This is a genomic window from Enterococcus sp. AZ104 (genome assembly GCF_050546705.1).
In the GTDB taxonomy this organism is placed as follows: domain Bacteria; phylum Bacillota; class Bacilli; order Lactobacillales; family Enterococcaceae; genus Enterococcus; species Enterococcus faecalis.
Genome location: NZ_CP172952.1, coordinates 2,287,501 through 2,345,171 on the forward strand (window position 1 = coordinate 2,287,501; position 57,671 = coordinate 2,345,171).

The following is a 57,671-nucleotide window of genomic DNA, read 5'->3' on the forward strand; positions in this document are numbered from 1 at the left end:
CCCACATCCTTTTCCACTTAACATATATTTTGGGACCTTAGCTGGTGGTCTGGGCTGTTTCCCTTTCGACTACGGATCTTATCACTCGCAGTCTGACTCCCGGATATAAATGAATGGCATTCGGAGTTTATCTGAATTCGGTAACCCGAGATGGGCCCCTAGTCCAAACAGTGCTCTACCTCCATCATTCTCAATTCCGAGGCTAGCCCTAAAGCTATTTCGGAGAGAACCAGCTATCTCCAAGTTCGTTTGGAATTTCTCCGCTACCCACACCTCATCCCCGCACTTTTCAACGTACGTGGGTTCGGTCCTCCAGTGCGTTTTACCGCACCTTCAACCTGGACATGGGTAGATCACATGGTTTCGGGTCTACGACTACATACTCATTCGCCCTATTCAGACTCGCTTTCGCTGCGGCTCCGTCTCTTCGACTTAACCTCGCATGCAATCGTAACTCGCCGGTTCATTCTACAAAAGGCACGCCATCACTCATTAACGAGCTTTGACTTGTTGTAGGCACACGGTTTCAGGATCTATTTCACTCCCCTTCCGGGGTGCTTTTCACCTTTCCCTCACGGTACTGGTTCACTATCGGTCACTAGGGAGTATTTAGCCTTGCGGGATGGTCCCCGCGGATTCCGACGGAATTTCTCGTGTTCCGCCGTACTCAGGATCCTCCTAGGTGTTGTCAGCATTTCGTCTACGGGGCTTTCACCCTCTTTAGCGGAATTTTCCAAATCCTTCAACTATACTAACAGACTACCATATCGGAGTCCTACAACCCCAACAAGCAAGCTTGTTGGTTTGGGCTCTTCCCGTTTCGCTCGCCGCTACTCAGGGAATCGAATTTTCTTTCTCTTCCTGCAGGTACTAAGATGTTTCAGTTCTCTGCGTCTACCTCTAATCAGCTATGTATTCACTGAAAAGTAATATCCTATAAAAGATATTGGGTTCCCCCATTCGGAAATCTCTGGATCATAGCTTACTTACAGCTCCCCAAAGCATATCGGTGTTAGTCCCGTCCTTCATCGGCTCCTAGTGCCAAGGCATCCACCGTGCGCCCTTATTCACTTAACCTTATCAACCTTACGGTTGGGTCTTGATCACTTCTTCTAGCGATAGAAGGTTAATCAATAAATAAGCAATTGAACTTATTAAAAAACTCATTCAACGCGGTGTTCTCGGTTTGTTTTGATTCTTTTTACTTCAATATCCAGTTTTCAATGAACGAATCTGATAGCAAAAGCTATCAATGGAGCCTAGCGGGATCGAACCGCTGACCTCCTGCGTGCAAAGCAGGCGCTCTCCCAGCTGAGCTAAGGCCCCGAATTTATTTGATTGAGAGTAGACCTCTCAAAACTGAACAAAGTAAAGACGAAATGTGTATTTCCGTAATATTCCTTAGAAAGGAGGTGATCCAGCCGCACCTTCCGATACGGCTACCTTGTTACGACTTCACCCCAATCATCTATCCCACCTTAGGCGGCTGGCTCCAAAAAGGTTACCTCACCGACTTCGGGTGTTACAAACTCTCGTGGTGTGACGGGCGGTGTGTACAAGGCCCGGGAACGTATTCACCGCGGCGTGCTGATCCGCGATTACTAGCGATTCCGGCTTCATGCAGGCGAGTTGCAGCCTGCAATCCGAACTGAGAGAAGCTTTAAGAGATTTGCATGACCTCGCGGTCTAGCGACTCGTTGTACTTCCCATTGTAGCACGTGTGTAGCCCAGGTCATAAGGGGCATGATGATTTGACGTCATCCCCACCTTCCTCCGGTTTGTCACCGGCAGTCTCGCTAGAGTGCCCAACTAAATGATGGCAACTAACAATAAGGGTTGCGCTCGTTGCGGGACTTAACCCAACATCTCACGACACGAGCTGACGACAACCATGCACCACCTGTCACTTTGTCCCCGAAGGGAAAGCTCTATCTCTAGAGTGGTCAAAGGATGTCAAGACCTGGTAAGGTTCTTCGCGTTGCTTCGAATTAAACCACATGCTCCACCGCTTGTGCGGGCCCCCGTCAATTCCTTTGAGTTTCAACCTTGCGGTCGTACTCCCCAGGCGGAGTGCTTAATGCGTTTGCTGCAGCACTGAAGGGCGGAAACCCTCCAACACTTAGCACTCATCGTTTACGGCGTGGACTACCAGGGTATCTAATCCTGTTTGCTCCCCACGCTTTCGAGCCTCAGCGTCAGTTACAGACCAGAGAGCCGCCTTCGCCACTGGTGTTCCTCCATATATCTACGCATTTCACCGCTACACATGGAATTCCACTCTCCTCTTCTGCACTCAAGTCTCCCAGTTTCCAATGACCCTCCCCGGTTGAGCCGGGGGCTTTCACATCAGACTTAAGAAACCGCCTGCGCTCGCTTTACGCCCAATAAATCCGGACAACGCTTGCCACCTACGTATTACCGCGGCTGCTGGCACGTAGTTAGCCGTGGCTTTCTGGTTAGATACCGTCAGGGGACGTTCAGTTACTAACGTCCTTGTTCTTCTCTAACAACAGAGTTTTACGATCCGAAAACCTTCTTCACTCACGCGGCGTTGCTCGGTCAGACTTTCGTCCATTGCCGAAGATTCCCTACTGCTGCCTCCCGTAGGAGTCTGGGCCGTGTCTCAGTCCCAGTGTGGCCGATCACCCTCTCAGGTCGGCTATGCATCGTGGCCTTGGTGAGCCGTTACCTCACCAACTAGCTAATGCACCGCGGGTCCATCCATCAGCGACACCCGAAAGCGCCTTTCACTCTTATGCCATGCGGCATAAACTGTTATGCGGTATTAGCACCTGTTTCCAAGTGTTATCCCCCTCTGATGGGTAGGTTACCCACGTGTTACTCACCCGTCCGCCACTCCTCTTTCCAATTGAGTGCAAGCACTCGGGAGGAAAGAAGCGTTCGACTTGCATGTATTAGGCACGCCGCCAGCGTTCGTCCTGAGCCAGGATCAAACTCTCATAATAAAAGTTAGAACAACCTTGCGATTGTTAAGCTCAATTTGTTTGCTAGCATATTGCTTGCTTGTTAAAAATGTTTGTTGTCTTGAATTGAATCAAGACGCCCTACACATTTGGTTCGTCTATTCTTTGTTCAGTTTTCAAAGGTCTACGTTACCTCGCAGCAACTTTTATATCATAACAAACTTTCGTTTGAATGTCAAGAACTTTTTTGAAAAAGTTTTTTTAAGTTGTTTTGCTCGGTTGTCGTTGTCTGTTGTGACAACTTCTATATCTTATCATCTCGTTTGTTATTTGTCAACAACTTTTTTGTTGTTTTTTCAAACTTTTTTCGAGAGATTTGAAATCAAGAATTGTTATTTAATTATTGATTTCTGAATCGCTCAGCTGTGTGACTCGCCTTGCGACATGTAATAATATATCAAGATTTTGATGTTTGGTCAACACTTTTTTTCAAAAAAATTAAAAGAAGTTTTCAATCTGTTTTCATTCTTTTCAATTATTTCGTTTTTAAACTTTTTAAATCCTAATTGTCTATCAAAATAGTTTAATCCCTTACTAAAAATCGAACAATTTGAATCATATATTTGAAATAGTTCGATTAACTTTTTTACGTACAACATAAAAAAAGAAAGAATCTGTTCGATTATCGACAGATTCTTTCTTTTTTGTTTAAAACATTGGGACACCTTCAATATGATATTTTGACCAAATCGTTTTTAATTCTGCAGGTGCTACCCATGTATAGTCTTTATCCATTTCATTTTTAAGTGCTTGTTCATCCATCTCGAAGACAAACAGCGGAACATTTTCTTTATTGATATGCGCGTTAGTTAATTCTACTAAGCTAATTGAAGTAACGTCCAATTGAACCTCTTCTTTGAACCATTGTAGCATACTAGCTAAACCCGTCATCTCATCAGAAACTTTTGCCATCGCAAACTCAATCGCTTCACCTATTGGATGCATCAAAAATTTTTTACTACCATCGTTTAAGTTCAGTATGATTGTTCCAGCGACTTTTTTGTTAGACACGACATCCACCTCAATTAATTTTTAGATTCACTAACAAAAGAAATTGTAACACACTTTCTGAAAAAATACAGAATTATTTTTCAAGCAACTTATCCATTGCTTCATCAATCCATTCTGGAAGTTCTTTGTCTAAGGTTGCAAAGCCAATTTTTTTATTCTTATCCGTAAAATATTTTTTGCGTCGATGGTTCACTGAATGAACTTTGTCTTCAAGGGTTCGTAAAGATAAGCTAATCTTTTGAGAATATTCATCAACATCAATAACTTGAACGGTTACTTTTTGTCCAACGGTTAAGAGTCCATGGATATTTTTGGTAAAGCCAGCTTGTACTTCCGAAACATGAATCAATCCTTGTGTTTCTTCGTCTAAAGAAACAAATGCGCCATATGGTTGAAGTCCGGTAATTGTGCCAGAAAGTACCATACCAATTTTGTACTTCATCAAATTTCCTCTTTTCATACGATAAATTTCTTTTTCCGTTTCTACTCATTTAAAATAATAGCATTTTTTCAACGTTTGTGCATTATTTCTTCCCTAGTTGTTAAAACTATTGTTTCATCTTTTAAGCAAAATCTACTATACTATAGGAAGTAAGACTTTATATAGAAGAAAAGGAGTTATCTTATGTTTAATTTTAATGAAACCATTGAGCGTCGCCACACGAATTGTGTTAAATGGGACACCGTTGAAGCGAGTTACCACGAAAAAGATTTACTACCTTTATGGGTTGCTGATATGGATTTCAAAGTACATCAGCCTATTCTTGATGCCTTGTCACAAGTTATTGAACAGGGCATTCTAGGATATGCAGTTGCACCTAATGAACTGTATCAAGCAATTCAAGATTGGCAACGGCAACACCATCAATTGATTGTTGAAAAAGAAGAAATTTTGTTTAATAGTGGCGTGGTACCCAGTTTGGCCACAACCGTTCAAGCGTATACAGCACCTGCTGATTCTGTCATGATTTGTGATCCAGTCTACCCCCCTTTTGCAGATGTGGTAAAACAAAATGAGCGTAGACTTGTGCGCCATTCTTTACTAGAAATTAACGGACATTATGAAGTTGATTTGGTTAAAATGGAACAACAGATAATCGAAGAAAAGGTGAAACTGTTACTTTTTTGTAATCCCCATAATCCTGGTGGACGTGTTTGGACAAAAGAAGAATTGCTGGCAATTGGCCGTTTATGCCAAAAACACCAAGTAACTGTGGTTAGCGATGAAATTCATCAGGATTTGATTTTCAAACCGCATACCTTCACTTCCTTCACTGTCGCTGATGATGCATTTAAGGAATTCACTGTTACCTTAACCGCAGCAACGAAAACCTTTAATTTAGCGGGGATTAAAAATTCAATGCTGTTCATTCCTAATGAAAAACTACGGCAATCTTTCGTATCTTTACAAGACAAAAATCATCAAGGCGGCATCAATACTTTTGGCTACGTTGGAACGGCAGCTGCCTATCAAACAGGGGAGGAATGGCTAACGGCATTACTTGATTATTTAAAAGAAAATATTGATTTTGCCCTTTCTTTTTTCCGTGAAGAGCTGCCTAGCGTTCGTGTAATGGAGCCTGAAGGGACCTATCTTTTATGGTTAGACTTTAGTTCTTATTCACTAACGGATCGAGAACTTCGCGATACCTTAATTCATAAGGGGAAAGTGGTTCTAAATCCAGGAATTAGTTTTGGTCCCCAAGGTTCTCAACACATGCGTTTAAACTTAGCTTGTTCAAAAGAAACTCTCGAAGAAGGCCTTTTACGTATCAAAAAAGCCTTTAATTAAAAACAGCTGTCCTAGTTTTTAGGACAGCTGTTTTTAATTCTTTCTTTTGCGTTTAGCTAAATAAACTCTGACGAACCAGATACCTGAAAATAGAAGTAAAATTTCTCCAATTATGATTGTATAAAATCCTGGTTCATGAACGATTCCTTGCTGATCTACATACGTAAAAAACGTTCCTATAAATGGGAGTATTACTGCAAACAAAGCCAAGGCCATTGGATATCTGTATTTTTCTAACAAATTTGCTTCCTCTCCTTCTATTCTTTAACTCAGTATCCTATAAAGACTTCATTAAAAGAAGAGATTTGGATGCTTTTAAAAAAAAGTTAGTCGTTTTAAGAAAAAAATAAAGAGTACCAACGAATTTGTCCCTCGTTGGTACTCTCTTTTTCAATTGGTTAAACTTATTCACCAATGATTTCAACTGTGTCCATCACGACGTCAAATGTTGGACGGTCTTGGGCATCCCGTTGGACTCCACCAATTTCATCCACTACATCCATACCATCAACAACATGACCAAAAACAGTATGACGGAAGTCTAACCAAGGTGTTCCGCCTTGTTTGTAAGCTTCAATAATTTCTTCTGGAAAACCAGCATCTTCTAACTGACTCATCATTTGAGCTGGAACATTTTGATTAGTAACAACAAAGAATTGGCTACCATTTGTGTTAGGACCAGCATTTGCCATTGACAATGCGCCACGCAAATTGAAAACATCCCGAGAAAATTCATCCTCAAATGCTTCTCCATAAATACTTTCGCCGCCCATTCCTGTTCCGGTTGGGTCACCGCCTTGAATCATAAAATCAGGAATCACACGATGGAAAATAACGCCATCATAGTAGCCCTTTTTCGCTAATTCAACAAAATTTTTAACCGTTTTAGGCGCTTGTTCTGGGAATAATTGAACAGTGATGTCGCCTCGGTTTGTTTTAATGACCGCTTTTGGGCCTTTAGCATTTTCTAAATCTAATTGTGGAAATTGTGACATGAGAATGTCCTCCTAGATAATTATTTTATAGTTCCATCATATCGAAAAATGCTGAAAATTGCTATGATCTTTTTCCAATGATTAAAGAATGCTTTGATTCGTTAGCCAAACTTGCTTTTTTCGAAAAGCCGTGCTATTTTGTGAAGTGTTCGCAAAACGATCAATAGTTGTCTCAACCCTAAATGAATTAGGAGGAATTTTCAAATGTCTGATGAAAAAGATATTTATGATTTAACGATTATCGGCGGCGGTCCTGTTGGATTATTTGCCGCTTTTTATGCGGGAATTCGTAAAGCGAAAACGAAAATCATTGATAGCCTGCCGCAATTAGGTGGTCAGCTAACAATGCTGTATCCCGAAAAATATATTTATGATATTCCTGGATTCCCTGCTATTAAAGCCGGTGAGTTAATTGCCAATTTGGAAAAACAGATGCAGCCATTTCAGCACGATGTTTGCTTGGAAGAAGAGGTCACACACCTTGCACAGGAAGCAGATGGACTTTTGCGCTTAGACACAACTAAAGGCACACATTATTCTAAAACGGTTATCTTTGCGATTGGTAACGGCGCTTTCCAACCTCGACGTTTAGCTATCGAAAATGTTGAAGCCTTTGAAGGTGAGTCAATCCATTATTATGTGACTGACATGAAAAAATTCGCTGGCAAAAAAGTTGCGATTGCTGGTGGCGGCGATTCCGCAATTGACTGGGCTTTAATGCTAGAAAACGTTGCAGAAGAAGTATCTATTATCCATCGTCGCCCACAATTTCGCGGCCATGAACATAGCGTGGAACAACTGGAAAAATCTAGCGTTTCTATCAGAACTCCTTATATCATTAGTGATATTTTAAAGGAAAATGAAACGTTCACAGGCATCCAATTAACGGAGACAAAAGGTGACCAAACATTGGATCTCCCTCTGGATGATTTAATTATCAATTATGGCTTCACTTCTTCTTTAACACACCTCAAAGAATGGGGATTAGACGTTTCTAGAAATGCTATTAATGTTCATTCCGATATGTCAACTAACATTCCTGGTGTATACGCTGTAGGGGATATCTGTTCCTATGAGGGAAAAGTGAAATTAATCGCTACAGGCTTTGGTGAGGCACCTACTGCCGTAAATAATGCTTTACATTACTTACGGCCCGATGCTCGACGTCAACCAGTTCATAGTACAAGTTTATTTGAAAACGGCGTACCTAAATAAGGTTAGCACTGGACTTTAGCAGTTTTTAAGCCAAGGACAAAAATCTAAATCGGATTTTTGTCCTTGGCTTTCTGCTTTACTGAAAAGCCTTTCTTTTTCTCTTTTAAATTTATTTTTGATACAATAAAAAGTGCTAGGAGGAAGAAAGATGAACCAACCAATTATTTATTTAAATGAAGTATTCAATGAAGAACAACTGGAACAAGTGAAAGCTGTGGCGCCCAATTATCTAGTTAAAACATCTACCGATCATTTATCCTCTGCTGAAGAAGAGGCAATCGAAATTATGTTAGGCTGGCATAAAGAAATTGGTCCGCGTTTATTAGCCTCTGATACTAGTCACCTAAAATGGATTCAGCTCATTTCTGCTGGTGCTGATTATATGGATTTTGATAAATTAAGAGAAAAAGGCATTCTGTTGTCTAATGGTAGCGGAATCCATAGTGTTTCTATCTCAGAACATGTTTTAGGCGTTTTATTAGCACATACCCGCGGACTGCAAGAAAGTATCCAACAACAAATGCAACACACATGGAATCAAACAGCCCCTTCCTATCAACAACTTTCTGGGCAAAAAATGTTAATCGTAGGCACCGGGCAAATCGGACAACAATTAGCTAAATTTGCTAAAGGTTTAAATCTTCAAGTTTATGGCGTGAATACCTCTGGACATGTGACGGAAGGCTTCATTGAATGCTATTCACAGAAGAATATGAGTAAAATTATCCATGAAATGTCCATTGTTGTGAACATTCTTCCTTTGACTGAAACAACAAAACATTTATACAATCAGGCACTTTTTGAAAAAATGGCTCCTGAAACAATTTTCGTAAATGTTGGTCGAGGCGCCTCAGTAGCAACGAACGATTTGATAACTGCCTTAAACAATAAAACCATTGCTTTTGCTGCCTTAGATGTCTTTGAAGAAGAACCTCTTCCCGAAGATAGCCCTTTATGGGAGATGCAGAATGTTTTATTAACACCTCATATTTCTGGCATGACACCGAAGTTCAAATCAAAATTACTGGCGATTTTTATTCCAAACTTAAATCAATTTGTAACGGATCAGACCCTCGTCAAAAACCAAGTTTCCTTAAAAAAAGGCTATTAACTCAAAAAAGGCCTTCAACCATCTTTCAAGTAATTGCATGGTTGAAGGCTTTTTTTTGCTATTTTTTACCAGATAACCTTGAAGTTATCATTTGTCGACGCTTGAATGATTGGATGTTTTTTCAAATATTCTGCAATCAGTTCCGTCATATCAATTTGAATTTCTCGAATAATTTTTTCAGGTTGGAACATTTGATAGTTTCCGCCACCGACTGCTCGGTATTGATTTGTCACGATTTCCAAAACATCTTCTGCTTGCACTGCTTTGCCATGATAATTAAGTTTCGTCACTCTTTCACCAAACGGTTGTCTTAAATCAAGCGTATACTCAATGCCTTCATACATATCATAATTATAGTATTGTGGTTTTGGATCGACATATTTCGGGTTAAAAATTGGTTGGCCTTTTTCTAACACAAAATAAGTAGCGCTTTGTTCTAACGCTTCACGGAGGTCTTGTCCAGTGACACGCAATACAGCCAAAGTATTTGGATAAATGTAGTTGGTAATGATATCGCGCATCGTAATTTGATTATTAAATCCTTTGCCTTCATTGTTAAAAAGTGCAGTCCCTGAAATATCCGTTCCGCTTGAAGCCATTTGGACGTTATTAATAAATTCTATATATGGATGTTCTTTGAGGCGTACGACATTCGGATTTTGAATCGTCATATCCCCTTCCACATTTCCCACTGGTTGGTCAAGCCACTCTTCTACCTCGTCATGTAACGCTGTTGTCAAAGCTAAAATTTCTGCATCTGGTTGTTCGTTTCCAACAGGATGAATAGCTGCGTCACTTCCAATAACGCGATAGCCTTTAGCCATAGGTTCAATTTCTAAAGTAATTTCTCCAACAAAAGCTCCTCGAAAACCTGGTTGAATCACAGGTATTCCATTCAGTTTTGTAGCAATTTCTCGATGTTGGTGACCAGTGACTAAGGCATCAATCCCAGGAACTTTTTCCAATAAATCGTAGCCTTCATTTTCTCCTGTTAGTAATTCCGTGGGTTCCCCTGTTTCTAAATCTTTTTCAAAACCGCCATGGTAAGCGACAACAACTAGATCCGCTTCTTCCCGCAGTTTTGGCACGTATTCTGCCGCTGTTTCAACGACACTTTTAAACGTTAAATCTTTGACTGTTGCCGGCTGTTCCCAATGAGGAATATATTGAGTCGTCACGCCAAGGATGGCTACTTTAATCCCTTGTTTTTCTATGATGACATACGGCTGACCGAAATAAGGTTGTCCATCTTTACCAAGAATATTGGCAGCTAAAACTGGCTGTTGATAACTGGCAATCGTTTCCTTTAAATAATCTAATCCGTAATTAAATTCATGGTTACCTAAAATGCTAACATCATAATTCATTTGATTAATGATCTTAGTGATGGCAGCCACTGAATGTGTTTCTGCTTTTCTTACGTAGTAACTAAGCGGCGAACCTTGAATAAAATCCCCATTTTCAATTTGAAAAACTGGTCCTTTGGCAGACGCCCGTAACTTTTTCAGCATGGTTGCTGCTTTTGCGGTTCCAAAAGGTAAATCCATCTTTTTTTCACTATAACTTGTTGGCATAATGTACCCATGTATATCACTTGTTGCTAAAATTTTTATTTGCATTTTGTTTCTCTCCTTCTTCCGCCCAAAAGAACAGGAAGGTTAGAACACGAGCCATAACGACTCAGATCCCAACCTCCCACGTCTGTTTATTTATTGATTATTGGTTCCATGCTTGTTCAAATTGTGATGTTGCATCTTTCAATAATTTTTTCGTGTCTTTATTTGATGAAGCAAAAATACTTTCCATAATTGTCCGCATTTCATTATAGGCTGAATCAGCATTTTCTTCTACTGGGATAGCGAATAAATCTTTTACTGCGTTTTCAAGTTGTGCAGGTACTTTGGTTGTCTTAGAGTTTTTGTACTCATCACTGTGTAAAACAGATTCTAAAATTGGCATATAACCTGTTTGTTGTGCCCAGTACAATTGTGAATCAGGCGTTGCTAAGAATTTCATGAATTCAAATGCCGCTGTCCGTTGTTCTGGCGTAGCACTATCGAACATATAAATATCTGTTCCTTGTTGTAAGTTGATTTTTTCAGGACGTGGTGCAACACCGTATTCATAGCCACCAGCTTCAGCATCTTTTTGAACAAAACCAGCACCAGCAATACTACCGACAAACATTGCTACCTTTTTGTTTGCAAATGGGCCAGATAAATATTTATCTGAACCAGCTGTGCGGAAGTAACCTGCTTCGATACCATCACGGTAATAGTCCACGACTTCTTGTGAATCTTTGCTTGTTAAATCTAAGTCTTTATTAAAATCAACGCCTTTGTTTTTCATTCCAATTGCGTAATAGTTATTTAACGAGTCAAAACCAGCACCAACGACTTCTTTGTTGGATTTTTCGTAAATTGTTTTAGAAGCTTCTTTTAATTCCTCTAATGTTTTCGGTACTTCAACACCATATTCTTTCAACAAATCAGCATTATAGAATAACATTTCTGTCGATTTATTAAATGGAATGCCGTATTGTTTGCCGTCGATTTTGGCGCCGTCTAATAATACTTCACGAATTGGCTCTGCATCTTTCCAGCCGATTGTGTCATCATCCATATATGGTTTTAAGTCCACTAACATTTCATCTTGTGCAGCATTCCATAACCAGCCTGGGTACGCTTGCGTAATTGTTGGTAAATCTTTTGGTGAAGTTAAAGTCGAATTGATTTTGGCTTGTAAATCAGGGTAAGCAGATTGATTTTGTAATTCCACTTTAATTTTTGGATTTTCTTTCATGAAGTCTTTCGTTAATTTTGTTAACGCTTCTTCTTGAACCCCATTCATTGCATGCCAGAAAGTGATTGTCGTATCTTCCTTCACTTCTTTCACAATATCGTTTGATTCTTTGGCCCCATTACCGTTACCACAAGCCCCCAATGCGAAAATAGCTGCGGTTGCTAACACTGTTGTTGCTAGAGTTTTGAACTTCATTTTTTTCTCTCCCTTAAAAAAATTTATAAAACAATTTGCTCGCCACGTTCTGGCAATATTCTTTCACCATACGGGTTTTCCAGTTTTTCTGGTTTTAACGTATGGATTGGAACCAATACTTGAGGTTCAATCAATGCAATAATTTTATCCAGATCTTCTGGAATTGCATGTCCTGAACAAGCTAAGCGGACAAAAGTAATGTCTTTTTTAGCCAACAAATCTAAAAACACGCGATACTGTGGATCAAAGTCCCCTAACGGTTGGGCATCACTGTGAATGTATAAACTACCTTCTTGGAGGTTGTCAAACTGGTTCACAACTTGCCACAAATAGTCTGTTTTGTCCTTTAGTAACGTGTCATACGGGATTTCTAACGCTGGATTCAATTCTGGTATTTTACCAGATTCAGCATAATAATAACGAACTTCTATTCCAAATACTTCAAGTAACAACGCAGCCATATTTGCTTCTAAAACGACTGTACGTGGTGACTTTTCAATAATCTTAGCAAAACGTTCTACGTTTGCTGGATAACCATTAAAGGTAATTTGTCGATTCGGGTTTTCTAGTTCTAAACGAACCAAGTGCTGAACAAGATCTTCTTCACTGACAACCGCTATTTGGGCTGGATCTGGTTCACGTTCTGGGAAGCTAATGCTTACGCCTTCCATCATTAATAATTCAGTATGTTTGGCTTTTTCACAAAAAGCTAAAGTCTCTTCACGATTATGGCCATGTAAGCGCAAATCACCTGTGTATGTGATGAAATGGTCAGGCGTGCGAATCAGTAATGCCGAAGCACCGTACGCATCATGATCAACAGGTACGATTTCCACTGAAATTTCGCCAACTTTAATCACATCGTTTTTATTAAGACCAATCATTTCTCGGGTAAAATTCTTTTCTTCAAACGGTGATGGAATCAAAAAATCACCTTTGCGATTTAAACTATTTAGAATCATTTTCGTTTCTTTTAGGGTGTACAACGGAACAGCTGGGTCTAAATAATTAATCATGCGTGAATGATCTAAATGGGCATGAGATAAGAAAACAGCTGTGTGTTGATACTCTTTGTCTTCTGCACCATGATATTCATAACCTAAACGTGGATCATATAAGTCTTTTAATTCTGGCACTAAACGATTATTAATTAAGGTTTCAATGTGATCATCGGGCAAATCTAATTCTGGTCGAAATTCTGTACCAAAATCAAAGAAGATGTGGGCATCTTTATACGCCACTTCAATCACGGTTCCTCCAATTGTTAAAATGCCACTGTGAAAAGTCACAGTTGTTTTAGCCTTTGATTCCATTTTTTGCAACTCCTCTGATAATTTCTTTTCTGAAAATCAAGTAAATAATTAAAATTGGAATAACGGTTAATGTTGCAGCAGCCATTTGTAAATGTACGTCACTACCGCTCTCTGTCGCAAAGGCCGATAGTCCATTATTCAATAGACGGTATTTTTTCTCGTTCGTCACCAACAATGGCCACAAGAAAGAATTCCAACTAGAAATAAATGTTAAAATCCCTACTGTTACCAACGCTGGTTTTGACATTGGTACTAAAATACGCCAAATATATTCTAAATCACTAGCGCCATCAATTTTGGCAGCCTTGTAAAAAGTATCAGGAATACCTTTTAAATAACCGTTTAAATAGTAAATATAAAAAATACTAGTTAAAAATGGAATAATTAAGGCGCTGTAAGTATTTAACAAACCTAATTGCGCAATCGTTTGATAATTGGTAAAAATAATAGATTCATACGGAACCATTAACAACGAAATCATCAAAGCAATGACCACATTTTTAAAACGGAACTTCAAACTCGTTAACGCGAATGAAGCTAACACGGCGGTGACTACCGTAGCAATCGTTGTAACACCTGAAACAAAGACTGTGTTTAAGAAATACCGAAGAAAGGGTGCTTTTTGAAAGACCTCTGTGTAGTTTTGCCATTGTGGTTGTTTCGGAAACATGGTTGGCGGCATGCTGGTCGCTTCAGAGTAACTCATTAAACCAGCTAAAATCATATAGACAAATGGAAATAACGTAATAACGGCTAAAATGCCTAAGAAAACAAATGCGATAATCGTTAAAACTTTTTTCATTGGCTTATTGCCCCACTTTCTTTAAGAGTTTATTTTGTAAGAAAGTGACCACTAAAATAATCACAAATAAAATCACTGTGGCGGCCATCGCAATTCCGGGACGCCCTGCAATGTGGAATTTGTCATAAATATAGTACACTGCGGTTGTGGCACTGTTGGCAATCCCCGCACGACCACCGAATAAAGCATAAACTTGTGTATAAACTTTAAAGGCGCCAATTAAATTGACCGTTAATAAAAAGGCAATGGTCGGGACTAGCTGCGGAAACGTAATACGTCGGAAAATTTCGCCGTCTGAGGCGCCAAACATTTTTGCAATTTTAAAATGTTCTTCATCAATATTTCTCAACCCAGCCAACAAAATAATAATATTAAATGCTAAACTCGTCCAAACCCCAAAAATAATCAATGTCGGCATACTCATTTGAACATTATCTAGCCAGTTGACAGAAGGAATGCCGAAAAAGCCTAAGACGTAATTGACAATTCCATAATCGCCATTAAAGAAGTAACGGAAGACAATCCCAATGGCAATCGTACTCGTTACATAAGGCATAAAGAAAATCGTTTCAAAGAAACTCTTATGTTTAACTTTTTCAAAGATAATCCAAGCAATTGCTAGGGAAATTATCAAGGCAATCGGTACCACAGCAAATGCATAGAGCGCTGTATTTTTTAACGCTTTATAGAAGATTGGATCATTCAATACACGTTGATAATTTTCTAAACCAGCGTAGCGTTGGTTAATTAAGGAACCTTTTTGGAAGCTCATCCACAAAGAACGAAACAGCGGATAAACGCTAAACAGTAAAATGATTCCTAATGATGGCAGAAGGAAGAGCCATGCTTTTGGTTGATTTTCTGGATTGTATTTTTTCATTAGTAAACCCGGTCTCCCGCTTCGTTAAAGATAAATACTTTTTTATATGAAAAATCAAAAGATAAAGTGTCTCCTTCTTCAATCGCTTCTTCTACACTTACAATTGATTTCACTTGTTCATTTCCTAATGTAAATCGTAAAATACGTTCTCGACCAATCAATTCCACTAAATCTGTCGTTGTGGTAAAGAGACCTGTTTCAGTTGGTACCACATCTTCTGGACGAGAAGCAAACGTATATTTCCCATCAGTCATTGGCATTTTAAAGCGTGCTTGCTCAAAACGCTCAAGCGGAATTTCAAAACTTTCGTGGTACATTTTGCCGTCTTTCACTTCAACAGACAATAAATTAATAATTGGGTTACCTATGAACTGAGCAACAAATAAGTTATTTGGTTCTAAGTAAAGGTTTTGAGGTTCATCATTTTGTTGAATAACCCCTTCGTTTAATAAAATAATTTTATCACTGATTGATAGCGCTTCCTCTTGGTCGTGCGTTACAAAGATTGTTGTAATGCCTACTTCTTTCACCAAGCGGCGGATTTCTTCACGAATTTTCAAACGCAAACGTGCATCCAAGTTACTTAAAGGCTCATCTAATAATAAAACATCTGGTTTTTGAACTAACGCCCGGGTAATCGCAACACGCTGTTGTTGACCACCAGAAAGTGTGCCTGGCTTTTTATGGCTTAACTCTTCAATATTCGTTAGTTTCATATATTCTTCGGCAATAGCTTGTGCCTCTGCCTTGGGAACTTTCTTACTTCCTACCGTCAAAGGAAACATTACGTTTTCTAGAACAGTCATATGTGGATATAAGGCATAGTTTTGAAAAACGAACCCGATGTTCCGATCTTTTGGTGCTGTTTTGACAACCGATTGCTGTCGAAACTGAATATCTCCATCACTTGGATGTAATAAACCTGCAATTAAGTTTAAAATTGTGGATTTCCCACACCCACTTGGTCCTAACAAACAAACCAAGTCCCCTTGCTCAATCGTAAAATTGACCGATTTTAACGCTTCAAACCCATTATCGAATACTTTTTTCAAGTCGATAACTTCTATCATGACCCAACCTCCAAAAAAACATTTAATAGCATACCTTTTGATTTTAACATTTATTTCTTGCAACCGCGAGAGCAAAGCTGTTTCATTAAGATAAAAATAGGTAAAGTTAATGTATTTTTTATGTAAAAAATGTTGTTTTTCTGAAAAGTCTATTCACACTTTTTTTAATGCACAACAAAAAAACAGAGAATTTTTCTCTGCTTTTTTGGTTATTTTTTAGAATCTTTTTCTGATTCCTTTACAATATAAATTGGTCGTTTTTTCGTTTCTAAGAAAATTTTGCCGATATATTTGCCAATAATTCCTAAACATAATAGTTGCAAACCACCTACAAAAAGTACAATACAAACCATTGAAGGCCAGCCGCTTGTTGGATCACCATTAACTAATGTTCGAAAGATAATCACTAACATTGCTAGTGCAGAACCAATACACGAAAAGGCGCCAACGTATGAAGCAATATTCAATGGTGTTTCTGAAAAATTGACAATCCCGTCAATTGAATAACTTAATAGACTCCAGAAAGACCAAGAGGTTTCTCCAGCAATTCGTTCTCGATTTTTAAATTCAATATATTCTGTTTTAAAGCCGACCCAACTAAAAATCCCTTTTGAAAAACGATTATACTCAGATAACTCTAAAATCGCATCGACCATTTGTCGGGTCATGACACGAAAGTCACGGGCACCATCCACCATTTCCGTCTCAGCAATTCGATTAATGAGTTTATAGAACATCCGTGCAAACAAGCTACGAATGGGCGGTTCGCCGTCTCTTGTTATGCGTCGTGTGCCAACACAATCTAAATCTGTACTGGTTTCAATCATCTCAATCATTTGAGGTAATAACTCAGGCGGGTCTTGTAAATCAACGTCCATGACTGTCACTAAGTCACCTGTTGCTTCTTTTAAACCAGCGTATAAGCCTGCTTCTTTCCCAAAATTTCGTGAAAAAGAAAGATAACGGACCTTCTCTGGATGTTCGCGATAAAGCTGTCTTAAAACAGCTAACGTATTATCTTTTGAGCCATCATTCACAAATATATATTCTACTGAATGAGACAGTTGCTGGCTAATTTTTTCTACTTCTTCAAAAAACAGCGGAATCGCTGCTTCCTCATTATAACAAGGGACAACAATTGATAACATTTTATTTCCTCCACACTTCAGTTAATTATCATTATACCATATAATAGCCTTATTAAATAACGATATCCAACTAAAAATAACTTAAATAGAAAGAACCTGAGAAAAAATCCAAAACGATTTTTTCTCAGGTTGACTAGCGGTTAAACGAAAGCAACAGAAATAGTCCTACGCACTACTTCATCTTTTTCTGTTTAGCACTAAATTTATTTTGTTAAATCTTCTTGGTTCGCTTCAAATTGATAACGCGGTTCATCATTCTTTTCATCATAATCAACAATCAAATCATACCCTTTAAAGAACCAATCATCTGTTTCTTCAATAAAATAGGTAATCCCATCTAGGTTCTCTTTAATCATTGGCTCATCTGGCGCTTCTACAGACATCGCAATGGAAAAACCATCATGAACAGGTGTTTTTCCGTAAATTTTTCCGAAAAAACGAATGCCTGTCTCAGGCTGAACCCCGGTTTCTTCTTTAAACCATTGTTGGGCTTTCGGTGTCACTTCTAATTTCATTCTTTGTTCCTCCTTCACATCTCTGTCGCCATTTATTGTAGCACAGCGTAGTGCTTTTAGAGAATAAAGTGCTTAGCCATTCATTTTTTCATCTAATAAATCCACGTCTGCTGTATCACCGATAACTAATAAATTGTCGTTTTCTCGAACAATTTCAGAAGCATCTGGCGAAGCAATTACTTCTGTTTTCGAGCGGCGAATCGCTACCACAGTTAAACCAAATCGCTGACGGAAATTTAATTCTGCTAAGGTTTTATTGTAAAATTTAGGATTGGTGACCCGAACCTCAGCTAATGAAAATTCGCTAGATAATTCAATATAATCTAAAATATTGCGTGAAACAAGTTTGTGAGCAATTCGAATGCCCATATCCCGCTCTGGGTGAACGACCATGTCTGCCCCAATTTTATCTAAGACACGGGCATGATATTCATTGACTGCTTTGGCTAAGACATTGGGAACCCCCATCTCTTTAACCATTAATGTTACTAAAATACTCGCTTGAATATCTTCACCAATTGCCACCACTACGTGATCAAAATTCCGAATCCCTAAAGAACGCAACGTCATTTCATCTTGGGCGTTAGCCACCACTGCATGCGTTGCAATATTCATATATTCATTGACACGGTCTTCACTGCTGTCAATGGCCAAAACTTCTTGACCAGCTTCCACCAAAGTTTGGCATATGCTGCCGCCAAAACGTCCTAAACCAATAATTGCAAAATTTTGTTTCATTTCTTCTGACCGCTCCTGTCTGTTCGTTAAAATTAGTATAACAAATCCATAAATAAATTCCTAGAAGGATTTCCTAGAATTTATTTATGGATTTATCTGATATTTATTTGGCTAAACCATGTTGAAAAGCATAAATCGCCGCTTGGGTCCGATCATCCACATCTAGTTTTGCTAAAATGTTTGAAACATGTGTTTTAACTGTTTTCAAAGTGATAAAGAGTTCATCAGCTATTTCCTGATTACTTTTACCTTGTGCAATCAACATTAAAATTTCGTGTTCCCGGTTTGTCAAATCTTCGTGCAACACCGGCTCTTGTTTTTTTGTTAACCGTTCCATCATCTTATGCGTCACTTCAGGTTCCAACACACGCTCTCCGCGATAAGTCGCCCGAATTGCATCAGCAATCTCATGTGCTGTTGATGTTTTTAATAGGTAGCCCGCTGCACCAGCTTCAATCGCCGGATACACTTTTTCATCATCAATAAAACTCGTCACAATAATAATCTTGGCTTCTGGCCAATCTTTCAAGATCGCTTTTGTTGAATCAATGCCGTCCATTTCTTCCATTACCAAATCCATCAAAATAACATCTGGACGTAGTTCCAATGCTTTTTCATAGCCAATCTTACCGTTTTCTGCTTCGCCTACGACTTCTATATCCTCTTGAATAGATAAATATGATGAAACGCCTAAACGGACCATTTCATGGTCATCCACTAACATTACTTTGATCACTTGCAGTTTCCTCCTTTATGACAGGAACTTTAATTTCAACGCTGGTTCCCTGCCCTTTAAAACTAATAATTTTAACTGTACCGCCCATGCCGACAACACGTTCTCGAATATTATTTAATCCATAACTACCGGCTTTATTACTTTGTTCCTTCATATCAAAGCCGACACCATCATCAACAATACGCAATAACACGTTTTTATCGACTTGGTGTAAGTATACCTCTAATTCCTTTGCTTTGGCATGTCTTAAGGTATTTGAAAGTAACTCCTGCACAATTCGGAAAAGATGATCCTCAATGCTGCTATTTAAATGAACATCTTCAACATCCCAAATCAATTCAATTTTAATTTTTGTTTGTAGTTCTTTCAGTAATTGTTCAATACCTTTACGCAAACTTTTTCCTTCTAGACTGATAGGACGCAAGTGCAATAGTAGCGCGCGCATTTCCGATTGGGAGGCATTAATGATTTCTGCCACCATGGCTAGTTGTTTACGATATGGTTCCGGGGTTTCTGTTCGTTGTGCTTGTTCATTTAATGCAGACAACATCATCATGGCTGCAAAAAGTTGTTGACTGACTGAATCATGCAACTCCCGCGCCAAACGATGCCGCTCGTTCTCTAAAATTTCTTCTTTTGTTTGCCCATCCATTAATTGCGGTCGACTGTTTAATAATTGCAATTCTTTAGACATCTCTAATAATTTATTTTTAATCGACCAAATATCTTGTTCGACTTCGGTTAGATAATGGTCTTGATTTTCACTGGTCGTTGGTTTGTTTAAGACTGGACTTTCATAATTACCGTTGGCCAATAACCGAAGTTTTTCTTCAATCCGTCCATATTGCCCTTTTTGAACCAATGAAATCAGTAAAAAGGTCAATAAGCCTATTAGTAAGGATATGAGAACAATGTGCACAATTAGTGGTAGATAAAAGACTTTTCTCTGAAGAAGCTCTAATAGCCACCGGTTTTGTTTAATCGAATGAAAATATGAAAACAATGTAATTAAGATAACAATAAAGGTGCTAAGGGACGCATATAATGAAATCATGCGTCTTGAAATCCGATCGGTCATACACGGATCACCTCAACATCTCCTACTAAAGTGTTCGTCATAATTTTCAAACGACGAAGATTGGTATCATAATCATTGCTGTAAATTTTTAATGATTCGTTTTTCAATTGATATTTTTCTTCTTCAAAACGTACCGTTCCGTAAAAAGTTGAATGTTCTAACAAAATAGCTACACCTAACGGCACTAGAATTCGCGTGCGGCCAAAACCTTTACGAATAATAATAATATTGTCTTCTTTCGGTAGTAGCGTATTACCTAAATCAATAATGGTGTCCCCAGAGATTAAATCAATATTGATATCGTCCCATTCATAGATATTGTTACCAATGCGTTCGTTGGCAAACCAGCGGCGTTTAAATCGTTTGCCATTTTTAGGTTCTTTTGCCGCCGTCTCCACCATAATCATTTGTTTTTTTCGCCAAGGTGCTCGCTCAGCTATATCCACGCCTGAAATCTCAAAGCCTTTTAAGCCGATAAAGAGTACGCCAAAAATCAACATAAACCAAACAGCCGTGCTATTCATTGCACCAATGACAATAAAAACAACGCCGAGGACGAATTGAAAGTTGTTAAAATGTGTTTTAGATGCTTTCCTGGAAACGTAGGCCACAAGTAAAACGCCAATTGTTAATAAAACAGCTAATCCAGGATTATGTACAATTTGCCATAACGCCAGAATAAAAAGTAATGCTTCTGCGACGATAAAAAAGCGCCAAGGGTTATTCATAGATTTGCCTCCTCCCTCTGTCATTTATTTTACTCGTTTATTTTATTTAATCATAGTGGTTTGCGCCTCAGGTTACCATAGGACTTTAGCCCTAAATGTCTTAGATTGCGAAAGGACAGGCCTTGGAAGCTGCCTGCCCTACTCAATTATTTAGTTTGCTTCAACTTTTGTAATTTTAACTGTCATGTCGCCACCAGGTGTTGCAATAATCACTTGGTCACCTAATTGTTTACCAATTAAGGCTTGCGCAATCGGTGAATCGTTAGAAATTTTACCAGAAAATGGATCGGCTTCGGCACTTCCTACGATTGTGTATTCCTCTTCTTCTCCATCAGGCAATTCTTGGAAAGTAACTGTTTTACCGATGGAAACTTCGTCTTGGTCCACGCCATCATTATCGATGATTTCTGCAAAACGAATCATATTTTCTAACGTTGTAATACGTCCTTCAACGAAAGCTTGTTCATCTTTAGCTGATTCATACTCTGAGTTCTCTGAAAGATCCCCAAAGCTACGAGCGATTTTAATACGCTCTACGATTTCTTTACGTTTAATTGTTTTTAATTCTTCTAGCTCTTGTTCTAATTTTTCTTTTCCTTCAAGAGTCATTGGATATACTTTTTCTACCATGTTAATTCTCCTTTTTCGCTTAACGATACGTAGTTCTTGGTTGGTTATTGAAAAAAATTCCGCTTTCAATCCACAAAAGAGTACCACGCTTTTTCTAAATTGTAAATATAATTATTGAATTTTTGTGATTTTGCTAAATTTTATTTATATAAATTTCTAGTTGCTACTCTTTCCCTCTGTTAAACAGATTAATTTTTGAGTATCTAAAAGCTTGGTGAATCATACAAAATTGATTCACCAAGCTCTTTTATGTTTTCATTTTATTCACTACTTGAATTATTGACATACTGATCTACTAATACTTGATGTTCTTCATATGTTTTTGAGAAGTAGACTTTTCCTGTAGAAATATCTGCTACAAAGTATAAATAGTCACTTGGTGTCGGATTCAAGACTGCTTTAATTGACTCCTCACTTGGGCTATCTAATGGTCCTGGTCCATAACCAGTATTTTTATACAAGTTATAAGACGAGTCCACTTCCAAGTCAGCATACGTTACAGTTTCTTTGTGTTCTCCTAGAGCATACAAAATAGAAATATCTGATTGGATCGGCATATCGGCAGCCAAGCGGTTAAAGAATACTTGCGCAATTTGTTTGCGGTCTGCTTCTTTGACTCCTTCTTTTTCAACCAATGAAGCTAACGTTAAGACTTGCTGATTGGTTAAATTCTTTGCATGAATTGTCGGCGTATATTGTTCCATTACTGTGTTCATTTTAGCAATCATTTGTTCGACAAATTCAGGAAGTGTTGCTTTTTTGTAGTAATCATAAGTTGCCGGGAATAAATACCCTTCTAAGCGATAACGAACCCCTTCTGCGGTTGCAGCACTTTCAAGTAAATCAGGATACTTAGCCTTCATTTGATTGAAGAAGTCTTCGTTTTTCATTAATGCAATGAAATCTGCTTTCTTGAAATCTGTATTTTTTTCAATAGCTTCGCCAATTTTATCTATATCGTAGCCTTCAGGAATCGTTACTTTGCCATCTGCAATTTTAGTTGGTTCTGGCGTGCCTCCTTCTTTTAGCATTTCACCAATTTCATCGAGTGTCATGCTTGGAGACATTTGATAATAGCCCGCTTGAAAATCTGTTAAGTTTTTAAATTTTACGTAGTAGTTAAAAACCATTCCGCTTTTAATGACGTTGCTTTCTTCTAAAACCGCAGCAATTTGCTTATTAGAAGATCCTTCTGGGATATGCACTTGAACAAGCTTCTTATTGTTCTTGTCTAGTGGCTGTAGCCCAGCATCTACATATTTATAAAAAGTAAACCCAAAGATTGCCATCATTAAAACTAATACAGAAACTACAATTAACACGATACGACCGACTAAACGATCTTCTTTTTTACGTGTTTGTTTTTTTGTATTTGTTGGCTTTTCGTCTGTTTCAATCGGGGTTGGCTCTTCGACTGTCTGTGTTGTCTTGTCTTTCCCACGTCTTCGAGCAGCTCTAGAACCTGCACGTGTTTGTGTTGTGCGGCTCGCTGTTTCTTGTGATTCATCATATGAAGGTTGGGGAGACCTATCATTTTTTTCAGAGGAATCAGGTTGATCGCCATCATTTCTACCTTTTAAAGACCCAGTTACTTGATCTCTAAGCGAAGATTTGGGATCTTGGTTATTTTGGTTATCATTAGCCAAAACTAACCCTCCTTACTATTCTATCGTTTATGACTGAAACTATTATACATGAAACCTCTTTAAAATTAAATGTTTTTAATAAAAAGACCGTCATTCCCCGATAAAAAATTCATCATTGACAACGTTTAAAGCCTATGATGGCGCTTTTCTATTGAAACGATAATAAATCTTAAAATCCTCCTAAATTTATCGAAAATCCATTTTCTATTAAGAATTTTGTAGCAAAATAGCACCTAAGTCTTTAGGCGATTGTACTAGGAATGTCGCTCCCGCCTCTTGTAATTCTGTTTCTTCACCAAATCCATACAAGACACCTATACTATCTAAGCCATTTTGTTGAGCACCAAGAATGTCATGATTACGATCACCAACCATGATAATTGCTTCTTTGGTTGGGTCTAATTGAGCTTCCGTTAATGCATACTGAATCACATCTGCTTTTTTAGAACGATGACCGTCCATGCTCGCTCCATAGATGCCTGTAAAATAACGATCTAAATCAAAATGAGTAATAATCTTTTTAGCAAATTCTTCTGGCTTGGAAGTCGCAATGTATAACTTTGCTCCCGCTTCCTTTAACCTTGTTAGTACCTCTGGGATCCCTGGATACACATGATTTTCAAACATACCTTTTCTCTGATAATACGCTCGATAATGACCCACGGCTTGTTGCGCTGCTTCAGCTGAAGGCGCCATGTGCAAAAATGACTCATATAAAGGCGGCCCTATGAAAGAACGTAACGTCTCCTCGCTAGGAGCTGGCCAGCCTAATTGTTCTGTTGCGTACAAAATAGAACGCATAATGCCGCTACCAGAATCCGTAATTGTGCCATCTAAATCAAATAAAATCGTTTGATACATCTTCACTTCACTACTTTCTAGCATTTTTTGTCTAATTGATTCTTCAAAATAAGATACGCAAAAGAAGCACATTTTTCAGCGCTTCTCTGCCTTTTTATTTATTTTGCTGTAAACGTATCTGGTTTTTTATCTGATTGCTGCATTTCATAGGCAATGGCTTCAACGATTCGACGGCTAGCTTGACCATCCCCATACGGATTTTGTGCATGCGCCATCGCGTGGTAAGCATCAGAATCAGTCAATAATGTTTTCGCCTCTTGATAGACTACTTGTTCGTCTGTACCAACCAATTTCAATGTTCCTGCCGCTACGCCTTCTGGACGTTCCGTTGTATCTCGTAAAACTAAAACTGGCACCCCTAAGGAAGGAGCTTCTTCTTGCACACCGCCAGAATCAGTTAAAATTAACGCACTTTTCGCTGCAAAATTTTGAAAATCTTTGACATCCAATGGTTCAATTAAATGCACACGAGCTAATTCACCTAAGTGTTCCGCTACTATTTCACGGACTTTGGGATTTTTGTGCATAGGGAAAATGACTTCAATTTCTGGATGTTCCATTACAAGTCGACGAACAGCTTTAAAAACATTTGCCATTGGCAGGCCTAAATTTTCACGACGATGCATTGTGATTAGTACAATGCGTTGGTCTGTAGGGATTTTTTCCAATAAATCATTTTGATAGTGGGCATCAACGGTGTGCGCCATCGCGTCAATCGCTGTATTGCCAGTCACATAAATATGTTCTTCTGGATGATTTTCTTTGATTAAATTGTCCTTACTTTGAGTAGTTGGGGCAAAATAAATATCAGTTAACACATCTACCAGTTGACGATTCATTTCTTCCGGAAACGGAGAATATTTTTGCCAGGTCCGCAATCCTGCTTCCACATGTCCCACTGGAATCTGTTGATAAAAAGCAGCCAATGCAGCCGCAAATGACGTGGTTGTATCGCCATGAACCAAGACAATATCCGGCTGTTCTGTCACAAGAACCTCAGTTAATAAATTCAAAACACGACTTGTAATATCTGTTAAGGTTTGCCCATCTTTCATGATATTTAAATCATGATTCGGTGTAATTTGAAAATCTTCTAACACTTGATCCAACATTTGGCGATGTTGCGCTGTTACGACTACTACAGAGTCAAATCCTTGACTTTGCTCTTCTAAAACTTTGATTAAGGGAGCCATTTTGATTGCTTCTGGCCGTGTTCCAAAAACCGTCATTACTTTAATTTTCTTCATCATTTTCCTCCTAATTCTATGTTAGTTTCGGGTATTTTTGTTGGCGAAATTCTTCTGCTCGTTGAATATAATGTAAGGCGTTCGTATGATTACTGGCTATTTCTGCTGCCGTTAACGGACGGATAACCTTCGCGGGTCGACCAAATGCTAAAACATTTGGCGGGATAATTTTGCCTTCTGTCACTAAAGAGCCCGCACCAATCAGGCTGTTTTCTCCAATAATAGCGTTATTTAGAATGGTTGAACCCATGCCAATCAAAGCACCATCACCGATTTTACAACCGTGTAACATGCATTGATGGCCCACCGTTACATACTTGCCTACAATTGTCGGGGCATCTTCATCAACATGAATAATCGTGCCATCTTGAATATTACTACCTTCACCAATGGTAATTGTGTTACTGTCACCTCTTAAGACCGACTGAAACCAAATATTACTATCCTTCGCTAGTTGTACGTTTCCATAGACATCTGCACTAGCAGCAATAAAATATTCTTTTTTCAAACTCTGTCACCTCTTTTCATTAAGTATAGACAAGAATTCCTCACTTTCATAGTAAAAAAGACAAGAAAAGAGCGTGGGACAAAAATCACTTTGGATTTTTGCTCCACGCTCAAAAACTGATAAACGGCGGGAACAAAAGCAACTCCTTCGGAAATAAGCCGGAATTCTCCAAAAATTACAGAACAATTTTCGGAAATTCCTTCTTATTTCTCGGAGTTAAACGCTTCTGTCCCGACCTCTTTTTATTCCTCATAGTCGCCTTCTTCAGCAAATTGACTATTGTATAGTTTTTCATAGAAGCCACCTTGTTCCAGCAACTCATGATGCGTACCTTTTTCAATGATTTCTCCTTGTTTCATAACAAGAATTAAATCAGCTTCACGAATAGTTGATAGGCGGTGGGCAATAACGAAACTCGTTCGTCCTTCCATAACACGATCCATTGCTTTTTGAATTAAGGCTTCCAAGCGTGTATCGACTGAACTAGTCGCCTCATCTAAAATCAAAATTTTTGGATCAGAAATTACCGCTCGGGCAATGGTCAACAATTGTTTTTGACCAAGGGAAACGTTATCTCCCTCAGAATTGATTTCCATTTCATACCCATCTGGCATTGTCCGAATGAAGTGATCCACATTGGCCGTTTTCGCTGCATCCACAACTTCATAATCCGTGGCATCCAACTTCCCAAAACGAATATTATCTGCAATGGTACCTTTATACAACCAAGCATCTTGCAATACCATTCCAAATACAGAACGGACATCACTACGGTTCATTTTTTTCGTATCAATACCATCAATTTTAATGGCGCCTTCTGTTACATCATAAAAACGCATTAGCAAATTGATTAAGGTTGTTTTCCCAGCGCCAGTTGGTCCCACAATCGCAACCATTTGGCCCGCATCAACTTTAAAGTTCAAATTACGAATTAACGGTTTTTCTGGGTCATAACTAAAGCTGACATTTTCAAATTCAACAGAGCCTAAAATAGGTTCTGGCAAAGGAACATCTTGTTCGTTAAGTTCTTCTTCTGGTTCATCTAGGATTTCAAAAATCCGCATGGTCGAAGCTGAAGCGCTTTGTAAAGCTGCAGACAACTGCGTAATATTCCCCATTGGTTGGCTAATTTGCCAAATATATTGAATAAACGCTTGTAATTGCCCCACTACGATCACACCAGCAACCACATAGTAACTACCAAGGACAGCTACCCCGATATAGGTCCCATAAGCGGTCATCTGAACCAATGGCAACATTAATCCTGAGATAAAGGATGCTTTGAAACCAAAACCATTTAAACGATGATTGACTTGTTTAAAGCCTTCAAGGGTTTCTTTTTCCCGACCATATAGTTTTAAAACACTGAACCCAGTCATATTTTCTTGGACATAACCATTTAAGTCTCCTAAAGAATTTTGCATTCCTTGGAAATATTTCTGGGAGATTTTAACAATTGTTCTTGAAATAATCAGCGACAACGGAATCATAATGACTGAAAAAATCGCCATCAACGGATTGATTAAGAACATCATCACTACCGCCATCACAATCCCTAAGACTGCCGAAACGATATTAATAAAACTTTGTTGCATCGCATTGCTGACAGCATCCACATCGTTCGTCACCCGTGACAAAATATTTCCTTGTTGGTTCTTATCAAAATAAGAAACTGGCAAACGATTGATTTTTTCTTCAATATCTCGACGTAAATCGCGCATGGATTGTTGAACGACATTCGTCATTAAAAAGCCTGACAAAAATTGTGCCACACAATAACCTGTTCCCACAACTAAAATCCAAATTAAACATTGGATTACATAATCAAAATTAATGGATTCGCCGGCCGCAATATTACGGCTAATTTCTGTCGTCGGTAATCCAGTCAAATAAGGCAACGCTGCATTAAAGGCAACGGTTAATATTGTAAATAAAATAACTAAATAAAACGTCACTCGGTACGGTTTAATATAGCGACCGATTCGTTTCATAGAAGAAAAGGCGTGTTTCATGCTAATTCCTCCTCTGACAATTGAGAAGCCGCAATATCATAGTAAATTGGACAAGTCTCAAGTAATTCACGATGTGTGCCAATTCCGACCACGTCGCCTTCGTTTAAAACAACAATGCGGTCCGCATGCATAATTGTTCCAACACGTTGTGCCACAATTAAAACAGTGGATTCTGTTGTTTCTTTTTTCAGACGCGCTCGTAAATTTGCATCTGTTTGATAATCTAACGCAGAAAAACTATCATCAAATATATAAATTTCCGGATTGCGAATAATCGCCCGTGCGATAGCTAAACGTTGTTTTTGACCACCAGAAAAGTTCGTGCCACCTTCTGAAAGAGGTTCATCATAGCCTTGCGGTTTTTGTGAAACAAATTCTGTAGCTTGAGCAATGTCAATTGCTCGTTCCATTTCTTCTAACGTCGCATCTTCCTTACCGTAGCGAAGATTATCAGCAATTGTACCAGTAAAAAGTAACGCTTTTTGTGGAATATAGCCGATCTTATTGCGTAATGCACTAAGTTGGTAATCTTTTACGTTCACTCCATCGATTAAAATTTCACCTTCTGATACATCATAAAACCGTGGAATCAATTGAATTAATGTTGATTTCCCACTACCTGTGCTCCCAATAAAGGCCACTGTTTCACCAGGTGACGCCTTAAAACTTACATTGCGGATGACTGGGCTTTCCGCATGTCCAGGATAGGCAAAGGTTACATTTTTAAACTCTAGATAGCCTTTAGTAGCTGTTTCTGTTACGCCTTCTTCTTCACGAATAGCTGGTTCCATGTCTAAGGCTTCTTGAATCCGTGAAGCCGAAACCGCAGCCCGCGGATACATCATAAAGACACTGGCAAATAACATAAACGAGAACAGCGCATGGAAAATATATTCAATAAAAGCAATTAAATTCCCAACTTCTAAATCCCCATGGCTGATTTGAACAGTCCCGCTCCAAATGATTAAGACCATCACAATATTAAATAAGAAAAAGAAGCCTGGTTGGGCTGCTGCCATTAAACGAAACAAACTTTTTGAACTTTTAGTGTAAGTTTCATTGACTTTATTAAAACGAGATTCTTCAAATTTTTCATTAACAAATGCGCGTATTACCCGCAATCCAGAAAGATTTTCTCTTAAAATCCCATTGATTCCATCTAAGTTCTTTTGTTGCTTTTTAGATAACGGTTCTGACAAACGAGCAATTCCGACAACTGCTAGCAGCAGAAAAGGCAAGGCACCTAAAACGTACATTCCTAACGACGGACTCGTTCGCATCACCATGTAAAGACTGGCAATAAACATCACTGGCGTCATAAAGCCAAGACGTAAAATATTTCCCATGAAGAGCATAATTTGGTATGCATCATTGGTAGTTCGCGTAATTAAGGAAGAAACCCCAATACTTTCATATTCACTATGTGAGAAAGTTTGAATCTTTTCAAATAAATCATCACGAATATCACGAACAATGTTTGTTGTAATTCTGGCACCAAAGTACCCTAGCAAAATATTCATTGCGACACCAATAATCGTAATTACAACCATCCAAATCCCTTGCTGATAAATATAGTCCATATCTCTAGGAATAATTCCTTTGTCAATCATTCGTGCTAAAATGGTCGGCAAGCCTAATTCAATTAAAATAAAACCAAACACACAAATAAAATCAGCGAAAAGTAATTTCTTATAACGCATTGTGTAACGCCACATTAACTTCAATTAATCATCTCCTTCTTATCTTACTTTAAATTTTCTAGTACTCCCACTGTATCAAAAAGAAATCGGTAATACAAGCTGTCTGGCTAGAAAAAACAGCCTTTCTCTTTCTATCCTTTCTCTTTTAGATTTTCTAAAAAATAGATAATTTTAATGATTTACTTATACGATTAAAATTGCTACTTCCTTTTGATTGTGCCATAATTGGGAAAAACTGAAAGGACCCTTTGAATGAAAAAATTATTCTTCATTTTTCTCGGTTCCTGTACGTTTGCTTTAGGCACGTTAGGAATCTTTTTGCCGCTTTTACCCACCACTGGTTTTTATTTATTAACGGCCTTTTTTTGGATGCGTAGTTCAGATAAACTTTATAACAAATTTTTAGCTTCTTCTTATTATCAAAAATATATCCAAGAAGCCTTCTTCGAGAAAAAAATTACTCGTAAAGGTAAATGGAAACTATTTATTTCCATGTTTCTTTTATTTGCCATTCCGTGTTTAATTGTCCGAAATACGTTGATGACTACGACTTTAGCGATTGTTTATTTAGCTCACGTGATTGGCTTAAGTTGGTATTGGCGTCCTAAAAAAAAGGCACTCGAACTTGATCAAGAATAAGGTGAAACAAGAAGTTTGTTTTTTTTAAAAGTCCAGTGAGTGTTTCTATACTTCCTTATCATTCTATGATAAAATAAGCTTAATTGTTGTTATTCACAACACACGGGACGGTTGAAAAAAGAACACATAAAATCAAATACCCAGAATGAAGCAAAGTCGAGGCTTCATTTCATCATTAACAGATGTTTTTGATGAGCATTCTTTTTTAGGTGATCAGCACCTCGTTTTGTTGTGTTTAATTTTCTGTCTTAAAATGAAAAAAACTATAAATTGCTACTATTAGTAGCTGAAGGAGAAATGAATCGATGATTTACAAAGTATACTATCAAGAAACAAAAATCAGAAACCCAAAAAGAGAAGACACAAAATCTCTTTACATGGAAGCCGATAGCGATGTAATCGTGCGCCAATTAGTTGAAGAAAATACCCCATACAATATTGAATACGTTCAATTATTAGACGAAAAACATCTTGCTTACGAGCAAGAACATGCGGACTTCACTCTAACGGAGTTTTAACATGAAAGTAAACATAAAAAATAACGAAACTGGCGTTTTTGCAATCGGTGGTTTAGGCGAAATTGGAAAAAACACATATGGGGTACAATTCCAAGATGAAATTATCATTATTGATGCTGGGATCAAATTCCCAGAAGATGATTTACTTGGGATTGACTACGTGATTCCAGATTATAGCTACATCGTTCAAAATTTGCATAAAGTCAAAGCACTCGTTATTACCCACGGTCATGAAGACCATATTGGTGGCGTTCCTTATCTTTTACGTCAAGCGAATATCCCAATCTATGCGGGACCACTAGCCTTGGCTTTAATTACCAACAAACTAGATGAACATGGTTTATTGCGAGAAGCGGAATTACACGAAATTAATGAAGATACGGTGATTCGTTTTAGAAAAACAGCGATTAGCTTTTTCCGGACGACTCACAGTATTCCTGATGCCTTGGGCGTTGTGGTTAAAACGCCTTCTGGTAACATTGTCGCAACAGGTGACTTTAAGTTTGACTTTACACCCGTTGGTGAGCCAGCCAACTTACACAGAATGGCGAAATTAGGTGAAGAAGGCGTCCTTTGTCTTCTTTCAGACAGTACCAATGCTGAAATACCCACCTTTACAAAATCCGAAAAAACAATTGGGACCTCTATTTTAAAAATCTTTGAAAAAATTGATGGTCGGATTATCTTTGCCAGTTTTGCTTCAAACATTTTCCGTTTACAACAAGCTGCTGATGCAGCCGTGAAAACAGGTCGCAAAATTGCTGTTTTTGGTCGTAGCATGGAAAATGCCATTGTCAATGGCGAACGCTTAGGCTACATCAAAGTGCCAAAAGGAACGTTTGTCGATGCGGCGGAACTGAATCAATTGCCAGCAAATGAAACAATGATTTTATGTACTGGCTCTCAAGGAGAACCTATGGCCGCGCTTAGTCGGATTGCTAACGGTACACATCGCCAAATTAGTATTCAACCAGGCGATACGGTTGTTTTCTCAAGTTCACCAATTCCTGGGAATACGACAAGCGTTAACCGTTTAATCAACTTATTATCTGAAGCCGGTGCAGAAGTTATCCACGGAAAAATCAATAATATCCATACTTCTGGTCACGGTGGACAAGAAGAGCAAAAATTAATGCTTCGTTTGATGAAGCCTAAATATTTCATGCCTGTTCATGGTGAATTTAGAATGTTAAAAATCCATGCTTCGCTCGCTCAAGATACAGGGGTTCCTGAAGAAAATTGCTTTATCATGGGCAACGGCGATGTCTTAGCTTTAACGGCTGATAGCGCACGTCCTGCTGGTCACTTCAACGCTAATGACGTGTACGTTGATGGAAATGGTGTCGGTGATATCGGGAATGTTGTTTTACGGGATCGTCGTATCTTATCTGAAGAAGGTTTAGTTTTAGCGGTAGCAACAGTTGATATTAAAAATAAAGAAATTATGGCTGGTCCAGACATTCTTTCCCGTGGTTTTGTCTACATGCGTGAGTCTGGTGATATGATTCATGAAGGCCAACGTCTTTTATTCAATGCTCTACGTGAAGCAATGAAAGATAAAAACTGTACCGAAGCAAAATTAGGCGAAGCCATGACGACCGCTTTACAGCCTTTCTTGTTTGAACAAACAGAACGTCATCCAATGATTCTGCCAATGATTATGACTGCCACAGTTAGTGATCAATAAAGCTCTCATTTAATAGAGAAGAAAAATGCTTGTCCATTTTTCTTCTCTATTTTTTCTAACAAAAAAACACCTAACGCATGTTAGGTGTTTTTGGATTATTTTTTATTAGTTTTTTTCTACGTTAACTGCTTGAGGGCCACGGTCTGAATCTTCAACATCAAAAGTCACTGCTTGACCTTCTTCTAAAGTTTTGAAACCATCACCTTGGATAGCTGAGAAGTGTACGAATACGTCGCTTCCGTCTTCGCGTGAGATAAACCCAAAACCTTTTTCTGCGTTAAACCATTTTACTGTTCCTTGTTCCATTCTTTTGTTCCTCCTCGTGCATTTGCACATAAATAGTCGTAACTTTGCTCGCTTCCAATAGAATATTTAAAAAAATTTAAAAAGTCTACATAATTCCAAACAAGATTACCCTATCATTTTACACGTGATAAAATATTTTTGCAAGAATTGTCCTCATTCTGAAGCAAAAAAATTCTCTTCTCTCAAACTAATGTATCCGCTATCACCAACAATAATATGATCCAACAATTGAATCCCCATCATTTCGCCACATTCTTCCATTCGTTTGGTAAATTGGATATCTTGTGGAGACGGTGTCGGATTGCCAGATGGATGATTATGAGCTAATAGTATGCGAGCAGATGAATATTTAACCGCTTCCCGAAAAATTTCGCGTGGATGAGCAATACTTTGATTCAGTGATCCTTTGAAAATCGTTTTCTGTTGGATAATGTCATTCTTGGTATTCAAGTAAATACAAATTAAATGTTCTTGTTGCAGCCCCTTCATCTCTTGGAGTAATCGTTGAGCGACTTGTTGACTGGACGTAACTTTGCCAAATTTGATTTGACTACTTTGATAAATTCGACACCCCAATTCAATAGCCGCACGTAATTCAATGGCTTTCACTTGACCAATGCCTTTAATAGCCATTAACTCGTTCAACGTGGCTTGCTGCAAATAAGAAAGCTGCTTAAACTGTTTTAACAGCGTTGCGGCAACAGTCATCACGTCTGCTTCTTTTGAACCAGTACGTAACAGAATCGCCAACAACTCTTGATTCGATAATGCTTTTTCTCCTATCGCCAAGAGCCGTTCTCGTGGTAAACAATCACTCGGCATCTCACGAATAAACAGATCCGATACTTGCATAAAAAAACCTCCTTTGCTAGTCATTAATAAACTACGCAAAGGAGTGTTGTTTTTATTATTTTAAATAATGTGGCGCTTGATGTAAACTCTCCAAGACATGTAATGTTTTCTCTTGGATAACTTCAGTTGGTTGCAATAAATCAGGTACCATGATCACTGGAATGCCCGCACTATGAGCCGCACTTACCCCATGAAATGAGTCTTCGAAAATCAAGGTTTTCGGGGCTTCTGTTCCTAAAAGTTGACGAGCTTTTTGAAAAATTTCTGGGTCCGGTTTTGCTCGTTTAACATCCTCTGCTGAAACGATCCCTACAAAACGATCCTGAATCCCAGCATGGCTTAATAACATTTCAATTGCTGGACGGACGTTACTTGAAGCAACTAATCGAGGAATTTTTTGATCATCTAAAAAGTCAAGGAATTCCACCACCCCTGGTTTTAAAGGGACGTTACCAGATTGAAACTCTTGCAAGGTATCATCATAAGAACGGCGGATAAATTCTTCCACTGTGTCGTGACCATAGGATGCATAAATACGTCGGTAATTCTCTTGTACTTCTTCATCTGAAATCCCAACATAGTCTAAATAGACTTCTTTACTATATGGTAACCCCATTGCATCTGCTACTTTTTGAGTAGATGTATAGTAAATCAACTCCGTATCAAAAAGCAAACCATCCATATCAAAAATTACGCCATCAAATTTCTTCATCATTTCCTCCTATAGTTAAAAGTAATTCTCTTACTTGAGAAACAAAATATAATGAACCTGTTACTAATAATAAATCATCTGTCGACATTTTTTCTAAAATTTCGCCTAAGCCAAATTGCCATAAAGACACAATTTCTGTTAAATCGTCTTCATATTTTTCCATTTCTGTAAGTGCAATAGCTTTAGGGTAATCAAAGCTAGTTAAGTAAAGATGCGCATTCGGTACTTGCTTTAAGTCCTGAATCATCTCATCTACATCTTTAGTTGCTAAAGCTGAAAATAAAATATGAATCGTGTGTTGTGGAAACTCTTTGCGCAAGTTTTCAACTAAGCGTTTTACTGCATGATCATTGTGGGCACCATCTAAAACAATCAACGGTTCATCACTAAGACGTTCCATTCGAGCTGGCCATTGCGCTTTAGCTAACCCTTGAGTAATGTCTCGTTCTTTAAACGGCAAATGTTGTAGTTGGCAATACTTGTCAAATAATTGAATAGCTACCGCCGCGTTTTCTACTTGGTGACGCCCCAACAAGGGAACTTTAATTTTTGTCAGTTTGCCCATTTCTCCATAGAAATTAAATACTTCCCCCCATTGTGTATCAGGATGTAGATATTCCACTTGATACTCTTTGCCAAAACGAAAAATTGGACTCTGTTTTTCTTGTGCGACTTTTTCAATGACTGCTAGCGCATCAGCACAAATGTTGCCTGTTACTACTGGGACTTTTTCTTTAATAATCCCCGCTTTTTGATAGGCAATTTCAGCAATTGTTTCACCTAAAATTTCTGTGTGATCCTTCCCAATTGTCGTAATTCCCGTCAATAATGGCTTCACGACATTGGTGCTATCAAGTAATCCACCTAAGCCAACTTCAACAACTGCGATATCCACTTGTTCATTCACGAAATAGTCCAAGGCCATTCCTGTCAATGTTTCGAATTCTGTAATTCCAGCCACTTCAGTGATCTGGTCTAATTCTTGAATGATTGGTTGATACTTTTCCACATAGGTAATCAATTGTTCGTCTGAAATTGGTTGACCATTTATCGCAATTCTTTCATTAAATGATTCAATATAAGGAGAGGTAAAGGTTCCGACTTTCAAGCCCATTTCTTCTAATAGACAGCGTAAATATGTCACGGTTGAGCCTTTACCATTGGTTCCTGCGATATGAATCGTTGGCACTTTGTTTTCTGGATGATCAATTTTTTCTAATAACGCATTAATCCGATCCAAACCAGGTCTTGAGCCAAAGGGTAACCGGCTATGAATCCATTCAATGGCTTCTTCTATTGTTAATTGCATCTTGTCCAACTCCTTGTCTTCTTCTACATTATAACCAAGTTAGGTGACTTTTTCACTAATAACCAATTGAAACTTTTTCTTGAAAATTTTTTGCATTTTTCATAATTTTGCGTTATTAGCGGATACATTAATGAACTTATGGTAAACTAACATTCTGGATGGTTCATTCCAGCCAGCCAATTAAAAACTATTTTTAGAGCGTTCAACACGCTTATTCATGATTTTTTTATAAAGGTGGACTTATTTTGATGAAAAACAAATCGAAGCTTTTATGGTTAGGAAGTTTTTTCTTGCCGTTTTTACTTCTATTGCTTGTATGGATGACATTACAACTTGCGCCTTTTGGTGACAACAACTTATTAGTTAGTGATTTAGGCACACAATACATGCCTTTCTTGAGTTTTTTAAAACGCTCTTTTCACGAGGGAATAACTACATTCTACTCTTTTTCCAATGAGATTGGTGAGTCGATTGTTCCTTTGGCAGCCTATTACTTACTGAGCCCTTTTAATGTGTTGGCTTTCTTTTTTCCTTATGAACAATTACCTATAGCAATTTTATGGATTATTACCTTAAAACTTGCCTTGATGGGCACGACGATGTTTAGCTATTTAAAATACACCTATCAAAAAGTTGATGGCACCACGTTACTTTTTTCAACGTCCTATAGTTTCTGTGGCTTTGTCACCGTCTATAGCCAAAACTTTATGTGGTTGGATGCACTGATTCTATTCCCGCTTATCTTATTGGGACTCCAACGTTTATGGGATCAACGCAAATGGGGCTTATACAGTATAACCCTGTTTTTAGCGATTGTGACGAATTACTACATGGGTTATATGATTTGTCTCTTTGCTGTTTTGTACAGTATCTATTGGTTCTTTAAAAAGAATACCCAAGCCCATGCTATTCGGCAATTTTTTAAACAAAGTCCGTTATTCATCCTCGTTTCTTTTTTAACAGGAACTGCAACTAGCTTTTTATTATTACCTGCAGCAGAAGGGATGCTCTATACAAAAAAAGCAGATTTTGATGTCTCGACGTTCTTTTTAACGCCTAAGTTCAACACTTCGTTTTTCTCGCAATTAGGCTTAGGTTCTATTAATTATGAGTTGCGTTTAGACCATTTACCAACCGTTTTTGCTGGATTATTTGTGACACTCCTCTGTGTTGCCTATTTTCAAACGAAACAAATTGCGTTAAAAGAAAGAATAGCTTCAGCAATTCTTTTATTCATTCTCTTTTTAAGCTTTTGGTTAGAAGCCTTTAATACTGTCTGGCACATGTTTCAAAGCCCAGCTGGTTTCCCTTACCGAAATGTCTTTATCTTTAGCTTTTTATTGATTGTCTTTGCCTATGAAGTTTGGCTTAAAAAAGTGACCATTCCTTGGACCGCACCTATTATTTTTAGTCTGCTGTTAGTCATTGGCTACGGATCTTTGTATTATGGTCCACAAAAGAATCTCTTAATTTCGATCAATTATTTATGGCTAAGTTTATTTTTTATTTGGTTGATTTTCTTTTGCTTGCGTTTAGCACACAAAAAGGCCTTAAGAAACTATGTAGTCGTGGCTTTATTCTTACTGGTCAGCACAGAATTAACAACGAATTTCTGGATTTCTTTTAAACACATGCCCTTTGGTAGCCAAGCAACATTTGCCCAAGATTACCGAAAACACAGCCAATTAATCGATGAAAAAATGGCCTCAGCACCAGAACTTTATCGCATGAAACAAGTCATTCCTTCCAAAGAAACAGGGTTCCGTGAAATCAATAACGGCTACAATAATCCTTTACTTTATGGCTATGCTGGCGTTTCTAGCTATACTTCGACTTTAACTGCCACTACCCAAGACACATTAAGTGCGCTAGGTTTATATCGAAAAAATGATCGCCGGATTGCTTATGTGGATAATTCACAACTAACTAATTTACTTTTAAATGTGAAATATGACTTTTTACCAATTGAAAAAACTACGAGTGAAAAATTGCTAAAAACAGTTGGTTCCACGAAAATCATGGAAAATGATGAAGCGATCGGTATGGGCTTTTTGACGCCAACCGCATTAACCAAGTTAAAATTAGCAAAAAATAATCCTTTAGATGCCCAAGAAGAACTCCTGCAAACGCTCGTGCCGACGGATAAACCTTACTTTAAAACAGCTTCGTTGATAAATGAACCTCATCATACCAACGAAACAATTGAAGCAACCTTTAAAGTGAATAGCACTGGTGACTTGCATCTTTATATTCCGAATTTAAAATGGAAAAAAGTTACACAATTGAAGGTAAACCAACAAGTTATCTCGACGCCGATTTATATTGCAACCAATCAACTGTTCAATTTAGGGCATTTTGAAAAAGGAACTACCGTGACCCTGTCACTAACTGCTGAACAAGTGGTTGATTTAACCAATTGGCAACTTCAAACTTTAGACCAAACAGCCTTTAATCGTGCGGTTGACAAATTACGCCAACAAGCTCTTCACGTGAATGCAACTAAAAAAGGCCATTTAAATGGCGCACTGAATGTACCTGGAAATGACACTCAGTTACTGTATACGTCCATTCCTTATGACCAAGATTGGCAAGTCAAATCGTCGCTACAAAAAGAACCCTTAAAAACACAACGCATTCTAGGTGGCTTTTTAGCTGTTGAAGTCCCTGCTGGCAAACAGCAGTTAACCTTTGCCTATCATCCAAGAATGATTTATCTTGGCACTGCCGTCAGCGGAACGATTTTACTGGGAACGGCTGGTTATCTTGGCTTTAAAAAATACCGTCGAAAACGTCAGGAGGCCACTCATGACTAATCAGAAAAAATTTTTAAATGGACTCATTCGGTGGTTACCCCTAGTTGGACTGGTGCTTTTCTTCGGCTTAATTTTATGGGGATATTCCAGAGGAATTTTTCATTCTGTTGCTTCCTTGCAAGCTTTTATTAAACAGTTTGGTAACTATGCGGTTCTGTGTTTCATTCTTTTACAAATCGTCCAAGTGATTATCCCTATTCTACCTGGAGGAATCTCTTCTGTTGCAGGAATGTTGATGTTTGGCAATTTGCAAGGCCTTTTGTATAGCTATCTTGGGTTGATTATTGGTGAGTTTATTGGCTTTTTACTAGTTCGTTACTATGGACGTAGCTTTGTAAAAATAATCCTTTCTCCCAATAAATACAAAAAATTTGAAGAGATTTTGGACAAAAATGAACACAATGTCAAAAAGCTCTTAATCTTTACTATGTTAGTCCCCTTCGCTCCAGATGATATTGTTTGTTTAGTGGCGGGAATTACAGATATTTCTTTAAAAGAATTCATGAAAATTGTTCTTTTATTGAAATTCTGGTCTGTGGCTACTTACAGCTATTTAATGTTGTATTTGTTTCAATTATTTGGCAAATTATAACAAAAAGACAACAAAACCAACGTTTGGTTTTGTTGTCTTTTCTTTTTTAGATTGAACGTAATTGGGCAATCCGTTCTTTGACAGCCTCTTGTTTTTCAAGGTAGTCTTTTTCTTTTGCACGTTCTGCTTCCACGACCTCATCTGGTGCATTTGACACAAAACGTTCATTTGAAAGTTTGCCTTGCACACGTTTGACTTCTTTTGTCCATTTGTCTAATTCTTTTTCTAAGCGAGCAATTTCTTCCTCGATATTAATCAACCCAGCTAATGGTAGGAATAGTTCTGCGCCTGTTAATACAGCGGACATGGCTAATTCTGGCGCTTCTATTTCACGACTGATGACTAATTCCTCTGGGTTACAGAAGCGTTCCAAGTAGCTAGTATTAGCTGTTAAAAATTCTTCTACTTCTGTATCGTTTGTTTTAATTAACAAAGTAATTGGTTTAGAAAGTGGTGTATTCACTTCTGCTCGAATATTCCGAACCGAACGAATAACTTCTTTCAGAACTTCCATTCCTCGAGCTGCTGCTTCATCGTTAAATTCTTCATGAACAACTGGGTACTCTGCCACAACCAATGACTCACCTTGATGCGGAATTTTTTCCCAAATTTCTTCTGTTACAAACGGCATAATTGGATGCAATAAGCGTAAGATTTGATCCAATGTGTACACCAAGATGCTCCGTGTTGTTTGTTTAGCTGCTTCATTGTCTCCGTAAAGAATTTCTTTACTCATTTCAATATACCAATCACAGAAATCATCCCAGATGAAGTTGTATAATTGGCGACCTGCTTCACCGAATTCAAAGCGATCAAATAATTCTGTCACACGGGCGACTGTTTCGTTTAAGCGCGTTAAAATCCAACGATCAGCGACAGTCTTTTCACCACTAAAGTCAATATCTGCAGCAGTCATACCTTCTACATTCATGATAACGAAGCGACTTGCATTCCAGATCTTATTGATAAAGTTCCAAGAAGCATCCATTTTTTCATAACTAAAACGAACATCTTGACCAGGTGCTGAACCATTTGATAAGAACCAACGTAACGCATCTGCGCCATATTTTTCGATGACATCCATTGGATCAATCCCATTCCCCAATGATTTACTCATTTTGCGTCCTTGCTCATCACGAATTAAGCCGTGAATTAAGACATTTTGGAAGGGACGTTCGCCTGTAAACTCTAAGCTTTGGAAAATCATACGACTTACCCAGAAGAAGATGATGTCATAGCCAGTAACTAATGTGCTTGTTGGGAAGTAACGTTGATAATCTTCGCTTGCTTCATCTGGCCAACCCATCGTTGAAAATGGCCATAAAGCAGAACTAAACCATGTATCTAAGACGTCACTATCTTGAACCCAATTTTCACTGTCGGCTGGCGCTTCCATCCCAACATACATCTCGCCCGTTTCTTTGTGATACCAAGCAGGAATTTGGTGGCCCCACCATAATTGTCGCGAAATAACCCAGTCATGTACATTTTCCATCCAACGTAAAAATGTTTGATTGAAGCGTGGTGGATAAAATTCAACAGCGTCTTCTGTTTCTTGATTTTTCATTGCTTTTTCAGCTAATGGTCCCATTTTTACAAACCATTGGGTCGATAAACGTGGTTCCACGACAACGCCTGTTCGTTCTGAATGGCCCACGCTGTGATTCATTGTTTCGATCTTAATTAAGCGACCTAGTTCTTTCAAGTCGGAGACAATCGCTTTACGTGCGGCAAAACGATCCATTCCTTCGTATTTTCCAGCCAGTTCATTCATCGTGCCGTCTTCGTTCATAACATTTACTCGAGGTAAGTCATGACGATTACCGACTTCAAAGTCATTTGGATCATGGGCAGGTGTTATTTTTACAACCCCTGTTCCAAATTCCATATCTACATAGTCATCTGCAATAATTGGAATTTCTTTATCTACTAATGGCAAGACAACTGTCTTACCAATAAGTTCCTGATACCGTTCATCTTCTGGATGGACCGCAATCGCCGTATCTCCCAACATTGTTTCAGGACGCGTTGTCGCAATTTCAACAACGCCAGAACCATCTGATAATGGGTAGCTCATGTGGTAAAAAGCTCCTTCAATATCTTTATGGATTACTTCAATATCAGACAATGCTGTTTTCGCTTTTGGATCCCAGTTAATGATATATTCACCACGGTAAATCAAATCTTTCTCGTAAAGAGAGACAAACACTTTACGAACGGCCTCAGATAGCCCTTCATCTAAAGTAAAACGTTCACGGCTGTAATCTAAAGAAAGGCCCATTTTTGCCCACTGCTCACGAATATGAGAAGCGTATTCTTCTTTCCATTCCCACACTTGATCAACAAATTTTTCACGACCTAAGTCGTAACGTGAAATTCCTTTTTGTGCTAGTTTCTCTTCTACTTTTGCTTGCGTGGCAATTCCGGCATGGTCCATTCCTGGCAGCCATAACGTATCAAAGCCTTGCATTCTTTTTTGGCGGATAATCATATCTTGTAATGTTGTATCCCAAGCATGTCCTAAGTGTAGCTTCCCTGTTACATTAGGTGGTGGAATAACAATTGAATAGGGCTTCGCTTTTTTGTCGCCACTTGGTTTAAATAAATCTTGATCTAGCCATTTTTGATAACGGCCAGCTTCGATTTCTGTCGGTTGATATTTCGTTGGTAAGTTTTTTTCTTCTGACATTTTTTCCCCTTCTTTCTTAAAATACGCGATTTGGAGCGGTAATTATTTTACAAATGAGTTTTTTTGGCTAAACACTAAAATACGCCCTAAAATACTTTCGTATTTTAGGGCGTAGATTCATCTTATTTACGCGGTACCACCTAAATTGCATTTGAATTGAATTCATTCAAATGCCACTCATTCGTGAGATAACGTTCACGAAACGAATCGTTCTACTAACGTACTGTGTTCAAACCATTGACTCACAAGCTACCTTCTCACTGGTTGTGTAAAAGTCTTGCACCTGAACGACTTTTTCTCTAAAACGACGCCAATGATACTCCTCTTGTTCGCTGTCTTTGCTTCATTCTACAATGAAGCGCAAGCAAAGTCAATTTGTAATCTAGAGGGATTACACTTTTTTTGCAGCTTCTAACGCTTGTTGATAATCGGGTTCCGACGAAACTTCTGAGACGATTTCTTCATAAACTAACGTTCCTTCTGGGTCAATCACAAAAATAGCACGTGCTAAACGGCCCATTTCTGGAATATACAAACCATAAGCTGCACCAAATGAGTCTTCAGTATCATGAAGCATTTCCATTTCGACACCCTCAGCGGCACACCAATTTGCTTGTTCTTCAACTGTGTTATTGGAAATCGTGATAATCTGAACACCGTCTAATTTCGCCGCTTCTTGATTGAAACGTTTCGTTTGCAGTGAACAAACACGTGTGTCGATATCAGGAACCACACTAATTAAAACCGTTTTACCTTTATAATCTGCCAAGTTGATTTCTTGGTTGTTTAAATTTTTCAAAGAAAAGACGGGGGCTTTTGTGCCAACTTTAGGCTGCTCACCTGTCAATTCTAATACGTGCCCTTTTCTTGTAACATTCATTCTGAAATCCTCCTTTTCCACTTTCAATAATAAGTATAGTAGAGGATTTTTATGAAGACAATTTTATTGCTTTGGGCTATTTGCTAGTGAAAAAGTTTCATTAAAATAAATCAGTGTTTGCAGTTCCGTTGTTAAATCAATATACTGCACACTAACGTTGGCTGGCACACTGACACGGTCTGGCGCAAAATTTAAAATCGCAGTCACACCCGCTTGTACAATTTTGTCGATGGCTTTTTGAGCATGGTGACTTGGTACTGTAGAAATGGCTACCGTGACCCCTTCTTGTCGAACGAATGCTTCTAACTCAGACATATCATGAACTAATAATCCATTAATCGTGGTGCCAACTAAAGCCGAATCATTATCAAAAGCACAGACAATATTCAAATTCTCGTTGCGTCTAAAATTATTTTTTAATAATGCCTTGCCTAAATTGCCACAACCAATCAGAGCAATTCTTTTTTCTTCTTGCGTATTTAAAATATTACTAAATACCTCAATTAAATACGGCACATCGTAACCATAACCGCTTCGGCCCAGTTCACCAACGTGGGAAAAATCACGCCGAATCGTTGCAGAAGGAATCTGGATCATTTCACTAAACTCTCGTGATTTAATGCGTTTAACACCAGAATCCCCTAACATTTTTAAATAACGTAAATAAACCGGCAAACGTTTTGCCGTTGCTTTAGGCATTTTTTTCTCCATCCTCTGTCCTCCTTGTTACCTACTTCACATATTCAGTTTATCACGGTTCCCCTCTCCGAGCAACTTGTTTGTGAAATAAGTACAAAATAAATACAGTGACGTCTAAGCGACCGTCACTGTATTTATTTCTTATAGGAAATCTGCAAATTCGTCTTCTTGTTTATCTTTCGCTGTTTCTGCTGAAATCTCTGTAATTTTGAGTCCTTCTAAGGCCCGAGCCATTAAACCTTCCAAGTCTAAGCGCGCTTCATAATCTTGCGCTTTATCCAAGCGAGGTCGTGTTTTCGGTTGCGGTGGCGCAAAAATTGTACAACAATCTTCGAAGGGTTGGATGGCTAATTCAAACGTGTCAATTTTTTCGGCAATTTCGATAATTTCTGTCTTATCCATTGAAACAACAGGTCGAATTATCGGTGTTGAAGTAACCTCATTAATTGCTACCATACTTTGAAGTGTTTGCGAAGCCACTTGTCCTAACGATTCACCATTAATAATGACTAAACCTTTCCGCATTTCACGAATTGCATCTGTTAAGCGTAACATTAAACGTCGTGTAATGGTCATTAAGTAGCCTTGGGGAACAACTCGTTTTATTTCTTCTTGAATTTCTGTAAAGGGCACTTCAATAAATTGAATAGTTCCTACATAAGGGACTAATTTTTCAGCTAAATCTTTAGCCTTTTGTAACGCTTGTTCACTTGTATAAGGTGGACTAGCAAAATGGACAGCTTCCACTTCCACGCCACGTTTCATAGCTAAATAACCTGCAACTGGTGAATCAATGCCTCCTGACAACATCAACATACCACGACCACTGGTGCCCACTGGCAATCCACCCGCACCACGAATCGTTTCATAAGATAAATACGCCGCATCTTTACGAATTTCAATTCTTAAGTTAATATCAGGCTTTTTCATTTGTACTTGAATTTCCGGGATGGCTTCAATAACAGCCCCACCTAATTCTTGATTCAAGCCATTTGAATCAAGTTCAAATGAATGGTCCGAACGTTTAGCAGTAATTTTAAACGTCTTACCTGGCGTATAAACTTCCCGAACAACCTCTTGAACCATTGCACGAATCGCTGGCATTTCTTTTTCAATACGAATACTTGGTGAAAAATTTTGAATTCCAAACACTTTACTTAGTTTCGGAATCACTTCTTCACTATCTTCCCCATTTAATAAAATATGCATTCTATCTCGATCTGCATGGATTTTCAATGCTGGAAAATCAGCTAACGCACGTTTCACATTTTGTGCTAACTGCATGATAAACGTTTTACGATTTTTTCCTTTAGTTGATAATTCGCCATAGCGAACCATAATTTCTGTATATTTCACTTTCTATTAATCCCTTTCTAAATCGCTTTAAAACAAAGCTTACAATTAGTTTTCATTATATTTGCTAACAATAAAGCTAACAATTACTATTCTAAATTTTTAAATCAGTTAATTTCTTAGAAACATCATTCATTCTTCCATTATAAAGGTGCCCATATTTTTCTAAAGTGGTTGTTATACGACTATGACCCAATCTTTCCTTAATAACCAGTGAATCTTCCTTAAGGGCAATTAACATAGAAGCATGAGAATGTCTTAAAGCGTGTATCTTAATCACTGGCACATCTGCTAAGTCACAAAGTTTTTTAAGCCAGCCATGCGTTGTAGACTTAGCCAATGTTCCACCATCTATAGAAAATATAAGGTTTATTTTTAAAGGAGATTGCTGTTCTCTCCATATTTCAAAAAGCCGTAGCGTTTCATCGTCAAGAGATACCGTTCTAATACTACTTTTTGTTTTTGGCGTTGTAGTTCTAAACTCTCTTTTATTTTTAACAAGCATCGTCTTATTAATATAAACAACTTTACTGTCAAAATCAACATCTTCCCAATTCAAAGCTAAGGCTTCACCTAGCCGAAGACCTGTCATGAATAAAAATCTAAAAAACATTTTTTTAAAGAACAATAAACTATCGCTTTCATCACTAAGCAGCATTACTTTTTGCATATCATCTATAGTCCAAATGTTAACTTCTTTCTCTTCAACTCGAACTCTACTTACTTTTTTTGATATATCTTCATCAATAAATCCAAAAATAAAAGCTCGCTCGAATACGGATTGAATATTACAAATGATTAAATTAATATACTCTGGAGATAAACTTTCACCTGTTTTAGTTTTATACTCACCAGATAAATAATTAATCAATTTTTGTAAATCAACCGTTTCAATAGCATTTATCTGTACCTCATTAAAGATAGATAAATGATTTTCAATTATACCTGTATTGGTCTTAAAAGTACCTTCCTTAACATGATTTTTGTACCAGCATTTATAATATTCTTCGTAAAAATTACCAAATGTAATCTTTTCACGTTTTTCTTGATAATCAATCATAAACTGATTATAAGCTTTTTTTGCCTCCTTTGCTGTCTTAAATCCACGCTTAAATTTTTGTATTCTTTTCCCTTTTAAATCAAAACCCAAACTTGCAACAAAATAATACTTACCTGTCTTTTTGTCTTTATAAACATTTGATGTCTTTGCCACCTTTATTAACCTCTATTCCTAAAATTTCTTCAACTACACTCACAGGAACACAAGAGATTTTCTTACCACTATAGAAGTGGCAACCTCTTTCTACTAGTAAAGCTTTGGCTTCACGAATAACACGTTGTGATTGGTATGGAGAAAATCCAAGGCTAATAATGTCTTTTTTTGTCACAGTACTTAACATTAATAATACCATCTCCTTCTATTTAATTACATAAAAAAAAGCAGTACTTAATTAGCACTACCCTATGTCAAATGTTCATTAAAATTGAATTTCTATTTAAACTTACCCGACTTGTAGATAACTTCATAGTTACCACTAGCTTTCATATCATCAAAAGTTACTTTGCTTTTTGTACTATCTAACTGCTTATCTTCATCATAATAATAAAAATACTCCAATGCACTAGGCTCATCTTTAACAGGAACCCAAATATCAGCCAAATAACGATTAGTGTCTTTATCTTTATACATCAAAAAACTAAAACTATCTTCTGAATACTCATCACCATATGCAGAATCTTTAATTATAGAGTCTTTAAATTCTTCACCTGTTTTATCTAATTTAGAACCACAGGCAGATATCATAAAAATTGCAACAACCATCAACACAATTGAAGCTGCCTTTTTCATTTTATCATCTCCTAACTTATATAAACGTAACACTATTAAATAAAGCAAAAAATTGTATATCAAAATTAATACTCTTGTTTCATTGAGTTATAGGTAATTTCTGCTATCTTATTCCCTTTCACTTTTGCCAGTAAAAGTACCCTTGTTTTTGTTCCGTTTTGTTCACAATCAAGCACGACTGCGTATTCCTTTTTATCATTTTGATATATTGAACTTACTTCACCTTTACTTTCCAATTTTGCACCAGTTTTCACATCAATACCATTTTTCTTTATACATTCAGCAGTCATTAATTTCTTCAATTTTTCGTTACGATCATTGATACTAGAAAAATTAGCATAAGCATTTCCAAAGTCCTCTACCAACTGGTAAGTGTTAGATACCTTTTCTTCCGTTGATTTATCCTTACTCTGTATAGACTTGGTACTACTTTTTTCAGTTACTTCACTTCTTTTCGTAGTATTTATATTATCAACTGGTTTCATAGTCACCAATTCAGTTGTTGACGAAGCCTCCGTTTCATGACCTTTGGTGTTTCCTCTACAAGCAGAAAATATTAATCCAACACCTAATACTAAAACTACTAAACTTAACTTTTTCATTTTCTACCTACTTTCTTTGAAATGCGTTGCACTTCTTTAATATACATAATCTTTGAAAAAATCCCCTCAGAAAATTTAACACGATACTCTTTATTATTCACAGCTAATAAAAAACTATCTTGGTACTTTTGAACTGCAAATTCATTTTTTCTACAGTTAAATTTCGAACAGATTTCTTTTATCTGACGATTAGTTAAACCACTTTTCTTACTCAAAGTCATTCATAATTCCTCCTATTTCCTTACTATGCTGGTCACATGTGGAAAATCTAATCCCCAAGTCCGAGAATACTTAGCAACAATTTGACCTTGTTCAGCGTTTTGCTCATAAGTAGTAAACTTGTTTTTACCTTCAACACTTGCCACTACACCAGTATGCCCATAAATACTAGTAGCCACACCACCTTGACCAAAATTAATGACATCTCCTGCTTTAATATCTGAATAATTTGGATTCTTTATGACTGTCCAACCAATTGAACTCCAAGGATAATCATTACCAATTTCACTCGCAAACATGTGCCCCGTACCCATCATTTGTAGACCTCCTTGTTTTTCAACAAAAAAAGCAGATAAGCCATAACATTGACCACCATTAATAGTTTGTCCTAGTACTTTTTCTAAAATATCAATTTCTCCTCCACCAATATTGGCTGAACCCCCGCCCATGGAACCTGTAGAAAGTCGCTTATACCAATTATTAGCACTAGTTTTTCTTTTTGCTTGTTCTACAGGATCATCTTTTGTTCCAGCTCGTTCCCACAGCTTCAAAATATCTACCGCAAGTGTATTCACATCTTCTGATTTAGACATTCTTTTAAGTAAGTCACTATCAGAACCATCCTTATTCCACGCAAAATCCATTTGTAAAGCTACTGATTCCCATTCCTTTTTTTGACTTTTTGCAAAATTTAATAAATTAACTCTTCGTCCTGAATCCCATTGTCCTAATCCAATTCCATAACCGCCTAAACTAGCGTTATAAGCAATAGAAGGATTAAAAGCCAAATCACTTTGAATTCTAGCAGGATTTAATCCACTTTCATGTTCCATATTGCCAATCCAAGCGGAAGCAAACTGCAACGTTCCACCGTGTGACGTCACGTAGTTAGAAACTTCTAATGCTACTTTTTCCTGTGGTGTAGCAGGCTGAAACTGGGAAGAATCTCCGCTTTCACTAGAAGAAAATACACCTAAAAATAATAAAAAAGGAAGAATAAAGACAAAGCAACTAGCAATTAAAACCTTATTTGATTTCTTCATGGTCTCTCCTTTCAATAAAAAAGAAGACTGATAAACATTTCATCAGCCCTCTACAACCTCAACATTATATTCTTCCGTGTCCACACTTCCAAAAAATTGTTCCTCTGTTTGTTCTAAATTATTGAAGTTTTCTTCTGTTTGGTAAAATGAATAAACGTTATTTAATGAATCATTGTTGTTTGTGATTAATTCGCTATCTTCTCCACCATCAAAAAATGCACGTTCTTCACGAGCAAATGCCAGCTCATCGAAATTATCGACCCTAACATTCAAATTGTCTGCTATTTCTTGCTTATCAAGTTCTTGATTTAATACCTCTCTATCATTTTCACTTGATTCTACACTTGAATCTAAACTATCAAGTTCATTCTCTAACTCAATATTACTTTCATCAGCTAAAGAAGTATCAGAATCAGATACAGTTTCATCTAAGACCGGAACATCAATTTCTTCTAAAGAATTATCCGCTTCATCATCTGTTAAATCTTCAAAATTGTCCACTTCATCAGTTAAAGCTTTATCTTCTATTTCTTCTAATTCCTCATTATCAACATTGGTTGGCTCTTCTACTTCCGCAATTTCTTCTTCGGGCAACATATCGTCTTTAAATGGTTGTTGTTCTTCTTGAGTAAAACGATTCAATAATGAATGCAATCCTGTTTTAACACCAGCAAATTGCCCATTATCGTCAATAAAATGGTCTTTGGCTAAGTTCAATGCCTTGTCATGTTTTGGCATTAAATGACTAGCACCATCAGCAGCCAACGCTAAATTCCCAGCGGAAGCACCTATTCCTGCTTTTACTGCTCCAACACCAATTTCACCTGTACGTTCAACCGTTTCTTTTGTTTTTTCATTCATTTTTGATTCAAAAGAAGGTTGTTGAACTTGACCATCAGAAAAGAATGATAATATTTTATATCTGCTTTTCCAAATTTTCCGATACAAAATAATTTTCACCAATGCAGTAACAATTAATGTGCCTAAAAGAAAAACACCACCAGACATCACCATTAATAAACTACTACTTACTTTATCCATCAATCCTAAAAACGCTTGGTCAATTAACTTATTGACCCAAAATAACACAGACAAAAAGATACCGAAAACTACAGGTAAAAATAAAATGCCAATTAATGATTTAAAAAATTTAAACATCATCATTTGACACCGAGGGAAGAAAGACACCAACGCAATAATCGGAAAAACAAGAATGAGTAAATCAACAATGATTTGAATTACATTAAGCATAATATTAATATACGTGACAGGCACTGCTAAGACTGCTAAATTGACTACACCCACACCAACGCCAAAAGCTTTTTCCATTGTTTTTGCTCCGTCCTGTGCGAAGTATGGATTATCTTTCTCATTATTTTTTATATAGGTACTTCTTTCATCCTCAAACTTTGCTTTTTCTTTTTTAGACAATTTAGGTTTTTCTAGTAGTTTACTTTCGTCTAACTTTTTACCATTTTCCATTTTCCCATCAAGTGAACCACTATTTACAAAATTAAATGTTTGTTTTACTGTGGCATCAAAAATTGGACTTTGATATACTTCTCCATCTTTAGATCCTTCTGTTCCTAAATTAGCACTTGAAGTAAATGTACTTTGTACTCCTTTAGCAATTGCGTTAGTTGATTGAATCAAGAACGTTGAGCCACTTGTTGTGCCTGTTGACGTTGATACAGAGCCAAACCAAAAACCAAACAAAACAACAACTGCTAAATAATGAAGGAATACTTTTGAAAAGCTTCTACGACTGGAAAAGAAATGATAAAGCAGATAATATGCACTAATAAGAATCGCTAATGCAAGTAAAGAACCACCTCTAAATCCCTTGCCACCAAAGCCACTTAAAACATCTTTTGACATATTCAATACCGTTTCTTGTTTTCCTTCAAAGAAACCAGATTGGTTTAAGACATTCTCACAAAAAAGGAAAAAAGAAGCAAACATTCGTAAGATAAAGAATGATATATCTACAAAGAACCAATTCACTACTTGCCATCCTTTATCCAACAAACCACCATCAACCGTATACGCACTATAACTGTCAATTAGATACTGCATCTTCTCACTTCCTTCCTATGCAACAAAGCGGTTCTCCATTTTAGAAGCTTCTGTATCATCAACGGTTTTGAACAGTTCCAACCATTCCTCAAAAATTACATGAACAACAATTCGATTAGTCTGACCAAACATATCCTTCATTAAACACTGACCTTGAACCATATTTGAGACCCATTTCATGTTAATTTCGTTCACTGGTAAATTGAGATATTTCAAAACCCCTTCTCGATTTTGAAATTCATCAAAACAAATCACTGTACCAAAACCAGTACCATCTTCACTATCATCCAAATCATTTGTTGATTGTGTAATCAATACTAAGAAATTATTAAACGAACGACCAATACGTTTCATTGATTTTAAAATCGCTTTACCTTCTGGCGAAGATTGAAAAATCCAAGATTCATCAAAGAACGTCACTGTTTCTTCTTTTGGATTTCTTGAACCAAACTTCGAACAAAATGTTCCTAAAGCAAACATCAATGTAACAGAAAGACGTTTATTTTCATCTAACTTTTCATTTTTATCAGTTGGTAAATCTAAGTCCTCGATTTCCAAAATGGTTACTTTTCTATCGAATGACAAACCTTCCACTTCTCCATGAGAAAACGCCAATTCTAAAACTGAACCTTTAACAGTCGACAAAATAAATCTACCCATATCTTTCACGTCAGAAATTTCACTTTCCACTAATCGCTCAATTACATGCCAAAATCCAACCTTTTTTCCTTCTTTCCGTTCCGAAACAACTTTCGCAATCGCTTCATTAATTTCTGTTTTTTGCTTTAAGTTCCATGTTCCTTCGTATATATTGGTTAACATTGCTTTAGTTGTTGCAATCGCTTCTGTTTCATCAAACAAAACAATCGGGTCCAGTACCCCATGATTTTTCGTATCACGAACATCTAAAGTGACGAAATTAAAGGACTTCACAAAATCAACATCTAAAGGATATTTCTTTTGATATTCAGGGGCATTGATTGTATACATAAATTGCTTTCGCATTTCTTTTTTCGGATCAATGTATAACACTCTGTCTTTTAAAAGTGCCATTTGCATAAACAATGTTTTAGCTGTAACCGATTTTCCGTTCCCAGTATCGCCAGTTAAAGCCCAGTGGGGATTATTTGTTTTCTTCCCATCAACATTTTGTTTATTCGCTAATAGCATGTTCATAAAAATTAGATTTTTTGAACTAGAAATAATAGATTTTCTATCTTCTTTTTCTTCCAAAGTTGTATCCACTCGTCCAAGGTAAAAGCCTAACTTCGTACCTGCATGAAGTGAAGTAAAGAAATTCAACTCGGCAAACGATTCAATCGTTGACGTGTGTTGCCAACGAGAAGTCTGCATGCGGATAAAATTACCAAACAAAGTGGATTGAAATAAATAAGGATTATCAAACGTTGCTTTAATAAGTGGAATATCTAAACTATCAAAACGATTGATTAAATATTTTTTTCTTGCACGCATTTGTTTTTTTGTACTACCACTAACAACAACCACTGCTTTCCAGTCAATAATATCCACACCATCATCAATTTTTTGGTCTAAATCGTCTAGTGATAATTGACCTTCAACAATCTTTCGTTTTTGTTTAGAACCAGCTAAGTGTGCTTCCTGCATGATATTCTTAGTGCGAGTTCTTGCACGTGACGAACGCCCAGACAGTGCCAATTGCCCTTTACTTTCTGCAAAAGTCGCTTGAATCTTCACTTCAACTGGGAAAGGCATTTTTTGAACGACCTCTAAAAAATGATTACCATCAAGAAAAACACCTACATCTCCCATTGGAAGGTAGGATATATAGCTTTCGCCATAATCACAATTTAAATGAAGCCCCCCGCCAAATAATGGTTTAATTTTTGTTGCCATTAAATTATCTAAATTTTGACTAGAAAGAACATCTTGTCGCTCATGAGGAATATTTTTCAAGAATTGGTACGCTTGGTAATAATACAATTCATCTTCTGTTAATCGTTCAACTAACAATTCAGATAGATTTTGGTAAACTTCTAATTCTTGCTCTCGATAATCTTTTTCCCAATCTTCTGCTAGTTCTACATCAAAACCTAAGCCTTTGACAAACTTTTCCGATACGTTACTAATTGAGTTAGTAACGGTTTCTTTTAAATCAACAGCCAAGTCTTTTTTGATTAAAGGTACACCAATTACCCATGTATATTCGTAAACCATGCCCATTTCTTGTTCTAAAACCATTGCCGTTTTCATCAATTTATCTACGCCTACTTCATAATTACTAGAATCAATTAAAGAACGCATAGCACCCATTTTCCCTCGAATGTCGGCATTAACTGGCAAAAGGTTAATTTCAAATCCATCATTTGCTTTTAAACGATTTAACGCACGAGCAACTTTCCTTTTCGTTTTTAATTTCTTTTCAACATCAGTCAACATTACGGTTTCAGAGCGAACACGATAGTAAGCTATCGCTGTTTTTTCTTGTGTTAAAACAATATTTCCTTTCATATGATTCGTTAATGGATATTCTAATTGCATATTCACACTCCTTTTTATTTTTTATCGTTTAAACGAAAACTCTTCTATTTCTTTTACTCGTTCGAAAGCTACAATTGGTCTACTATCTAACACATAATTTTTCACATAGACAAAACCATCTTTTAAAAAACCAAAGCCTGTTTTTCCTTCGAATTCCTTTTCGGAATACCAACGAGCAACTTTATTCGGCACCAACACCATGATTAACAAATTTAAGTTAATTCCTAAAATTTGTGGTAATGGTACTTCTTTCCAAAACAAGCCAGTTAACACAATCCCTAAGAATAGAATTAGGAGATAGGATAGGCTAACAGGTTGTGCAAATACCCACACCACTTGTCCTTTAGGCGACTTAATAACTTGCATTGAATAAGGGGCTTTTAAGCCCCTCGAATAATCGTAATATTTCATATACTCACCTACATCTTAATTCCAACTAAACTTAGGAACCATTTAACAACTGCAAAAATATTTTTTCCTTGATTCGTCGCAAAATCCTGTAAGATTAAGGCAATGACAATTACTGAACCAATTTTTGCCCATTCAGCACCTTTCCAGTGTTTTAGAATCAAAATAATTACACCAGCCGCCATAATTGTAATAAAACTTGTACTTAAAAAATTACTCAAATTTCCTGTATTCATTAGTCATTTCCTTCTTTCTCTGTAAAGTAATGTTTCATCGTATTAATAAAATAAGAATTCTCCGTTTTAGATAACCAAAGCGAAAAATCCTCTGTATGCGTTAATTTTGTTGTTTTATCTGAAAAAGTAACCGATACTTGAACCCCTGTTACGTCTTTCTGCTTTGTATCAAAAAATTTCATATCACCAGAATCTATTGAAACAAATGAGTCTTGACCTGCTGTCGTTGTTGGATTTTTCATTAACAACATTAATTCTTGTTTGTTCCCAACTGAATATTTTGTAAAAAACATCTTTAAAAATTTCTCTATAGATTGTTTTTCTTTCCCATCAACATCTATTGAATTTTCTGTCTGTTTTAGAGGTACTGTTTTTCCTTGTGATAAACTACTTGCTACAAAATAAGGACGTCCTACAATTGAAAACAAATTGTCTTTTACTTGAATTGGTAAAACCATATTCTGTGTCACATTTTCAGTCTTTTTATCTTTCTCTAATTCATAATTCACATTTAGATAAACCAAATAACAATCTTCCATTTTCTCTATACGTGATAAAGACGTATTTTTAAACGTACGTAAGACATTCCCTTGTAGATTTTCTGTTTCATCAACATTTTTTACATCTAATGATAAATATTTAGATAATCGATCAATACGAGCCTTTTTCGCTTCATCACTAGCTTTCGAGTTATAATTCAAATACTCTTTCGCAAAATTTTCGACATAAAAAGAGAGGGCTGAATAATCAAGCTCCTCTCTATCAACTTTATTCTTTTTTGATTGTTCACTTAATGTATCCACTTTTGAATACAAATTATCTACATTACTTGCCATCACATTGGCTCGAAGCGCACCAACTCCTGACATCACCAGTAAAACGCTAGCGCCAATTAACACAACCCGATTCGCTTTCTTTTGAGAAAAAGTTTTAACCTTTGGTGTTTTTTCTTTCTTCTCTTTCTTTTTAATTTTCTTTAAATTCATATTCCCCTCCTACTCTTAATAAGCCCAAACAACTTTCAAACGTTTTTAAAAAAGTAGATTTAATCGCCTTTTCAACATAAACTCTCTCTCTAACATGCCCCTTATGTGTTTGAAAGCCTTCTTTATACAAATAAAAATAATACGAATTGTACATTTTATCCCCGTTAGGCTTTCTCAAGTATTGACCTTCTGCAATCAAACTAGTTATACCACCATGAAAAACGTATTGCGCAACAAATTCCTTTTTAAAAGGCGCTTCATCAATAATAATCCCCATTTTAAATAAAGAATTTTTATATTTTTCCATATAAACAATATCTGCTTCATCAATTGGCATTTCATCAACTATGAATCCATGCAAGCGAAGCATTTCAGGAACTGGTACATTTGAATACCTTTGGTAAAATTTACTATGCTCTCTAAAAATTGGCATAATATGTTGATTCATAAAATACAACTCCTTTCCATTTTTCTGTAATATTTATGGTATCTTTCCATAAATTCTCCCCTTAACTCTTCCAAGCCTTGGGTAACTGCTTGTTTAGAACGACTTATCATTAGTTCTTCATAACCCATAGGAAAATCATCATGTGCGATAAAATAATTAATAGCTATCTTCTTTTCTCGTCCTAAAATATAAGATAAATCATCGGATCGATACTTTTCTAATGGCATTTGCTGTTTGACCATTTTTACGTGTAGACCACAAAATTTTTCTTCACTAATCACATCATATTCCACTCGAAATAACTTTAAACGGTCAAGGAAATTTCTTTGAACAATCCTACCCAGTTCTTTCTCATCAGGCGGATACCCCTTCATTCGTTTATATGTTTCATAAAATAATACAGCAATTTTCTTTTCACATTCCAAGAGTTTTTCTTGTTTAGCTGTTATTTTTTCAGGATTATTGGATTTGAAAATTAATGACTTAAAATCAAACATATACTGATTGACAAATTCTTCTTTTGACAATTCCCTTATTTTTTCAACCAACTTTTTCCCTCCTCTAAACTAATTCCGCAATCACAATAATTCTTCCTATTGTTTTTGTGGCTTGGTCACAAGTTATTAAAGTTAATGTTGGCTTTCTTGTTAGATTCAACATAGTTGTATCAGTCATATCAACATGCTTTTGCTCTTTTACCTTATATATGAACGAATGTCCTTCACGATCATTAAGTTTGACCAAATCTCCTACAGAAACTTTATTTAACGAGGTAAAAAGTAATCCTTCATACCCAGCATTGTGAGAAGCTAAAGCATAATTTCCTTTTCCCATCGTTTGTTTTGATAAAACAGTACACGCTCCATAAAGCATATTGTCAAAACTATCACCCATTAAAATAGGTAATTTTAATTGAATAGAATCAATTTCAATAGACCCTAAAACAGAATCCGACACTTCATTAAAATTTTCTTGGGCATTTTGAATCGTTTTAACAGACGGACGTTCGCCTTCGGTTAAAGAAATCACTGTTGGAATAGGTGTTTCTTCTTGTGCTTCCGTACCAGTAATAACATCTACTTGATTACTTTGAACAGTTTCACTAGATTTTGTCTCTACATGTTTTTTTGGCTTCTCCGCTTCCTCTAATCCACTTGATACCACTGTATTTATAGCTTCTTTCACTTCTTCTTTTTGTTGGTTTTCAAAAAGAAGGAATGAAAAAAGAGCAATGAGAATAACTCCAATTGCTCCAACAAAATATTTGTTTTTTTCAATCCATTTTTTCATTAATTAGCCCTCTTTGCTATCTTTTTGTCGTTTCACTGCTACGACCACACCAATTAATGAAATTGCAATCACTGTAGCTACACCTGCACTTGTTCCAAAATCCATATTAGTATTTGGCAATACTTTTGGTTTTTCTTGTGGAGTTGTAACATTCACTTTGTTAGAATCTGTCGGTTCATCATTAATCACCAATTGTGCCACGTTTGGAATCATAATATTCCCTTTATCATCGACATATTGAGAAAAATCTGCGTCTTTCAATTTCCCTTTAATGTACACAAACAATTGTTTTTCTTTTAATTTGTTTGGTTCATTGGCAGCCCAAGAAACTTTTTGTGTTTTTTCATCAACACTAATTTTTCCTTGATCCGTAATATCTGTCCCATCTGAAAGAGTAACTTTCACTTCTTTATTCGCTTCTAAAACATCTTCTAAATCATCTTGAATGACTAAAGAAGTCATATCTTTGGTGTTTGGTACTTGCACATCTAATTTGAATGTCACTTCATCGCCCACTTTGGCACTGGTCAAATCCACTTCTTTATCGCCTTCAAGGATTTTCTTCGCGATAGACGGGTCTTTTGGTGTGACAGTGGTTGTTGTTTCATCAGTTGGGACTTCTTTGTTGTTTTGGATAATTTTTGCTTTATTTGGAATTTGTAACTTGCCATCAATAAGGTACTTATCTAAGCTGGCACCTTCACGAATTTTTGTTTGGAAATTGAATTTGTATTCGTGATTATAGAAATCCGCTGTTTTTAATACGTCAGCCTTTGCAACCATACGTACTAAATTGCCTTCATGCTTCGCTTCAAATTTATTGGTAACGTCCTTTCCTGCTTCGTCCGTGACTTTCACATCAGACACACGTTCCAATTCAGGAATCAGTTCGTCTTGCATTTCATAGTTGCTGTAGTAAAATTCTTTCATTTCATCAGGAACTTTATGTGTAATCGTATAGCTATATACTTCGCCTAACCCTTCTAAGGTATTCTTATCAACATTTGTTTCATCACTATCTGTCACTGTTTTAGTAGGAATCATTGGCGCTGTCCGAACTGGTTTTTTTGCACTATAGCCAAAATAACTATACTGGTTATTATTTTTTGGCGGTAAAGGATACCCTAAATTCTTTTCACGTGTCGCGAAGTCCTCACTATATGTGAAGTCGAATCGAGAACGATTAGAATACAAGAACGTAAAATCACCACGGTTATCACCATCGTCT

Annotated in this window: 55 protein-coding genes, 1 tRNA gene, 2 rRNA genes and 1 other annotated feature (2 of these 59 only partly in view); of the genes, 8 read left to right on the forward strand and 50 right to left on the reverse strand. The window is 37.1% G+C overall.

Features of this window, described 5'->3' with window-relative positions:
* From IGJ37_RS10925 to IGJ37_RS10950, 6 genes are all read right to left on the reverse strand, one after another.
* Window positions 1–1,077: ribosomal RNA gene (locus IGJ37_RS10925) — 23S ribosomal RNA — on the reverse strand (it extends 1,836 nt beyond the left edge of the window).
* A 176-nt stretch (window positions 1,078–1,253) separates the two neighbouring features.
* Window positions 1,254–1,326, reverse strand: a tRNA-Ala gene (locus IGJ37_RS10930).
* Between the two features lie 79 nt (window positions 1,327–1,405).
* Window positions 1,406–2,966, reverse strand: a 16S ribosomal RNA gene (locus tag IGJ37_RS10935).
* The 16S and 23S rRNA genes sit together here with 1 tRNA gene alongside, the layout of an rRNA operon.
* Window positions 2,967–3,400: 434 nt before the next feature.
* Complete coding sequence (locus tag IGJ37_RS10940) at window positions 3,401–3,649, reverse strand: hypothetical protein (RefSeq protein WP_002397654.1); 249 nt, start codon at window positions 3,647–3,649, stop codon at window positions 3,401–3,403.
* A complete protein-coding gene (locus IGJ37_RS10945; RefSeq protein WP_002385270.1) occupies window positions 3,633–4,004 on the reverse strand; it encodes a hypothetical protein in 372 nt (123 codons plus the stop codon). The genes IGJ37_RS10940 and IGJ37_RS10945 overlap by 17 nt, the downstream gene beginning before the upstream one ends.
* A 64-nt stretch (window positions 4,005–4,068) precedes the next feature.
* Window positions 4,069–4,437, reverse strand: coding sequence for a CvfD/Ygs/GSP13 family RNA-binding post-transcriptional regulator (locus IGJ37_RS10950; protein ID WP_002365178.1), 369 nt, complete (start codon window positions 4,435–4,437; stop codon window positions 4,069–4,071).
* 183 nt (window positions 4,438–4,620) lie between these two features.
* Between IGJ37_RS10950 and IGJ37_RS10955 the strand changes: the two genes are divergently transcribed.
* Window positions 4,621–5,787: a MalY/PatB family protein gene (locus tag IGJ37_RS10955; RefSeq protein ID WP_325815262.1), complete on the forward strand. Its 1,167-nt coding sequence runs from the start codon at window positions 4,621–4,623 to the stop codon at window positions 5,785–5,787.
* Between the two features lie 33 nt (window positions 5,788–5,820).
* Here IGJ37_RS10955 and IGJ37_RS10960 read toward each other — a convergent pair whose 3' ends face one another.
* Window positions 5,821–6,027 (reverse strand): DUF3955 domain-containing protein, encoded by a 207-nt coding sequence (locus tag IGJ37_RS10960; protein WP_002355151.1) that lies wholly within the window; start codon window positions 6,025–6,027, stop codon window positions 5,821–5,823.
* Between the two features lie 164 nt (window positions 6,028–6,191).
* Entirely contained in the window at window positions 6,192–6,782 is a 591-nt protein-coding gene (locus IGJ37_RS10965) for a peptidylprolyl isomerase (RefSeq protein ID WP_002355150.1), read from the reverse strand.
* A 204-nt stretch (window positions 6,783–6,986) separates the two neighbouring features.
* On the opposite strand from IGJ37_RS10965, the gene IGJ37_RS10970 reads away from it, so the two are divergent.
* Together IGJ37_RS10970 and IGJ37_RS10975 are read left to right on the forward strand one after the other, a co-directional pair.
* Entirely contained in the window at window positions 6,987–7,997 is a 1,011-nt protein-coding gene (locus IGJ37_RS10970; RefSeq protein ID WP_002368301.1) for an NAD(P)/FAD-dependent oxidoreductase, read from the forward strand.
* A gap of 148 nt (window positions 7,998–8,145) precedes the next feature.
* Complete coding sequence (locus IGJ37_RS10975; protein ID WP_002355148.1) at window positions 8,146–9,108, forward strand: phosphoglycerate dehydrogenase; 963 nt, start codon at window positions 8,146–8,148, stop codon at window positions 9,106–9,108.
* A gap of 65 nt (window positions 9,109–9,173) precedes the next feature.
* Here IGJ37_RS10975 and IGJ37_RS10980 read toward each other — a convergent pair whose 3' ends face one another.
* From IGJ37_RS10980 to efrA, 19 genes are all read right to left on the reverse strand, one after another.
* Window positions 9,174–10,727 carry a bifunctional metallophosphatase/5'-nucleotidase gene (locus tag IGJ37_RS10980; RefSeq protein WP_252671687.1) on the reverse strand — a complete coding sequence of 518 codons (1,554 nt, stop codon included), beginning with the start codon at window positions 10,725–10,727 and terminating at the stop codon, window positions 9,174–9,176.
* Between the two features lie 97 nt (window positions 10,728–10,824).
* A complete protein-coding gene (locus IGJ37_RS10985) occupies window positions 10,825–12,105 on the reverse strand; it encodes an extracellular solute-binding protein (RefSeq protein WP_002359172.1) in 1,281 nt (426 codons plus the stop codon).
* A 23-nt stretch (window positions 12,106–12,128) separates the two neighbouring features.
* Window positions 12,129–13,418, reverse strand: coding sequence for an MBL fold metallo-hydrolase (locus IGJ37_RS10990; protein ID WP_002359171.1), 1,290 nt, complete (start codon window positions 13,416–13,418; stop codon window positions 12,129–12,131).
* Window positions 13,402–14,220, reverse strand: coding sequence for a carbohydrate ABC transporter permease (locus IGJ37_RS10995; RefSeq protein ID WP_002355144.1), 819 nt, complete (start codon window positions 14,218–14,220; stop codon window positions 13,402–13,404). Before IGJ37_RS10995 ends, IGJ37_RS10990 begins: the two co-directional genes overlap by 17 nt.
* Before the next feature lie 4 nt (window positions 14,221–14,224).
* Entirely contained in the window at window positions 14,225–15,100 is an 876-nt protein-coding gene (locus tag IGJ37_RS11000; protein ID WP_002355143.1) for a carbohydrate ABC transporter permease, read from the reverse strand.
* Window positions 15,100–16,233, reverse strand: a complete 1,134-nt coding sequence (locus tag IGJ37_RS11005) for an ABC transporter ATP-binding protein (protein ID WP_002385276.1) — start codon at window positions 16,231–16,233, stop codon at window positions 15,100–15,102. Before IGJ37_RS11005 ends, IGJ37_RS11000 begins: the two co-directional genes overlap by 1 nt.
* Window positions 16,234–16,379: 146 nt before the next feature.
* Window positions 16,380–17,318 carry a glycosyltransferase family 2 protein gene (locus IGJ37_RS11010; protein ID WP_023894780.1) on the reverse strand — a complete coding sequence of 313 codons (939 nt, stop codon included), beginning with the start codon at window positions 17,316–17,318 and terminating at the stop codon, window positions 16,380–16,382.
* A 203-nt stretch (window positions 17,319–17,521) separates the two neighbouring features.
* Window positions 17,522–17,851 carry a HesB/YadR/YfhF family protein gene (locus IGJ37_RS11015; protein WP_002355140.1) on the reverse strand — a complete coding sequence of 110 codons (330 nt, stop codon included), beginning with the start codon at window positions 17,849–17,851 and terminating at the stop codon, window positions 17,522–17,524.
* A gap of 54 nt (window positions 17,852–17,905) precedes the next feature.
* A complete protein-coding gene (locus tag IGJ37_RS11020) occupies window positions 17,906–18,571 on the reverse strand; it encodes a potassium channel family protein (RefSeq protein WP_002355139.1) in 666 nt (221 codons plus the stop codon).
* 103 nt (window positions 18,572–18,674) lie between these two features.
* Window positions 18,675–19,307 carry a response regulator gene (locus IGJ37_RS11025; protein ID WP_002355137.1) on the reverse strand — a complete coding sequence of 211 codons (633 nt, stop codon included), beginning with the start codon at window positions 19,305–19,307 and terminating at the stop codon, window positions 18,675–18,677.
* On the reverse strand, window positions 19,282–20,385 hold the full coding sequence (locus tag IGJ37_RS11030; protein WP_002365182.1) for a sensor histidine kinase: 1,104 nt from the start codon (window positions 20,383–20,385) through the stop codon (window positions 19,282–19,284). Before IGJ37_RS11030 ends, IGJ37_RS11025 begins: the two co-directional genes overlap by 26 nt.
* Entirely contained in the window at window positions 20,382–21,113 is a 732-nt protein-coding gene (gene liaF / locus IGJ37_RS11035; protein ID WP_002381168.1) for a cell wall-active antibiotics response protein LiaF, read from the reverse strand. Before liaF ends, IGJ37_RS11030 begins: the two co-directional genes overlap by 4 nt.
* Before the next feature lie 150 nt (window positions 21,114–21,263).
* Window positions 21,264–21,743, reverse strand: coding sequence for a transcription elongation factor GreA (gene greA / locus IGJ37_RS11040; protein WP_002355133.1), 480 nt, complete (start codon window positions 21,741–21,743; stop codon window positions 21,264–21,266).
* 260 nt (window positions 21,744–22,003) lie between these two features.
* On the reverse strand, window positions 22,004–23,389 hold the full coding sequence (gene mltG / locus IGJ37_RS11045; RefSeq protein ID WP_002407365.1) for an endolytic transglycosylase MltG: 1,386 nt from the start codon (window positions 23,387–23,389) through the stop codon (window positions 22,004–22,006).
* 207 nt (window positions 23,390–23,596) lie between these two features.
* On the reverse strand, window positions 23,597–24,274 hold the full coding sequence (locus IGJ37_RS11050; RefSeq protein WP_002386325.1) for an HAD family hydrolase: 678 nt from the start codon (window positions 24,272–24,274) through the stop codon (window positions 23,597–23,599).
* Window positions 24,275–24,348: 74 nt separating this feature from the next.
* Window positions 24,349–25,500, reverse strand: a complete 1,152-nt coding sequence (gene wecB / locus IGJ37_RS11055; RefSeq protein WP_301555040.1) for a non-hydrolyzing UDP-N-acetylglucosamine 2-epimerase — start codon at window positions 25,498–25,500, stop codon at window positions 24,349–24,351.
* 13 nt (window positions 25,501–25,513) lie between these two features.
* Window positions 25,514–26,005, reverse strand: a complete 492-nt coding sequence (locus tag IGJ37_RS11060) for a gamma carbonic anhydrase family protein (RefSeq protein ID WP_002355129.1) — start codon at window positions 26,003–26,005, stop codon at window positions 25,514–25,516.
* A 242-nt stretch (window positions 26,006–26,247) separates the two neighbouring features.
* Complete coding sequence (gene efrB, locus IGJ37_RS11065; protein ID WP_002365186.1) at window positions 26,248–28,017, reverse strand: multidrug efflux ABC transporter subunit EfrB; 1,770 nt, start codon at window positions 28,015–28,017, stop codon at window positions 26,248–26,250.
* Window positions 28,014–29,741 carry a multidrug efflux ABC transporter subunit EfrA gene (gene efrA / locus IGJ37_RS11070; protein WP_010710228.1) on the reverse strand — a complete coding sequence of 576 codons (1,728 nt, stop codon included), beginning with the start codon at window positions 29,739–29,741 and terminating at the stop codon, window positions 28,014–28,016. Before efrA ends, efrB begins: the two co-directional genes overlap by 4 nt.
* Before the next feature lie 228 nt (window positions 29,742–29,969).
* On the opposite strand from efrA, the gene IGJ37_RS11075 reads away from it, so the two are divergent.
* The 3 genes from IGJ37_RS11075 (at window position 29,970) to rnjA (ending at window position 32,561) form a co-directional block, all read left to right on the forward strand.
* Window positions 29,970–30,356 (forward strand): YbaN family protein, encoded by a 387-nt coding sequence (locus IGJ37_RS11075; protein ID WP_002355126.1) that lies wholly within the window; start codon window positions 29,970–29,972, stop codon window positions 30,354–30,356.
* Window positions 30,357–30,661: 305 nt separating this feature from the next.
* Complete coding sequence (locus IGJ37_RS11080; RefSeq protein WP_002355123.1) at window positions 30,662–30,874, forward strand: DNA-directed RNA polymerase subunit epsilon; 213 nt, start codon at window positions 30,662–30,664, stop codon at window positions 30,872–30,874.
* Between the two features lies 1 nt (window position 30,875).
* Window positions 30,876–32,561 (forward strand): ribonuclease J1, encoded by a 1,686-nt coding sequence (gene rnjA / locus IGJ37_RS11085; RefSeq protein ID WP_002355122.1) that lies wholly within the window; start codon window positions 30,876–30,878, stop codon window positions 32,559–32,561.
* A gap of 105 nt (window positions 32,562–32,666) precedes the next feature.
* On the opposite strand, the gene IGJ37_RS11090 is transcribed toward rnjA, so the two are convergent.
* The 4 genes from IGJ37_RS11090 to IGJ37_RS11105 form a co-directional block, all read right to left on the reverse strand.
* Complete coding sequence (locus IGJ37_RS11090) at window positions 32,667–32,867, reverse strand: cold-shock protein (protein WP_002355121.1); 201 nt, start codon at window positions 32,865–32,867, stop codon at window positions 32,667–32,669.
* A gap of 153 nt (window positions 32,868–33,020) precedes the next feature.
* On the reverse strand, window positions 33,021–33,719 hold the full coding sequence (radC, locus tag IGJ37_RS11095) for a RadC family protein (protein ID WP_002365188.1): 699 nt from the start codon (window positions 33,717–33,719) through the stop codon (window positions 33,021–33,023).
* Window positions 33,720–33,774: 55 nt separating this feature from the next.
* Window positions 33,775–34,434, reverse strand: coding sequence for an HAD family hydrolase (locus IGJ37_RS11100; protein ID WP_002398690.1), 660 nt, complete (start codon window positions 34,432–34,434; stop codon window positions 33,775–33,777).
* On the reverse strand, window positions 34,418–35,740 hold the full coding sequence (locus IGJ37_RS11105) for a bifunctional folylpolyglutamate synthase/dihydrofolate synthase (protein WP_325815269.1): 1,323 nt from the start codon (window positions 35,738–35,740) through the stop codon (window positions 34,418–34,420). The genes IGJ37_RS11100 and IGJ37_RS11105 overlap by 17 nt, the downstream gene beginning before the upstream one ends.
* Before the next feature lie 248 nt (window positions 35,741–35,988).
* On the opposite strand from IGJ37_RS11105, the gene IGJ37_RS11110 reads away from it, so the two are divergent.
* Complete coding sequence (locus IGJ37_RS11110; protein ID WP_252671690.1) at window positions 35,989–38,553, forward strand: YfhO family protein; 2,565 nt, start codon at window positions 35,989–35,991, stop codon at window positions 38,551–38,553.
* Window positions 38,546–39,145 carry a TVP38/TMEM64 family protein gene (locus tag IGJ37_RS11115; RefSeq protein ID WP_002355114.1) on the forward strand — a complete coding sequence of 200 codons (600 nt, stop codon included), beginning with the start codon at window positions 38,546–38,548 and terminating at the stop codon, window positions 39,143–39,145. Before IGJ37_RS11110 ends, IGJ37_RS11115 begins: the two co-directional genes overlap by 8 nt.
* Window positions 39,146–39,191: 46 nt before the next feature.
* On the opposite strand, the gene IGJ37_RS11120 is transcribed toward IGJ37_RS11115, so the two are convergent.
* The 19 genes from IGJ37_RS11120 to IGJ37_RS11210 all read right to left on the reverse strand — a co-directional run.
* On the reverse strand, window positions 39,192–41,834 hold the full coding sequence (locus IGJ37_RS11120; protein WP_252671691.1) for a valine--tRNA ligase: 2,643 nt from the start codon (window positions 41,832–41,834) through the stop codon (window positions 39,192–39,194).
* A 102-nt stretch (window positions 41,835–41,936) separates the two neighbouring features.
* Window positions 41,937–42,176: a binding site (T-box leader), on the reverse strand.
* A 49-nt stretch (window positions 42,177–42,225) separates the two neighbouring features.
* A complete protein-coding gene (tpx, locus tag IGJ37_RS11125; protein ID WP_002355111.1) occupies window positions 42,226–42,714 on the reverse strand; it encodes a thiol peroxidase in 489 nt (162 codons plus the stop codon).
* Between the two features lie 63 nt (window positions 42,715–42,777).
* Window positions 42,778–43,425: a redox-sensing transcriptional repressor Rex gene (locus IGJ37_RS11130; protein WP_002365189.1), complete on the reverse strand. Its 648-nt coding sequence runs from the start codon at window positions 43,423–43,425 to the stop codon at window positions 42,778–42,780.
* Between the two features lie 129 nt (window positions 43,426–43,554).
* Window positions 43,555–44,769 (reverse strand): tRNA uracil 4-sulfurtransferase ThiI, encoded by a 1,215-nt coding sequence (gene thiI, locus IGJ37_RS11135; protein WP_002359156.1) that lies wholly within the window; start codon window positions 44,767–44,769, stop codon window positions 43,555–43,557.
* 91 nt (window positions 44,770–44,860) lie between these two features.
* Window positions 44,861–45,979, reverse strand: coding sequence for a site-specific integrase (locus tag IGJ37_RS11140; protein ID WP_002365190.1), 1,119 nt, complete (start codon window positions 45,977–45,979; stop codon window positions 44,861–44,863).
* The gene (locus IGJ37_RS11145; RefSeq protein ID WP_002399131.1) at window positions 45,954–46,166 is read right to left on the reverse strand and encodes a DUF3173 domain-containing protein; all 213 of its coding nucleotides are present in this window, start codon (window positions 46,164–46,166) and stop codon (window positions 45,954–45,956) included. The genes IGJ37_RS11140 and IGJ37_RS11145 overlap by 26 nt, the downstream gene beginning before the upstream one ends.
* A gap of 92 nt (window positions 46,167–46,258) precedes the next feature.
* Window positions 46,259–46,615, reverse strand: a complete 357-nt coding sequence (locus IGJ37_RS11150; RefSeq protein ID WP_010823197.1) for an LptM family lipoprotein — start codon at window positions 46,613–46,615, stop codon at window positions 46,259–46,261.
* 65 nt (window positions 46,616–46,680) lie between these two features.
* Window positions 46,681–47,217 carry an EF0163 family protein gene (locus tag IGJ37_RS11155; RefSeq protein ID WP_100966725.1) on the reverse strand — a complete coding sequence of 179 codons (537 nt, stop codon included), beginning with the start codon at window positions 47,215–47,217 and terminating at the stop codon, window positions 46,681–46,683.
* A complete protein-coding gene (locus tag IGJ37_RS11160) occupies window positions 47,214–47,438 on the reverse strand; it encodes a hypothetical protein (protein WP_002365195.1) in 225 nt (74 codons plus the stop codon). Before IGJ37_RS11160 ends, IGJ37_RS11155 begins: the two co-directional genes overlap by 4 nt.
* A gap of 12 nt (window positions 47,439–47,450) precedes the next feature.
* Window positions 47,451–48,479 (reverse strand): phage tail tip lysozyme, encoded by a 1,029-nt coding sequence (locus IGJ37_RS11165; RefSeq protein ID WP_010777924.1) that lies wholly within the window; start codon window positions 48,477–48,479, stop codon window positions 47,451–47,453.
* Window positions 48,480–48,521: 42 nt separating this feature from the next.
* Window positions 48,522–50,555: a hypothetical protein gene (locus IGJ37_RS11170; RefSeq protein WP_100966726.1), complete on the reverse strand. Its 2,034-nt coding sequence runs from the start codon at window positions 50,553–50,555 to the stop codon at window positions 48,522–48,524.
* 15 nt (window positions 50,556–50,570) lie between these two features.
* Window positions 50,571–53,075, reverse strand: coding sequence for an ATP-binding protein (locus tag IGJ37_RS11175; protein WP_100966727.1), 2,505 nt, complete (start codon window positions 53,073–53,075; stop codon window positions 50,571–50,573).
* A gap of 21 nt (window positions 53,076–53,096) precedes the next feature.
* The gene (locus IGJ37_RS11180; RefSeq protein WP_002394253.1) at window positions 53,097–53,486 is read right to left on the reverse strand and encodes a conjugal transfer protein; all 390 of its coding nucleotides are present in this window, start codon (window positions 53,484–53,486) and stop codon (window positions 53,097–53,099) included.
* An 8-nt stretch (window positions 53,487–53,494) separates the two neighbouring features.
* Entirely contained in the window at window positions 53,495–53,719 is a 225-nt protein-coding gene (locus IGJ37_RS11185) for a hypothetical protein (RefSeq protein WP_002365201.1), read from the reverse strand.
* Window positions 53,719–54,705, reverse strand: a complete 987-nt coding sequence (locus IGJ37_RS11190) for a conjugal transfer protein (protein WP_100966728.1) — start codon at window positions 54,703–54,705, stop codon at window positions 53,719–53,721. The genes IGJ37_RS11185 and IGJ37_RS11190 overlap by 1 nt, the downstream gene beginning before the upstream one ends.
* Window positions 54,686–55,153, reverse strand: a complete 468-nt coding sequence (locus IGJ37_RS11195) for a hypothetical protein (RefSeq protein WP_100966729.1) — start codon at window positions 55,151–55,153, stop codon at window positions 54,686–54,688. Before IGJ37_RS11195 ends, IGJ37_RS11190 begins: the two co-directional genes overlap by 20 nt.
* Window positions 55,150–55,701: a hypothetical protein gene (locus tag IGJ37_RS11200; RefSeq protein WP_016626360.1), complete on the reverse strand. Its 552-nt coding sequence runs from the start codon at window positions 55,699–55,701 to the stop codon at window positions 55,150–55,152. Before IGJ37_RS11200 ends, IGJ37_RS11195 begins: the two co-directional genes overlap by 4 nt.
* Before the next feature lie 13 nt (window positions 55,702–55,714).
* Complete coding sequence (locus IGJ37_RS11205; protein WP_430598919.1) at window positions 55,715–56,443, reverse strand: class A sortase; 729 nt, start codon at window positions 56,441–56,443, stop codon at window positions 55,715–55,717.
* A gap of 3 nt (window positions 56,444–56,446) precedes the next feature.
* A protein-coding gene (locus IGJ37_RS11210; RefSeq protein WP_174112993.1) for an isopeptide-forming domain-containing fimbrial protein crosses the window boundary here: on the reverse strand, window positions 56,447–57,671 show its 3' portion. It continues 773 nt past the right edge of the window; the window shows 1,225 of its 1,998 coding nt (coding positions 774–1,998); its start codon lies off the right edge, out of view — the gene reads right to left on this strand; its stop codon occupies window positions 56,447–56,449.

Excerpts from the sequence above, each read along its gene's own strand:
- IGJ37_RS10985 (WP_002359172.1), bottom strand. The coding sequence starts at position 12,105 with ATGAAGTTCAAAACTCTAGCAACAACAGTGTTAGCAACCGCAGCTATT.
- IGJ37_RS11000 (WP_002355143.1), bottom strand. The coding sequence starts at position 15,100 with ATGAAAAAATACAATCCAGAAAATCAACCAAAAGCATGGCTCTTCCTT.
- rnjA (WP_002355122.1), top strand. The coding sequence starts at position 30,876 with ATGAAAGTAAACATAAAAAATAACGAAACTGGCGTTTTTGCAATCGGT.
- IGJ37_RS11110 (WP_252671690.1), top strand. The coding sequence starts at position 35,989 with ATGAAAAACAAATCGAAGCTTTTATGGTTAGGAAGTTTTTTCTTGCCG.
- efrB (WP_002365186.1), bottom strand. The coding sequence starts at position 28,017 with ATGAAACACGCCTTTTCTTCTATGAAACGAATCGGTCGCTATATTAAA.
- IGJ37_RS11175 (WP_100966727.1), bottom strand. The coding sequence starts at position 53,075 with ATGCAATTAGAATATCCATTAACGAATCATATGAAAGGAAATATTGTT.
- IGJ37_RS11105 (WP_325815269.1), bottom strand. The coding sequence starts at position 35,740 with ATGCAATTAACAATAGAAGAAGCCATTGAATGGATTCATAGCCGGTTA.
- IGJ37_RS10955 (WP_325815262.1), top strand. The coding sequence starts at position 4,621 with ATGTTTAATTTTAATGAAACCATTGAGCGTCGCCACACGAATTGTGTT.
- wecB (WP_301555040.1), bottom strand. The coding sequence starts at position 25,500 with ATGATGAAGAAAATTAAAGTAATGACGGTTTTTGGAACACGGCCAGAA.
- IGJ37_RS11130 (WP_002365189.1), bottom strand. The coding sequence starts at position 43,425 with ATGGAGAAAAAAATGCCTAAAGCAACGGCAAAACGTTTGCCGGTTTAT.
- IGJ37_RS11075 (WP_002355126.1), top strand. The coding sequence starts at position 29,970 with ATGAAAAAATTATTCTTCATTTTTCTCGGTTCCTGTACGTTTGCTTTA.
- IGJ37_RS11185 (WP_002365201.1), bottom strand. The coding sequence starts at position 53,719 with ATGAATACAGGAAATTTGAGTAATTTTTTAAGTACAAGTTTTATTACA.
- greA (WP_002355133.1), bottom strand. The coding sequence starts at position 21,743 with ATGGTAGAAAAAGTATATCCAATGACTCTTGAAGGAAAAGAAAAATTA.
- IGJ37_RS11205 (WP_430598919.1), bottom strand. The coding sequence starts at position 56,443 with ATGAAAAAATGGATTGAAAAAAACAAATATTTTGTTGGAGCAATTGGA.
- IGJ37_RS11165 (WP_010777924.1), bottom strand. The coding sequence starts at position 48,479 with ATGAAGAAATCAAATAAGGTTTTAATTGCTAGTTGCTTTGTCTTTATT.
- IGJ37_RS11160 (WP_002365195.1), bottom strand. The coding sequence starts at position 47,438 with ATGACTTTGAGTAAGAAAAGTGGTTTAACTAATCGTCAGATAAAAGAA.
- IGJ37_RS10965 (WP_002355150.1), bottom strand. The coding sequence starts at position 6,782 with ATGTCACAATTTCCACAATTAGATTTAGAAAATGCTAAAGGCCCAAAA.
- IGJ37_RS10970 (WP_002368301.1), top strand. The coding sequence starts at position 6,987 with ATGTCTGATGAAAAAGATATTTATGATTTAACGATTATCGGCGGCGGT.
- IGJ37_RS11145 (WP_002399131.1), bottom strand. The coding sequence starts at position 46,166 with ATGTTAAGTACTGTGACAAAAAAAGACATTATTAGCCTTGGATTTTCT.
- liaF (WP_002381168.1), bottom strand. The coding sequence starts at position 21,113 with ATGAATAACCCTTGGCGCTTTTTTATCGTCGCAGAAGCATTACTTTTT.
- IGJ37_RS11115 (WP_002355114.1), top strand. The coding sequence starts at position 38,546 with ATGACTAATCAGAAAAAATTTTTAAATGGACTCATTCGGTGGTTACCC.
- IGJ37_RS11020 (WP_002355139.1), bottom strand. The coding sequence starts at position 18,571 with ATGAAACAAAATTTTGCAATTATTGGTTTAGGACGTTTTGGCGGCAGC.
- IGJ37_RS11150 (WP_010823197.1), bottom strand. The coding sequence starts at position 46,615 with ATGAAAAAGGCAGCTTCAATTGTGTTGATGGTTGTTGCAATTTTTATG.
- IGJ37_RS11050 (WP_002386325.1), bottom strand. The coding sequence starts at position 24,274 with ATGCTAGAAAGTAGTGAAGTGAAGATGTATCAAACGATTTTATTTGAT.
- IGJ37_RS10950 (WP_002365178.1), bottom strand. The coding sequence starts at position 4,437 with ATGAAGTACAAAATTGGTATGGTACTTTCTGGCACAATTACCGGACTT.
- IGJ37_RS11090 (WP_002355121.1), bottom strand. The coding sequence starts at position 32,867 with ATGGAACAAGGAACAGTAAAATGGTTTAACGCAGAAAAAGGTTTTGGG.
- IGJ37_RS11030 (WP_002365182.1), bottom strand. The coding sequence starts at position 20,385 with ATGACCGATCGGATTTCAAGACGCATGATTTCATTATATGCGTCCCTT.
- IGJ37_RS11120 (WP_252671691.1), bottom strand. The coding sequence starts at position 41,834 with ATGTCAGAAGAAAAAAACTTACCAACGAAATATCAACCGACAGAAATC.
- IGJ37_RS11155 (WP_100966725.1), bottom strand. The coding sequence starts at position 47,217 with ATGAAAAAGTTAAGTTTAGTAGTTTTAGTATTAGGTGTTGGATTAATA.
- IGJ37_RS10980 (WP_252671687.1), bottom strand. The coding sequence starts at position 10,727 with ATGCAAATAAAAATTTTAGCAACAAGTGATATACATGGGTACATTATG.
- radC (WP_002365188.1), bottom strand. The coding sequence starts at position 33,719 with ATGCAAGTATCGGATCTGTTTATTCGTGAGATGCCGAGTGATTGTTTA.
- IGJ37_RS10990 (WP_002359171.1), bottom strand. The coding sequence starts at position 13,418 with ATGGAATCAAAGGCTAAAACAACTGTGACTTTTCACAGTGGCATTTTA.
- IGJ37_RS11170 (WP_100966726.1), bottom strand. The coding sequence starts at position 50,555 with ATGCAGTATCTAATTGACAGTTATAGTGCGTATACGGTTGATGGTGGT.
- IGJ37_RS11100 (WP_002398690.1), bottom strand. The coding sequence starts at position 34,434 with ATGATGAAGAAATTTGATGGCGTAATTTTTGATATGGATGGTTTGCTT.
- IGJ37_RS11195 (WP_100966729.1), bottom strand. The coding sequence starts at position 55,153 with ATGAATCAACATATTATGCCAATTTTTAGAGAGCATAGTAAATTTTAC.
- IGJ37_RS11010 (WP_023894780.1), bottom strand. The coding sequence starts at position 17,318 with ATGTTATCAATTGTTGTCCCTTGTTATAATGAGGAAGCAGCGATTCCG.
- tpx (WP_002355111.1), bottom strand. The coding sequence starts at position 42,714 with ATGAATGTTACAAGAAAAGGGCACGTATTAGAATTGACAGGTGAGCAG.
- IGJ37_RS10995 (WP_002355144.1), bottom strand. The coding sequence starts at position 14,220 with ATGAAAAAAGTTTTAACGATTATCGCATTTGTTTTCTTAGGCATTTTA.
- IGJ37_RS10975 (WP_002355148.1), top strand. The coding sequence starts at position 8,146 with ATGAACCAACCAATTATTTATTTAAATGAAGTATTCAATGAAGAACAA.
- IGJ37_RS11190 (WP_100966728.1), bottom strand. The coding sequence starts at position 54,705 with ATGAATTTAAAGAAAATTAAAAAGAAAGAGAAGAAAGAAAAAACACCA.
- IGJ37_RS11080 (WP_002355123.1), top strand. The coding sequence starts at position 30,662 with ATGATTTACAAAGTATACTATCAAGAAACAAAAATCAGAAACCCAAAA.
- IGJ37_RS11180 (WP_002394253.1), bottom strand. The coding sequence starts at position 53,486 with ATGAAATATTACGATTATTCGAGGGGCTTAAAAGCCCCTTATTCAATG.